This window comes from Phycisphaerales bacterium, assembly GCA_016716475.1.
GTDB lineage: Bacteria > Planctomycetota > Phycisphaerae > UBA1845 > Fen-1342 > JADJWG01.
The window spans coordinates 634,386-692,056 of record JADJWG010000004.1 but is presented as its reverse complement, the minus strand read 5'-3'; the positions used below and the strand labels follow the sequence as shown (position 1 = coordinate 692,056).

The 57,671-nt window shown below is 65.6% G+C and carries 38 protein-coding genes (2 of these 38 cut by a window edge); 26 read left to right on the top strand and 12 right to left on the bottom strand.

The window, feature by feature from the left end; translation table 11 throughout:
• Together IPM18_16835 and IPM18_16830 are read left to right on the top strand one after the other, a co-directional pair.
• Positions 1 to 2,379, top strand: partial view of an SMP-30/gluconolactonase/LRE family protein gene (locus IPM18_16835; protein ID MBK9121250.1) — the 3' portion only. 873 nt of this gene lie to the left of the window's left edge; 2,379 of the gene's 3,252 nt are visible here — the last part of the coding sequence; its start codon lies off the left edge, out of view; its stop codon occupies positions 2,377 to 2,379.
• A 109-nt stretch (positions 2,380 to 2,488) separates the two neighbouring features.
• Entirely contained in the window at positions 2,489 to 3,217 is a 729-nt protein-coding gene (locus tag IPM18_16830; protein ID MBK9121249.1) for a hypothetical protein, read from the top strand.
• A gap of 33 nt (positions 3,218 to 3,250) precedes the next feature.
• On the opposite strand, the gene IPM18_16825 is transcribed toward IPM18_16830, so the two are convergent.
• Positions 3,251 to 5,245: a hypothetical protein gene (locus IPM18_16825; GenBank protein ID MBK9121248.1), complete on the bottom strand. Its 1,995-nt coding sequence runs from the start codon at positions 5,243 to 5,245 to the stop codon at positions 3,251 to 3,253.
• Position 5,246: 1 nt separating this feature from the next.
• A complete protein-coding gene (locus tag IPM18_16820) occupies positions 5,247 to 6,839 on the bottom strand; it encodes a hypothetical protein (GenBank protein MBK9121247.1) in 1,593 nt (530 codons plus the stop codon).
• Between the two features lie 233 nt (positions 6,840 to 7,072).
• On the opposite strand from IPM18_16820, the gene IPM18_16815 reads away from it, so the two are divergent.
• The gene (locus tag IPM18_16815) at positions 7,073 to 7,588 is read left to right on the top strand and encodes a hypothetical protein (protein ID MBK9121246.1); all 516 of its coding nucleotides are present in this window, start codon (positions 7,073 to 7,075) and stop codon (positions 7,586 to 7,588) included.
• Positions 7,589 to 7,610: 22 nt separating this feature from the next.
• Positions 7,611 to 8,687, top strand: coding sequence for a tetratricopeptide repeat protein (locus tag IPM18_16810; protein MBK9121245.1), 1,077 nt, complete (start codon positions 7,611 to 7,613; stop codon positions 8,685 to 8,687).
• Between the two features lie 87 nt (positions 8,688 to 8,774).
• Here the strand turns inward: IPM18_16810 and IPM18_16805 are convergent, their stop codons facing one another.
• Positions 8,775 to 9,857: a hypothetical protein gene (locus IPM18_16805; protein MBK9121244.1), complete on the bottom strand. Its 1,083-nt coding sequence runs from the start codon at positions 9,855 to 9,857 to the stop codon at positions 8,775 to 8,777.
• 203 nt (positions 9,858 to 10,060) lie between these two features.
• Here IPM18_16805 and IPM18_16800 point away from each other — a divergent pair, with 203 nt between their 5' ends.
• On the top strand, positions 10,061 to 11,341 hold the full coding sequence (locus IPM18_16800; protein ID MBK9121243.1) for an efflux RND transporter periplasmic adaptor subunit: 1,281 nt from the start codon (positions 10,061 to 10,063) through the stop codon (positions 11,339 to 11,341).
• Positions 11,342 to 14,665: an efflux RND transporter permease subunit gene (locus tag IPM18_16795; protein MBK9121242.1), complete on the top strand. Its 3,324-nt coding sequence runs from the start codon at positions 11,342 to 11,344 to the stop codon at positions 14,663 to 14,665. It abuts the gene before it with no gap.
• Between the two features lie 85 nt (positions 14,666 to 14,750).
• Here the strand turns inward: IPM18_16795 and IPM18_16790 are convergent, their stop codons facing one another.
• The 3 genes from IPM18_16790 to IPM18_16780 form a co-directional block, all read right to left on the bottom strand.
• Positions 14,751 to 15,053: a hypothetical protein gene (locus tag IPM18_16790; protein ID MBK9121241.1), complete on the bottom strand. Its 303-nt coding sequence runs from the start codon at positions 15,051 to 15,053 to the stop codon at positions 14,751 to 14,753.
• A gap of 246 nt (positions 15,054 to 15,299) precedes the next feature.
• On the bottom strand, positions 15,300 to 16,943 hold the full coding sequence (locus IPM18_16785; protein MBK9121240.1) for an SPASM domain-containing protein: 1,644 nt from the start codon (positions 16,941 to 16,943) through the stop codon (positions 15,300 to 15,302).
• Positions 16,940 to 18,958 (bottom strand): motility associated factor glycosyltransferase family protein, encoded by a 2,019-nt coding sequence (locus IPM18_16780; protein MBK9121239.1) that lies wholly within the window; start codon positions 18,956 to 18,958, stop codon positions 16,940 to 16,942. The genes IPM18_16785 and IPM18_16780 overlap by 4 nt, the downstream gene beginning before the upstream one ends.
• Before the next feature lie 119 nt (positions 18,959 to 19,077).
• Between IPM18_16780 and IPM18_16775 the strand changes: the two genes are divergently transcribed.
• On the top strand, positions 19,078 to 21,030 hold the full coding sequence (locus IPM18_16775; protein ID MBK9121238.1) for an acetoacetate--CoA ligase: 1,953 nt from the start codon (positions 19,078 to 19,080) through the stop codon (positions 21,028 to 21,030).
• An 86-nt stretch (positions 21,031 to 21,116) separates the two neighbouring features.
• Here IPM18_16775 and IPM18_16770 read toward each other — a convergent pair whose 3' ends face one another.
• Entirely contained in the window at positions 21,117 to 23,069 is a 1,953-nt protein-coding gene (locus tag IPM18_16770) for a chemotaxis protein (GenBank protein ID MBK9121237.1), read from the bottom strand.
• Positions 23,070 to 23,448: 379 nt separating this feature from the next.
• Between IPM18_16770 and hppD the strand changes: the two genes are divergently transcribed.
• Positions 23,449 to 24,540: a 4-hydroxyphenylpyruvate dioxygenase gene (hppD, locus tag IPM18_16765; protein ID MBK9121236.1), complete on the top strand. Its 1,092-nt coding sequence runs from the start codon at positions 23,449 to 23,451 to the stop codon at positions 24,538 to 24,540.
• Positions 24,541 to 24,573: 33 nt separating this feature from the next.
• Positions 24,574 to 25,938 carry a hypothetical protein gene (locus tag IPM18_16760; protein ID MBK9121235.1) on the top strand — a complete coding sequence of 455 codons (1,365 nt, stop codon included), beginning with the start codon at positions 24,574 to 24,576 and terminating at the stop codon, positions 25,936 to 25,938.
• A 39-nt stretch (positions 25,939 to 25,977) separates the two neighbouring features.
• On the opposite strand, the gene IPM18_16755 is transcribed toward IPM18_16760, so the two are convergent.
• Positions 25,978 to 27,363: an FAD-dependent oxidoreductase gene (locus tag IPM18_16755; protein ID MBK9121234.1), complete on the bottom strand. Its 1,386-nt coding sequence runs from the start codon at positions 27,361 to 27,363 to the stop codon at positions 25,978 to 25,980.
• Between the two features lie 196 nt (positions 27,364 to 27,559).
• Between IPM18_16755 and IPM18_16750 the strand changes: the two genes are divergently transcribed.
• The 10 genes from IPM18_16750 (at position 27,560) to IPM18_16705 (ending at position 43,697) form a co-directional block, all read left to right on the top strand.
• The gene (locus IPM18_16750) at positions 27,560 to 30,178 is read left to right on the top strand and encodes a thioredoxin family protein (GenBank protein MBK9121233.1); all 2,619 of its coding nucleotides are present in this window, start codon (positions 27,560 to 27,562) and stop codon (positions 30,176 to 30,178) included.
• 218 nt (positions 30,179 to 30,396) lie between these two features.
• Positions 30,397 to 31,527, top strand: a complete 1,131-nt coding sequence (locus IPM18_16745) for a PD40 domain-containing protein (protein MBK9121232.1) — start codon at positions 30,397 to 30,399, stop codon at positions 31,525 to 31,527.
• A 150-nt stretch (positions 31,528 to 31,677) separates the two neighbouring features.
• Complete coding sequence (locus IPM18_16740; protein ID MBK9121231.1) at positions 31,678 to 32,430, top strand: hypothetical protein; 753 nt, start codon at positions 31,678 to 31,680, stop codon at positions 32,428 to 32,430.
• Between the two features lie 23 nt (positions 32,431 to 32,453).
• Positions 32,454 to 32,642 (top strand): hypothetical protein, encoded by a 189-nt coding sequence (locus IPM18_16735; GenBank protein MBK9121230.1) that lies wholly within the window; start codon positions 32,454 to 32,456, stop codon positions 32,640 to 32,642.
• A 103-nt stretch (positions 32,643 to 32,745) separates the two neighbouring features.
• The gene (gene xerC, locus IPM18_16730; protein ID MBK9121229.1) at positions 32,746 to 33,750 is read left to right on the top strand and encodes a tyrosine recombinase XerC; all 1,005 of its coding nucleotides are present in this window, start codon (positions 32,746 to 32,748) and stop codon (positions 33,748 to 33,750) included.
• A 246-nt stretch (positions 33,751 to 33,996) separates the two neighbouring features.
• The gene (locus tag IPM18_16725) at positions 33,997 to 35,946 is read left to right on the top strand and encodes a hypothetical protein (protein MBK9121228.1); all 1,950 of its coding nucleotides are present in this window, start codon (positions 33,997 to 33,999) and stop codon (positions 35,944 to 35,946) included.
• A gap of 130 nt (positions 35,947 to 36,076) precedes the next feature.
• A complete protein-coding gene (locus tag IPM18_16720; GenBank protein MBK9121227.1) occupies positions 36,077 to 38,878 on the top strand; it encodes a leucine--tRNA ligase in 2,802 nt (933 codons plus the stop codon).
• Between the two features lie 172 nt (positions 38,879 to 39,050).
• Positions 39,051 to 40,112, top strand: coding sequence for a type II secretion system protein (locus IPM18_16715; protein ID MBK9121226.1), 1,062 nt, complete (start codon positions 39,051 to 39,053; stop codon positions 40,110 to 40,112).
• A complete protein-coding gene (locus tag IPM18_16710; protein MBK9121225.1) occupies positions 40,109 to 40,879 on the top strand; it encodes an HAD family hydrolase in 771 nt (256 codons plus the stop codon). Before IPM18_16715 ends, IPM18_16710 begins: the two co-directional genes overlap by 4 nt.
• 220 nt (positions 40,880 to 41,099) lie before the next feature.
• Positions 41,100 to 43,697, top strand: coding sequence for an ankyrin repeat domain-containing protein (locus tag IPM18_16705; GenBank protein MBK9121224.1), 2,598 nt, complete (start codon positions 41,100 to 41,102; stop codon positions 43,695 to 43,697).
• A 281-nt stretch (positions 43,698 to 43,978) separates the two neighbouring features.
• Here the strand turns inward: IPM18_16705 and IPM18_16700 are convergent, their stop codons facing one another.
• The gene (locus IPM18_16700; protein MBK9121223.1) at positions 43,979 to 46,171 is read right to left on the bottom strand and encodes a S41 family peptidase; all 2,193 of its coding nucleotides are present in this window, start codon (positions 46,169 to 46,171) and stop codon (positions 43,979 to 43,981) included.
• A gap of 252 nt (positions 46,172 to 46,423) precedes the next feature.
• On the opposite strand from IPM18_16700, the gene IPM18_16695 reads away from it, so the two are divergent.
• Positions 46,424 to 46,990, top strand: coding sequence for a crossover junction endodeoxyribonuclease RuvC (locus IPM18_16695; protein MBK9121222.1), 567 nt, complete (start codon positions 46,424 to 46,426; stop codon positions 46,988 to 46,990).
• Complete coding sequence (locus IPM18_16690) at positions 46,987 to 47,613, top strand: hypothetical protein (GenBank protein ID MBK9121221.1); 627 nt, start codon at positions 46,987 to 46,989, stop codon at positions 47,611 to 47,613. Before IPM18_16695 ends, IPM18_16690 begins: the two co-directional genes overlap by 4 nt.
• Positions 47,614 to 47,748: 135 nt before the next feature.
• On the opposite strand, the gene IPM18_16685 is transcribed toward IPM18_16690, so the two are convergent.
• The gene (locus IPM18_16685; GenBank protein ID MBK9121220.1) at positions 47,749 to 48,813 is read right to left on the bottom strand and encodes a DUF1573 domain-containing protein; all 1,065 of its coding nucleotides are present in this window, start codon (positions 48,811 to 48,813) and stop codon (positions 47,749 to 47,751) included.
• A gap of 152 nt (positions 48,814 to 48,965) precedes the next feature.
• Positions 48,966 to 50,057, bottom strand: coding sequence for a DUF1573 domain-containing protein (locus tag IPM18_16680; GenBank protein MBK9121219.1), 1,092 nt, complete (start codon positions 50,055 to 50,057; stop codon positions 48,966 to 48,968).
• A gap of 344 nt (positions 50,058 to 50,401) precedes the next feature.
• On the opposite strand from IPM18_16680, the gene IPM18_16675 reads away from it, so the two are divergent.
• On the top strand, positions 50,402 to 52,000 hold the full coding sequence (locus tag IPM18_16675; GenBank protein MBK9121218.1) for a hypothetical protein: 1,599 nt from the start codon (positions 50,402 to 50,404) through the stop codon (positions 51,998 to 52,000).
• Between the two features lie 7 nt (positions 52,001 to 52,007).
• Here IPM18_16675 and IPM18_16670 read toward each other — a convergent pair whose 3' ends face one another.
• Positions 52,008 to 53,120 (bottom strand): DNA topoisomerase IV subunit A, encoded by a 1,113-nt coding sequence (locus IPM18_16670; GenBank protein ID MBK9121217.1) that lies wholly within the window; start codon positions 53,118 to 53,120, stop codon positions 52,008 to 52,010.
• A gap of 376 nt (positions 53,121 to 53,496) precedes the next feature.
• Between IPM18_16670 and IPM18_16665 the strand changes: the two genes are divergently transcribed.
• From IPM18_16665 to IPM18_16650, 4 genes are all read left to right on the top strand, one after another.
• The gene (locus IPM18_16665) at positions 53,497 to 54,507 is read left to right on the top strand and encodes a dihydroorotate dehydrogenase (GenBank protein ID MBK9121216.1); all 1,011 of its coding nucleotides are present in this window, start codon (positions 53,497 to 53,499) and stop codon (positions 54,505 to 54,507) included.
• 54 nt (positions 54,508 to 54,561) lie between these two features.
• Positions 54,562 to 55,956 (top strand): aminopeptidase P N-terminal domain-containing protein, encoded by a 1,395-nt coding sequence (locus IPM18_16660; GenBank protein MBK9121215.1) that lies wholly within the window; start codon positions 54,562 to 54,564, stop codon positions 55,954 to 55,956.
• A 20-nt stretch (positions 55,957 to 55,976) separates the two neighbouring features.
• The gene (locus IPM18_16655) at positions 55,977 to 57,026 is read left to right on the top strand and encodes a DHH family phosphoesterase (protein MBK9121214.1); all 1,050 of its coding nucleotides are present in this window, start codon (positions 55,977 to 55,979) and stop codon (positions 57,024 to 57,026) included.
• A gap of 104 nt (positions 57,027 to 57,130) precedes the next feature.
• On the top strand, positions 57,131 to 57,671 hold the beginning of the coding sequence (locus IPM18_16650) for a DUF2029 domain-containing protein (protein ID MBK9121213.1). It continues 800 nt past the right edge of the window; only the first 541 of its 1,341 coding nucleotides appear in the window; the start codon lies at positions 57,131 to 57,133; the stop codon falls past the right edge of the window.

The window sequence follows — 57,671 nt, the reverse complement described above, 5'->3', positions numbered from 1 at the left end:
GGAGGGCTGCTCGGTGCGCTGGCCGACGAGACCGGCACCGTCCTGCAACTCGACCACCCGCTGGGTATTGCGTTCGGCGCCGACGACGAGGTCTACGTAGTCGAACTCGGCGCCCATCGCGTGAGACAGTTCCTATTGACCGAGGATCCGCGCGCCTTTCCGCCCCGCATGACGGCGGGCGCGCGCGGTCCGACCGCGGGACAACAGGCACGGGCCTGTACCGTGTGCCACATGGAGTGGATGGCACCGCTGGTCGACGGTACCCGTACTTTGCTGGCAGCCGTACCCGATAACCCGCCGGACCATCCGGCCGTCAGCCGTGCGGAGATGTGCCTCGGCTGTCACGACGGCGGTGTGGGCGACTCCCGCCGGCGCGTGTGGATGGAACATGGCCACCGGATCGGCCAACCGGTGCCTGCGGACGTGCGGGTGCCGCCCGACCTGCCCCTGACGGGCGGACAGATGGCGTGCCGCACGTGTCATTCGGCCCATACTCAACCCGACACGCGCAACACGCTGGAAACCATTGTCTTCCTGCGGGGTGACGGGGTAGCGAGTGATCTGTGCCTGAAGTGCCATGGGGACCTGGCCGGTGGCGCTCACGCCGGCATGCACCCCCTGGGTCCAATGAAGATCGCAGTGCCGGAGCAGTTGCACGCCCCGGAGACCCGGAAGCTGCTCCACACCTCCGGCGTGACCTGCTTGACGTGCCACACGGGACATGGCGCGCAGTACGAACAACTGATGGTCGTCGATCCGAACACCAACGACATGTGCCTGTCCTGCCACGAGCAGTTGTCGCCCGTGTTGTTCGAGGCGGATCACCGCAGTCGCCACGGCCACCTGCCGATGTTGTCTGCTGAGCAGCGCGACGTGGCAACCAGTCTGGGAACACGCACGGCCGAGAGTGGCGCATTGCTTTGCACAACGTGCCACCAGGCGCACCACGCTACGGTTCCGCAGAATCTCCTCGCCTTCAACCTGGCGGAGCGGGATGTGTGCAGCGCGTGCCACACAGTCCAGGCCACCGTCGTGGCCACACCGCACGACCTCCGCCAGACAGCCCCCGACGCCACAAACATCCATGGTGTGACGGTAACGCAGGGTGGCGTCTGCAGCGCGTGCCATACCGCTCATCAGCCCGGGCTGCCGGCCCAGCCCACGGCGCTCAATCCGGCTGGTCAATGCCTGAATTGTCACCAGACCGGGCAACTGGCCGCAAAACGCGTCCTGCCGGCCCACAACCACCCCGGGGCCGATTGCACGGGTTGCCACAACCCGCACGAGCCGCGCTTTGGACATTTCCTCAGCGCGCCGGCCGAGGACAACTGCCGACGCTGCCATGCGAACCAGTCCCACTTCGCGGGCGGCGGGCACGATCTCCGGAAGAACCCCGAAGTCTGGCCGGAGGTGTCGCGCGACACGGGGGATGCCTGCCTTGCCTGCCACCGCGCGCACGGTTCCGACGAGACCCGGCTGTTCCGGGCGGGGCTCGCAGCGGACCAGACCGGGCGCGATGCGGCCTGCGTCGCCTGTCACGCGGAATCGGCTCCAGGAGCACGCACCGCTTCCGCACTCATTCACCCGCAAGCACCACACAGCGCACTCGTGCTGAACCCCACCACCCGGCCAGTGCACCTTCCGCTGACCACGGGCCCGCACGGGGAGCAACAGCTCGGTTGCAGCACGTGTCACGATCCGCACCAGTCTCCGGACATCCACCGGCACCTGCTGCGGGCGGAGCGGGGCGCACCACCGGAGACACTCTGCCTCTCGTGCCATACCGAACGCACCAACATTCACATGATCGGACACGCGATCCCCTTCATCCGCGCAGCGGGCTTCGAGGCCGACCACTGCCTGCCGTGTCATACGACCCATGGCGACCCGGGCAAGGTGGTGTCGCAGAAGCTCTGGCCGCGCGCGTTGTGGGAATTCGAGGGGTCCGCAGAGATCCCGGTAGCCGATCGTTTCTGCATCGCCTGCCACCGCACCGCCGGCGCGGCCCCGGTGCCTGCCGTCGCATCGCACCCGGATGTGGTGATTTTCAATCCCTATAGCCCCACTGCGGCCAACTACCTGCCGCTGTTCGATGACACGGGTGAGGTGGCATCCAGCGGCCACATCGCATGCCGCACGTGCCACCTCACGCACGGTCGTTCCGAGCAGGCCCCGCTCCCGGAAGACGCCACCGCACTGGGTGCACGTGAATTGCGGGCGCGGGCCTGGCATTTGCGCTCCTTCGGCCAGGAGAACGTCTGCACCACCTGCCACGGTTTTGACGGGTTGCGCCGGTTCATGTACTTCCACCAGGTGGAACGCCGCAGCGGACCGGTGCAGATTTCACGCGGCTTGGCAGAGCCCACCCTGACACAGTAACATACCGGCTCGTATCCACTGGTTGCACCAACGGGCTGAACATCATGCCTCCGTCTCCCGGAAGCGCCGCTGCGGTGCTTGCGGTTGGCGGTATCGGAGGTCCTGGAACATGCGCGGTTTGCTGCAGACGATCGCGGGGGTCCTGTGCTGTGTCGGGTTATTGACGGGGTGCGAGCGCAGCACGCCCGAATCCCCCGCACCGCCGGCACAGTCCACGACTCCGACCGACGAGGAGCGGGCCAGCGTACGCGACCTGGTATCAGGGCGCTCCCAGCCGGCCGCGAGCGAAATGACCGGCCTGCCACCGGGTCACCCACCGATCGACAACATCGACCTGACTGCGCAGGCCCCGCCGTCAACAGCCGGTCGGCTCACGTACACGATTCCCGAGAGTTGGACAGAGACGCCGGTGTCGTCTTCCGTGCGCGAGGCCCAGTACGCACTGCCGAAGTCGGAAGGCGACGCGGTGGATGGCGAGTTGATCGTCTTTTACTTCGGCACGGGCGGCGCCGGCGGGGTCGATGCGAACATCGAACGCTGGGTCGGCCAGTTCCGTACGGCGGAGGGCGGGCCGATTCCGGAGGGCGGCTACAGTCGACGCGCATTCGAAGTGAACGAGCTGACGGTCGCGTTTGTCGAAGTGGAGGGCACCTACAACGACGGCATGGCCGTCGGTCGCGATTCCGCCGATCAGGAGAACTTCCGACTGCTCGGCGCCATCGTCGCCACACCGGTCGGGCCGTGGTACTTCAAGGGCGTCGGACCGAGCCGCACCATGCAGGAACAACGAGAGAATTTCCTCGCCTTCGTGCAGACCATGAAGTTCGAAACGCCGTAGTGTGGGCGGTACGTGGGGCGTGGGCCGACCGGTTCACGCCCCCGCGCCGGTCCTGGCAGGGGGCCGGAGCGGCGCCGGACGGTCGGGGTCGAAGGGAATCCAGACGGTGAAGGTGCTGCCTGCCCCCGGGCGCGACTGAACGTCGATCTTGCCGTGGTGGGCGGTCACGATGTGGTTCACGATGGCGAGCCCCAGGCCCGCCCCGCGCGTTTGCACGGTGCGGGCGTCCTCAGCGCGGAAGAAGCTCTCTCCCAGGCGCTTCAGCTCGTTGCGCCCCATGCCGATGCCGTGGTCTTCGACACTGAAGATCACGATGAAGCCCTCGCGCCAGACGCGCAGCCGTACGAACTTGTTTTCCCGCGAGTAGCGATAGGCATTCTGGAGCAGGTTGACCAGTACCTGCTGCAACGCCTGCGCATCGGCCCGGATGGCTGGCAACTGCGGGGCCAGGTCGAGTTCGGTCTGAAAACCCGCTTCGGCAAACTGCGGCTCGAACAACGTCCAGGCCTGCCGCGCAATCACTGCCGGTTCGCACTCACCGAAGGAGTATGTTTTCCGACCGGATTCGATGCGCCCGAGATCGAGGATGTTGTCCACCAGCACACTGAGTCGCTCGGCCTCGCGGATAATCGTCTCGTGGTAAGATTGCACCCGGTCAGGATTCCGCACGCGCTGCTCGGCGAGCGTTTCGGCCAGCAGTCGAATCAGGGCGAGCGGCGTCTTCAACTCATGACTGACATCCGCCACGAAACGACCCTGCACACGCGCCAGCTCGCGCTGGCGGGTAACCACCCGCATCAGCATGACGATCACCAATGCCCACGCTCCGGTCGTGCCGATCGCAGTCGCCGCGACGATCGCAATCTGGCGGTGGGCGTGGGCGCGCAACCCCGCGGCAGCGGTCAAACTGGGCTCGAGCACGGCCCCCCCGAATTCCGGACCGAGCTGCGCGAGGACCAGTCCGGCGGCGGCGCTCGGCATGAGCCGCCATGCGTAGGCGTCCGCCGTGGGTGCGGGCCAATAGCGCTCCAACAAGGACTGCTGGGGAGCAAGCAACTGGAGCACCACGCCTGGGGCGATTTCGCGCGTGGCTACCACGACACGTTCATCCGCAGCAGTCACGGCCGTAGAAAAACGCACCCCGGCCCCCTCCCGCAGGTCGATACGCTCCAGCACAGCGGCCCGTTGTGACCGCCGCTCAGCGCGCTGGCGCAGCTCGTCGCGCAAGGCGGCCAGGGGATCTTCGGGTTCGATGCCGAGCTGCCGCCACTGCTCCGCAAGACGCGCGGTTTCCGCCGGGCTGAGCCGCCCGGGATGGTCGTTCCGCAAGCCACGCAGCAGGCCGGCGTAGACTTCGCGCGCCCGGTCATAGTCGGCTGCCGCAAGCAAGGTGTCCACACGGGCCAGCTCCGCGCGAAAGGCATAGCGCGCCAGCCGCGGAGTGGAGCGCAGCAGGTGCGCCGCGTCGCCGAACAGTCGCGCGGCCGCCAGCGGTTGCCCAAGCTGCTGCTCGACGGTCGCCATCGCCAGCAGCGCCCCCGCGCGCGTCAGCGGATCGGGATTGGTCGCCAGCGTCTGAAAATCGCGCAGCAGTGCCAGCAGGTCACGGCCGCTCAGACTCTCCGCGGCGGCCATCGTGGTTGGTGTTGCGCCCGGGGGCAGCGGGTTCGGGGCCTGGGGGAAGGGCTCCGAAAGCGGCGGGCGCGGAAACACGACGACCATCCCCGTAGCGCCTACGGTTGCTGCGAGCGGCCACTCGTGCCGGCTCGCGATCCAGGCGTCCAATTCATCCGCACCGCCGAACTCCCATGCCCGTGCGGCGGCGTCGCAGGCACGCTCGACGTCCGCACGGAGCGCTGCGCTGCGCTCCGTGGCGACTGTGAAGGCCGCCGCCTCGAGATCGGAGCGTTCACGCGCCTGCAGGGCCCGCGCCTGGCCGGCCACTGACCAAACGGTCAAACCACTCAGCGCGAGACTGAACAGAATCATCAGCACGACGAGCCAGCGTTCGGCGGCCTGCCGGATCACTTCAATCCTCCGTCACGCTCTGATCAGACTGCCCAGGCACCAGCCACGCCGGCCACGCTTGGCCGGTCCACAGCTCCCACACTTCCTCGGGCTGTACCTGCCGCAGTTGCTGGGCCAGCCGGCGGCGGGCCTCCTTCCGCATTTCATCGAGCAGCGGCCGCAGATCGATCGGTGTACCCGGCTCCTGGATGACGGGTACCCACCGACCGGCCAGCTCCACTGTCAGCAGCGTGGTTTGACCGGGACCATGGGTGCCAAAGATGTGCAGTAGCTCGTCGCGCACATCCAGCCGTACGCCCAACTCATGGTAGGCGAAACGCTGTGGCAGAAAGGTCGGCAGCGCCAGTCCGAACACGGCCCGCAAGGCCTCAGAGACAAAGCTGCGATCAACGTAATTGCCACCATCTTCCGCCGGCAGCACGCGAACCTCGGCTTCAAGGGCTGCGAGCGAGTTGTTGTGGATCGTCAAATCCGTCAACACCACGCGGGCCGTCCCTGCCAGCGCCCCCCAACCCAGCGGCGCCGACAACTCCTCGAGTGCGACCCGCTCGCAGCGTCCGGACGCGGTCAGCCGTACCAGGCCTTCCGGCGTCAACTCGACATCATCCAGTCGCAGCACCATCTCGCCGCCCGCGCCGCCGAATCCCCACGGCGCGAGCACATCGCCCAGCAGCACACCTTGCAATGCACCGTGGAAACGCAACCGCTGCGGCCAGCCGTCCACCACCAGCAGTTCGTCCAGGAACAACTCGGGCACTGTGCCGCGCCACGGCGTCGCCAGGAACGGCGCCGTGACTTCGGCCAGCGACACGTCGCGTACGACGCCGCTGGCGACGAGCGTGCTGCCCTGCGGTCCTTCGCGATACACCACGCGCCCCTCGAATGTACCACTCTGCAGTCCCAGCCGCGCCAGTTCTTCCAGGCCCAGAATGGTGAGCGGCAGGTTGGGCACCGTCAGCTCAAACTCGTCAAGCTGCACGCGGCCATCGGCTCCGGGTGAGAACTCGCCGCGCAGAACCACGGGTTGTCCGGATGGGTAACCGTTCAGATCGTGACACGTCACCATTGCACGGCCGCGCTGCACCTCGTCAAACGTAACGACACCGAAGGCGTCGTTGAACGTGAACCGGAACTGGTCCCGCACAAGCACCAGGTCCATCTCGCGGAACGCGACGCGCTGCGGTCCTGCGGGGTCAAAGCCGGGTTTCAGCCCGGACTCGAGTACCGTGCGGTAGTCCTGCTGCAACCAGGTGCGCGTCGAGACTTCGCAATGCCCGCCGACCAGGTCGAGGATATAAAGTCCGGGATTCGCAGCCGAAGGTGTCCGCCGCAGGATCGCACGCCGACAGTAAGCGGCCTCGCCGCGCCGCTCCGGCAACGACACACGGACATCGCGGAATTCCTGCGAGCGGCGGGTGCGCGGCAGCACCCGACCGATACTGGCCGGCAATCCGAGACTGGCGCTCAGCACTTCCGCGCAATAGTTGCGGTAGGCCGCACTGCGGATGTACCACCCCCACCCGCCGGCCAGCGCCAGCGAGCCGAGCGTCACCAGCACCAATCCCCCTGCTGCAACGGTCCTCTGGATTCGCATCCCGCGGATTCTAACGCTACCGGGTCGTGCTCGGCCTTTCCGCCGACAGCTTCTTGCAGAGTCAGGAAGCCGCGCGGGGGATCCGGCCACCGGTCTCCCGGGACAGCCCGGTTTCTGCGCGTCCTCGTACTTCAGGCGCTGCGCGCCCGCAACCGATGGAAACCGCGGACCTTGGACCGTGTCCGCTCCGGTCTGTACGACCGGATGGCCCACGCTCCTGCAGGAGTCTCCTTATGCCGCGCATGATCGCTGGGACCTTGCTCCTGGGCCTTCTGGCGGGGTGCCAACAGCCGATGTCACGCCTGAATGCACCGCCACACGGCACGACCGAGCACCCGAGCCGGCTCCAGGACAATTACGCTCACATGGTCGACAACGCGATCCTGCAGGACATGTCGGTCTCCGACCTGCACTTTGTCCCACACCGCGCACAGCTCAACGCGCTGGGCGAGGATCGCCTCTGGCGACTCGCAACCCTGCTTGAGCAGTATGGCGGCGCCATCCGCTTCAGCACGGACGAATCCGACGAGGACCTCGTTGACGCCCGCACGGAGGTCATCATGACCTTCCTGGCCGACCTGGGCATCGACACCTCGGCCGAGCTCGTACGTCCCGACCTGCCCGGTGGGCGCGGTATGCACGCGAACGAAGCCATCCTCATCAAGTACCACGAGGCGATGTACCAGCCCGGCGCCAGTGGCGGCCGCAGCAGTGGCGGCGAAGGCACCCCAGGTGGGGTCGGCGGCTGAACACCATTTCGGGAGTCCGACGGTGCGCAAGATGCTTTCGCGAACCGCGACGTTGCTTGTCACGCTCGCCGTGGTCGGTTTAACGGCCTGTGAAACCAAGGAGCCGCAGGGCAACAACCCCGGCGCCTTGCCCCGTTCTCAGGGCGGCAGCCAGGACGTTGAGCCGCGCCTGAGCGCCTCGACCTACGTAGCCCATGGCCACCTGCTTGAACGGCAGGGGAACCTCGAACAGGCGGCCGCTCAGTATCGCCGCGCACTCGAGCTTACCCCGTTGGCCGACCAGGCCCGCACACGTCTCGGCATCGTGCTGAACCGCCTTGGCCGGCACTCCGAGGCCACCGTGACTTTCCGCGAGCTCGTCGCCCGACAGCCCGCGTCAGCGCAGGCGCACAACAACCTGGGCTTCAGTCTGTTCCTGGAAGGGCGCACCGCCGAGGCCGAACAGATGCTCGCCCGCGCAACCGAACTCGATCCTGGCTTCAGACGCGCCCACATGAACCGGGGGCTCGCACTGGCAAAGCTCAAGCGTTACGACGACGCGCTGGCCGCTTTCCGGCTTTCCGGGCACGAAGCCGACGCCTACTACAACCTCGCAGTCGTACAGGCCGAAGCCGGCTTGTACGCCGATGCCGCGCGCGCGCTTGAACAGGCCCTCATCATCAACCCGGATTTCACCGCGGCACGCCAGGATCTGCGCACCGTCGCGCGGATGGCTGCCACCCAGGAAGCAGCCCCTGCTCCTGCACTAGCCACTCCGCCGCCCACGCTGATCACTCGGTCAGCACTTCCTTCCGAGGCCCTCCCTACGGATGATCTGACCACCGCCGGCGCGGTCGAAGCGATCGCGATTCCCATCCCGCCGACGCCCCAGCCGGCCTCGACACCCACAGCCGCGATTGTGGATGAGACCACCCAGATTCGGGCCTTCCTCGGCCTGCCTGATGGTGAACCCGTTTCCACTGAATTGGTGACCCACGAGGGGCTGCGTACCCTGATCGAGATTCTCTCGACCGAGTGCCGCCGTACGTTTCTGAACATCTGCGACCGTGGCGACGCCTGGGTTCGGGTGCATGTGCTGCTGAACGACCGCCGCCCCTGACCCAGCTCACAGCGCTGCGTGCGAACGTTCTCCAGTCTCCCATTTGCCCACTCAGCGGCCGTCGATGGCTCGGCGGCCGTTGAGCTTTCAGTCGAGCCCCACCAGCGAGCGTCGTTCCAAGAGCCGCTGGTAAGCCCCCTGGTACCGCGCCAGCACCACCTCCGGCGCCTGCCCCAGCGCTCGCGCCGCGGGCACTCTTGCGGGTCCTTCCAGTGTGTTCAACAAGGCTTGCGCCGCCGAGCGCGGCACACCCCCGGTGCACCATGATGCCGCACGCCCCCCCAGGGCCTCCCTAACATGCGGATCGCGGCTGACCACCAGGGGCAACTGCGTCGCCGCCGCCACCACGAGCGCATCTACTGCAACAGGTCCCAGCGGCAGATGCAGAGCCACATCGGCCGTCGCCACGAGGTCGGCCGGCCGCCAATGTGCAGGAGCTGTCCGCAGCATAAAGTTATGCCGGCACGCCTGATATAAACGCCGTACACGCTCGAAGCCCGGCCCAATCCCCGGGACGAGGACACGCAGGTGGGGGCACGTCTTTTGTACCAGCAACCCCGCCCAGCCCGCGTAGAGCGCTCCACTGTTCGTGCCGAGGGGTGGCAGTATCACGGCCAGGCGCGCTTCTGGCGGCAACTCAAGCGCGGCGCGCAACGCACCCCTTCTTTGCTCCGCCTCAGTCCATACCTCCGCATCCACAATCGGCGGCACGAACAGCAGCCGTGCCGTCGGCAGGCCCCCTGCCAGAAGCGCAGCCCGCGTGGTCCGGGCCGAGCACACCAGTGCAAACACACCCTCCCGCAGCCAGCGCTGCAACCGCCGGCCCGGACTCCCCGGAGGCCAATCTACCAGCAAAGGCCGATGCGTCGTGACCAATGGCAGGGCTGCCACAACGGCCTCCGGGGTCCACGCATGCAGTACGACCGGGCCTGGTCCCGTCTGCATGAGCCAGTGCGCCAGCCGCAAGGTCGCGAGACGTGACCATCCCCCTGGGACCGCCAACCGCTGCCACGGACGACCCAGGTTTGGCGCTTCACCCGCACCCAGAAACACGAACGCGTGACGTGCGTTCGCTGCGCGCGTGACAGCCAACCGCCGGGCGATGTCCAGGCGGATCGGATCGACCCCGGCCGAAGCGAGATGGCAGATTATCAATCTCGGACTGCCCATGCTCCAGTTCCTGTGACACCGCGCCACCGGGCGAATCCTGCCGACCGGGCGGACCCGCATTGTAGACCCACCTTCCCCGACGGGAAGCCACGGTGTCAAACCCGACGAATGCGTGGGTCCGGTGTATAATCTCACTCGCAGCGGTCGGCCGGCGTGGCTTCGCCCCGCGCGAAAGTGCCGCTCCACCGCACGGGCGAGGCATCATGCTTCGGAAGCTCATCCTGTCCTGCATCCTCATCCCCACGGTGCTCGCGCTTGCGCTGGCCATTTTTTCATTTTTGCGTGCCACGCGTCCGATCGCGGAGACCTTGGATCCGACGCGTCCGCCCCTGCTGGTGAATGCGCTCCAGGTCTGGCCCACCACGGTGGTACCCCAGATCGAGGGCTTCGGCACGGCCCGGGCGGAACGGATGGCAGTGCTCAGTGCGCAGGTCACGGGGATCGTCATCGCGCGGCCGGCACAGGTGCAGCCCGGCGCCGCAGTCGTCGCGGGGGACCTGCTCCTGCGGATCGATGCCCGCGACTACGAGGCCCAGGTCGCGCGCGCGCAGAGTCTCGTGCAGCTCTCCGAGGCAAGTCTGCGGCAGCTTGAGGTGGAAGACCTCAATCTGCAGCGATTGATCCGGACTGCGAAGGAAGAGCTCGCGCTTACCGAGCGCGAGTACGAGCGCATGGTCGATCTGTTCGAGCGCGGAAACGCAAACCCGCGCGAGGTGGACAACGCCCGCCTCGCGTTTCAGCGGGCCCGCCGTGCGCTGGATACCCTCGAAGGGGAGCGCGACCTGCTCGCGCCACGCCGGGCACAGGAAGAAGCCAGTCGCGCGCAGCGCCTTGCCGACCTGACGCTGGCCACCCTGAATCTCGCCCGCTGCGAAGTGCATGCCCCGTTCTCGGGGCAGATTGCCAGCGTGTCGGTGGAGGTCGGCGAGGGGGTCGGACCGGGCCAACCGCTGCTGACGCTGATCGATCTCACGCTGATCGAAGTGCCGATCGAGCTGCCCGTTACGCTGCGTGGCCGCGTTACGGTGGGGGCCCGTGCCACATTGCAGCTCGAACGTCGCAGCGGAGCCCGCTGGGACGGGATCGTTGCGCGGATCTCGCCGGAAGCCAGCAGCGCCAGCCGGACTTTTCAGCTTTTTGTCGAGGTGCAGAATCGAGCCGACAGCGCGCCGCAGGAATCGCTCGCACCCGGCATGTTTGTGCGGGCCGAACTGGAAGGTCCGCGTCTCGCGGATGTCCTGCTGGTGCCGCGCAATGCCGTGCGCCAGGGGCGCGTATTTTTGGCCGCAGACGGGCGGGCCCGGGGTTACACGGTCGAAGTCGTCGAAACGTTGCGCGACCAGGCCATCGTGTCCGGCCTGACACCTGGGGATATCGTGCTGACCAGCAATCTCGACGCGCTGTACGACGGCATGACGGTCACACCGGTGCTGCCCACGGCCAGCGCCCCCGCCCCTCTGTCCCGGGCCGCGAGGACACCCTGAATGTCCCTGCCGCGCTTCAGCGTCGAAAATCCGGTCCTGGTGAATATGCTGATGGTCGCGCTGCTGGTGGCCGGCGGCTACGCAGCACTGACACTGACACGCGAAATGTTCCCCGAATCGCGCCCGAACCAGATTCTGATCGCGACGCTATATCCCGGCGCGACGCCCGAGGAGGTCGAAAAAGGGATTGCGATCCGGCTCGAAGAGGCGATCAAAGACATCGAGTTCATCGACAAGGTCGAAACGCGAATCAACGAGGGCAGTTGCTCGATTCTGGTCTCCCTGACGAGCGATGTGCTGGACCTCGATGCGAAAGTCAACGAATTCAAGTCCGCGATCGACGCCATTCCGCGCGATGAGTTTCCGACCGAGGCGGAAGAGACCCGGGTCGTCAAGTTCGAGCCCAAGCTGCCCGTCATCTCCGTCGCCATCTACGGCGATGTCGACGAAGCCGCCCTGAAAGCCGCCGGACGCCGCCTGCGCGACGAGCTGCTGCTGCTGCCGGAAATCACGGATGTCATTCTCACCGGCACGCGCAAGGACGAACTGGCCGTTGAGGTCGACCCCGAGCAACTGGTCGCCTACCGCCTTTCGCTGGCCGAAGTCGCCGCCGCCATACGCCGCGCCAACCTCGATCTCCCGGGCGGCCAGGTGAAGACGCCGGAAGCCAATGTCGCGCTCCGCACCCTCGGCGAAACGGATGATGCCGCCCGCATCGCCGAGACCATCCTTCCGCGGCGCGCCCCCCTCCCCGATGCCATGCGGGGCATGGGAGCCGCGGAGGCCGGTACCGCCGCATTCGTGCGCGTCCGCGATATCGGACGTGTCATCGACGGCTTCGAGGACCGGGACACCCGCGGGCGTTTCAACGGACGCCCGGCCGTCGATCTGATCGTTTACAAGCGCGGCGATCAGGATGCCGTCCGGATCGCGGGCTATGTGAAGGCCTATGTCGCCGGCAAGCTGAACACGCCCCCCCCGTCGACGTTCGCCACGCAGCTGGGATTCGACCGCACCCTGCCGCAGATCTACGAGCGTTCCCGGCAGGAACCGCTGCCGGCCGGACTGACACTGGAACTCCATAGCGACCTTTCCCGTTACATCACGGATCGGCTCGATCTGCTTACGCGGAACGGCCTGTGGGGCCTGCTGTTCGTTTTCCTGACGCTGCTGCTGACGCTGAACTGGCGCGTCGCGTTTTGGGTGATGATGGGGCTGCTGCTTTCGGTTTTTGGCGGCATCCTCGTGATGAGTGCGCTCGGCGCCACCCTCAACCTCATCAGCATGTTCGGCCTCATCGTGGTCCTCGGCCTGATCGTGGACGATGCGATCGTCGTCGGGGAGAACGTGTACGCGCGCGTGGAGCGCGGGGAGGATCCTCGTACCGCCGCCATCCGCGGGACCGAAGAAGTCACCTGGCCGGTGATTGTCGCCGTGGCGACGACCATCGGGGCCTTTCTCCCGCTCATGTTCATCGAGGGTCGCATCGGTGACTTCATGGGTGTTCTGCCGATCGTCGTGATGTCCGCCCTGTTCGTCTCGCTCATCGAGTCCCTCATTATTCTGCCAACCCACCTGGCGGATACGCTGCGGCCGCACACCGCACTTTCGGCACGGCCCGCGCGCACCACGCTCGGGCGGGTGGGGGCCGCGTTTGCGCACGTGCAGCAGGAGTGGCTCGGACGACGACTCACCAACCTGTATGAAGCCGGCCTGCGCATCTGCACGGAGTATCGCTACGTCACGATCGCCGCGGCGGTGGCGGGCTTGATTCTCTCACTGGGGCTGGTGGCCGGCGGACGAACACAATTTGTTTTCTTCGAATCGACGGATTCGGAGACGATCCTGGTGAACCTGGAGTTACCGGTCGGCACACCCGCCGAGCAGACCGAGATCCAGATGCGCGCGATCGAACAGGTGGTCCTCGACCGCAGCCAATTCCCCGAAGTGAAGAACAGCTACCTGCTGGTCGGAGCTCAGCTCCAGGCCGACGAGGGCGGCGCAACCGCTTCGACGCGATCGCACATCGCCCAGCTCATTCTCGAGCTGACCACCGTCGAGCAGCGCGAGCGCCGCAGCGAAGAAGTCGTGAATGCGATGCGTACGGCCGTCGGCCCGGTCCCCGGCGCCCGCGCGCTCCGCTTCCAGCCGATGCAGGGTGGGCCAGCCGGTGCCGCCATCGAAATCGAAGTCACCGGCGAGCGCATCGAGAGCCTCCTGACCGTCGTGGCGCAGCTCAAGGAGGAACTCAACCGGCAGGTCGGAGTGTTTGATATCGTGGATGACTATGAGCGGGGCCGCCGCGAACTGCAACTGACGCTGTACGACTCCGCCCGGGCACTCGGGTTGACGACCGAAGCCCTCGCCACCGAGGTCCGCGGGGCCTTCTACGGCCTCGAGGCTCGCACGCTGCAGCGCAACCGCGAGGACGTTGATATTCGCGTCCGGTTTCCGGAGGAGCGTCGCCGCGAGCTGCACGCCCTCGAGGGGATGCGCATTGCCACACCCGCCGGCGCAATGGTTCCGCTGTCGGAAGTCGCCGACGTCACCGAGGCCGAGGGGACGGCCGCCATTCGCCGGATCGATCAGCGGCGTGCGGTGGTCATTACCGCCGACATAGATACCGCCGTCGCCAATGCCGAACGTACCATTGCGAGTCTCACCCCGTTCATCGCCCGGCTCGAGCAGGAGCAGCCCGGTACGCGCGTTGAATTCGCCGGCAACAAGCGCGAAACCGCCAAATCACTCGGCTCCCTCCGCCGCGACTTCCTGATCGCCCTGCTCCTTATCTTCGTCATGCTGGCCGGACTCTTCCGCAGCTATGTCGATCCGCTCGTCGTCCTCGCCGCGGTGCCGTTCGGACTCAGTGGTGCGCTCGTCGGCCATTACGTGATGGGCTTCAACCTCACCATCCTGTCGATGATCGGACTCGTCGCACTCACCGGCATCGTGGTCAACGACGCACTCATCCTGGTGGACTTCATCAAGAAGGAAATCGCGGCCGGACAGCCCCTCCGCGAAGCCGTCCTCATGGCCGGACGGCGCCGGCTGCGCCCGATTCTCCTGACCTCGGTGACAACCATCCTGGGACTGGCCCCGCTGCTCGCAGAACAGTCGTTCCAGGCGCGTTTTCTCATTCCCATGGCCATCTCGATCAGCTTTGGGCTGGCGTTCGCCACGGTGTTAACCCTGGTCGTGGTTCCCGCCCTCTACCTCATCGTGAACGATCTGCGCATCGCCGTGGTCTGGCTGGCAACGGGACGGAAACCACGCCCGGCGCACGTGGCGGGCATCGATCCGACCCTCTCCAACGCAGGTGAGTAGCACCGGCCAGATCCGGCCGATACCCCTCCCGGACACTCATTCAAACCCTCACCGGAGACGTATGCGTAATCGCTCCGGGGAGACCTTATGCCCCTTCGGTGCTCCCACCCTTCATCCGGATTAGCCCGCGTTGCTTGCGCTCGGCTTCCGTCTCATCGTTTGCACTGGCCGGCGGGATGCTGATCACCTTGGGCTGGGCGGGGGCCTCGTCCTCTTCCTCGGCAGGTGCCGTGAGCCAGCTCAGGATGCTGTCTTCGAGGGATTGCTCACGCGGCACCTCGAACCGCTCGCCGCACCGCTTGCACCGCGCCGTTCGGCCCTGTGCCTCGACCGGCAGCCGATACTTCGCGCCACAGTGCGAGCAACTGCACTTGATCGTGTCGGACATGCGTCTCACCTCGCTGCGCGTACGTTCTACCGTACGGCTCAATTCCGGGTTTATGCACCGGAATCGCCTTCCTACGAGCGTTTTTTTGTCGGCTGATGAATGACGCTGTATGAGCGAGATGAGAATTAGAGATTGCATACCGGAGCGCGCTCAGCCCGCACGCTCCACTACAGATGCTATCGGGTGAACCACCCCGATGCAACATCTTTCTGGTTTCGTGCCCCCGACGTCCCCGCCCTCCCGGGCTCAGGGGCGATTCCATTCCTGGCACCGTTGACACATCGGGAGCGATTCCAGTACTCCGCCCCGATGGGCCCCCCTGAGCTGCTCCAACCGCTCTCCCGACCAGATCTTGGCGAGACTTTCCGTCCGCCAAGCTCCAAGCGAATATTCACCATCCACGTCCTGCCCACACCGCGCCACCCGCCCGTCGGCCAGCAGGAGCAGCCGGCGGTCGAGCCGGCGGCACGGTCCGCGAACCAGGGGGGTAGTTGGCAGCAGGGTGTCGGCCGGCAGTCGTCCACAATAGTCGTTGTATCCCTGCAACACGGCACCACCCAGCTCGTGTACCCAGGTATCGTAGAATGCCTCAAGCTCGCCCAGCGTACCGGCACAACGTGTCAAACTGCACAGCACGATGGGCCTTGGCCGTAGTTCCCGGCGCCTGCGCTGTTCCAACCGGTCCACATTCCCAATGACCTGCGCGAACGCGTCGCGACCATGCATGCGCCGGTACGTCGCCGCGCTGTGCGCGTCGATCTGCACCTCTACGACATCGACCTCGTGTTCAAACAGCGCCTCGCAGGTGGCGTCGGACAGGTCGACGAGGGGCGTCGTCACCGCAAGCCCCCAGATGCCGGCGGCGCGCGTCAGGCCGCACACGGCGGCGAACTCCTGGTGCTGCAACGGATCGCCATGGCCGCCGAACACGACGATCCGGTCATCGTAGGCCCCCAGTTCCCGCGCGATCCGCTCCCACGCCGACAGGTCATCCAGGTGCCGCGTGGGCACGCGTTCACCGCGGATTCGCAGCGTGGTCTCGGGCAGTGGGTCCGCCGTCGTCAATTCGAGTTCGATTTCGACCGGCAGTACGCTGCCCCGGCTGCGCCCCGGCTCGGCCAGCCAACGGCAGATTTCCTCCGCCGCGGGTTCTTCACCGAGATCCGCAAGCAAGCCCGTGAGCAGTTCACGTGAGTGGCGCGTATCCGCCGTGAGGCGTGCGGCGGTCTGCGCGATGACCGGATCCAGTTGATAGCAGGAAGTATGAATGATCGGATCGAGCGTCGGCATCTCCGGGCGATAGGCGAGCAGGAGTCCGACCGGCAGATCGTTCTCAAGCAGTTCCTGGAGCAGGTCCACGCGCAGCAGCAGCCCCGCGAGCCCCGGCGGCGCCTGGGTAAAGATGACCTTGCCCTGATCAGGATTCCGCAGGGCGTGCCGGATCATGCCCGTGGCGACGGCCGGGTCACAGAACGGCATATGGCCGTCCAGGCAGAGCGCGGCGGTCGCCTGAGTTTTGTGAAGAACCTGGGCAACCGCCTGTGCATCCACAAATTCATCGAACCACGAGGTGCCGAGCACCCCCCCGCGCCACGCCTCCAGCCCCCACTTGCGCGCCGCCGTGAGCAATTTCCTACGGGGACGCGGCGCGGTGTCCTCCGGGAACAGCTCCACACGATCGGCCACGCCACTGGCGGCCAACACTGCGGCAGCGCGCTCCGCATCGCGCGGACGAACGCACAACAGCCGCGCCGCAACTTCCTGCACCTGTGCCACGCGCCGCAGTGTACGAGTGAGAGTGTCCACACCGCCAAGAGTTGTCGCGAGTTGGGACGGTCCGCCGGCCGGCGCCGTTTCAAAATCTGCAAACACCGCGGCGATGACTTTCATCCGCGCCGCTCCTGCAAACGGGCGAGCGCCTTCGGCAACAGCTCGAGCAGGTACGCACAGCCCTCCTGCACCGCAGCGACATGCTCGCGGTCGCGCCGCAGGCGCCGCCGTGCGGTTTGAGATGTTTCGGCCAGCTCGTCGCGAATCGCGCGATCGGCCTGGATGCGACGCAACTCCGCCAGTTGAGCCGCCCGCCCCACGAGACTATAGGTCCGATCGTAACGCTGCATGCGCGCCCGCCGTCGCTCCACCTCCACGACCAGACGGTTGAACTCCGCCGGACGGTCCACGAGGTCCACCAGCCGTGCTAGCAGCCCCTGTGTTTCCACCGCTACCTGGTGCATTTCACGCAGCTCTGCGATGCGCTGCTCGAGCGCGGCCACCGCCCCCCGCCCATCGTACTCCTGCTGTGGGGTCACGCTTGGCAGCCACTCCGCCGGCAACGGCCGCTCACAGAACTGCTCCACAGCGTCCCGCAGCGACATGACCTCCGTATGTTGCAGGCGCATCCCCCCTTCACACGCATGGATGACACGCGCCCGGGTCACGGCGAAGTCCGACTGAAACTGTTCGGCGTAAGTGAAGAGCTGGTCGTCGGTGTAGACCTGCCGCCCGTGGATGTCTTCGACCGTATGCAGGCCGCCACGGAAGCGCACAATGCGCTCCCATTGCTTCATCTCCACCGTGGTGAAGCGGCCCAGTTCGGGTTGCCAGATGCGCTCGATCTGCATGCCCGGCGGATAGTAGAGCCCGTCGCTGAAAGACAGGTCCTGTCCAACAAGGATGATCGGATCACAACCGAGATGTTCGGCCAGATAGAACGAGAGGTGTGCTACTGTGCTGCCGGCCTTCAGCGCTGCACGCGGTGGCGCGGCCTCGCGCAGCACGTCCGCAAGGAAGTCCGAATAGAGCATGTGCACGCGCCCCGGCCAGGCATCCGGTACGCGCCACGTCACTTTCGATTCGGCCACCAGGGCCGTGTCGCCGGTGGAACCGAGGTCGCGGAAGAACTGCGCCGAAATTTCGTGGTAGTCGAGACTCGTGACGAAGTGCGGCTGCACCCCGCGCTCCAGCAGTGTGCGCAGCACCGTCTGCGCGGCGATGATGACGGCCCGTTCACGCAGGGCAGGCAACTGGTCGAGAACCCGGGCTAACGACGGCCCGGCGGCTACGAGAATCGCGGGATAGCCCTGCGCCCGCCCGGCAAGGACCTCCACACCGGGATGACGCAGATAAGTCGGCAGGTTCAGCGCCGCATTCTCACACGAGGCCCGGGCGTTGCGCACGGCCGACACGAGCTGCAGCCGCGCATACGACACGAAATCACGCAGCAGTCCGGACATCTTCGTCTGAAAGGCCACCCCGCAGCGCCGCGCATAGGGCGGTGTGACAAAACACGTCCCCAGCAGCAGCAAGGTCACCAGCGGCCCCAGTCGTTCATGCACCAGGCCCTTATCGGCGCGCGTCAGAAATGTCAGCCGGCCGTCCTCCAGCGCCGGCGAGACATCCGTCACGAACAGCGCCGCCTTGAGTAGCGCAAGATTGTCCTCGATGACGATCGCATACGGCCGATGGAAGCGTGCTTCGATCTCTGCCAGGGCGTAGCCCAGACCCACCCCGGCGAAAACGAAGCACTGTCCCTCCAGCTCATCGGGATCGACGGCGTGTGCCGGGCTTACGTTCCTTGTGGCTTCGGGGGGGACCTCGGGAGTACGGCCGCGCGCCAGTCGGGCCTCGATCAGGGCCCGCGCCTCGGCCTGCGGCTGGTAGCGGCTGTGCGCATAGACCGGCCGGCCGTCGTCCGCTGTTAACAACGTCGTCCAGCTCCCCTCGCGCGTCAGCTCCAACGGGGGCAAGGCGCCGCCGGGGAGCTCCTCAAGCGCACCCGCCAGCTCGGCGTCGCGCGCGTACAGGGCCCGCAGGTTCCGCAGATAGCAGCGCAGAAACTGCGCCGCGGCAGCGCCCGGGGGCGCAGCCGCATCGGCAGGCGGCGGTGTGACTCGCGTTCCGGCCATGTTACCACATGTTCTATCGGCACATTGACCACTCAGACGGAACCCGCCACCTCGTTGACCCGTGACCGAGCCGCATCCAGAATGCGCGCAGCCGAACCCCTCTTCTCAGGAGGCGACGCATGTCCGTCACCCCGCTGTGGACCCCCGCACCCGAGCGCGCCCGCGCCAGCCAGATGCATGCCTTCCTGCAGGCCATGGCTGGGCGGCACGCGCTCGAGCCCACCTGGGAAGCGCTGCGCACGTGGGCGCTCGAGAAGTACCCCACCTTCTGGGCGGAATGGCTTGCCTGGGCCGGAGTTACCCCCAGTACACCCGCCGCTGCGCCCTGCGAAGGGGCGGGCCTGCTCGACACACGCTGGTTTCCCGGTCTGACCCTCAATTACGCGCGGTACATGCTCCGCACGGACAACGACGACCTTGCCATCATCAGCGAGACCGAGGACGGCCGCACCACGACCTGGACCCACCGTGAACTGCGGCAGGCCGTGGCACGCTGTACGGCCGCGTTGCAGGCAGCGGGCGTGCGGCGCGGGGACCGCATCGCCGGCTACCTGCCGAACGTCGGTGAAACCGTGATCGCGATGCTCGCAACCGCAAGCTGTGGCGCCATCTGGTCGAGTTGTTCCCCCGACTTCGGCGTCCAGGGGGTGCTCGATCGCTTCGGGCAGATCGCGCCGAAGTTACTCTTCGCGACCGACTCCTATTCGTACGGGGGCCGGATCTTTGACGTCTGGGAGCGCGTGGTTGAAATCCTTCCCCGCCTGCGGGAAGCGCCGCAGGTCGTTGTCATCCCGCGTCAAGGTGATGGCGGCCCGCCGAACCTCGGCAAGCTGAACGCGCGGACCTGGAGGAACTTCCTCGATACAGCCGATGCCGACACTCCGCTGCACTTTGAAGAAGTGCCGTTCGACCATCCGCTCTTCATCATGTACTCATCGGGTACGACCGGCATACCGAAGTGCATCGTCCACGGCCACGGCGGCACGCTGCTCCAGCACCTCAAGGAGCTCATGCTGCATTGTGACCTGCGCGCCGGCGAGCGCATTTTCTACTTCACCACCTGCGGTTGGATGATGTGGAACTGGCTCGTCAGCAGTCTGGGGGTCGGGGCCGCGGTCGTGCTCTACGACGGCAACCCCGCCTTCCCGGATGTGCAGCGCCTCTGGCGCCTCGCCGCACGCGAACACGTCACCGTCTTCGGCACCAGCCCCAAGTTCCTCGCTGCCTGCGAGCAGGCCGGTGCCGCGCCCGGACGCGAACATGACCTGACCGCCCTGCGGTGCCTCTGCTCGACCGGATCGCCGCTGAGCCCGGACCAGTTTCGCTGGGTTTACGATCACGTGAAGCGCGACCTGCAGCTCGCGTCGATTTCCGGAGGTACGGACATCATCTCCTGCTTCATGCTCGGCAATCCGCTGCTGCCGGTGTACGCCGGTGAGATCCAATGCCGCGGGCTCGGCATGGACGTACAGGCCTGGGACGAAAACGGCGCGCCGGTTGTCGGCCAGAAGGGCGAGCTGGTTTGCTGCACACCGTTCCCGTCGCAGCCGGTCGGGTTCTGGAACGACCCCGGTGGGGCGCGCTACCGGGACGCGTACTTCGAGCACTATCCGGAGCGCTGCGTCTGGCACCACGGCGACTTCATCGAAATTACCTCGCGCGGCGGTGTGATCGTGTACGGCCGCTCCGATGCCACCCTCAACCCCGGCGGCGTGCGGATCGGTACGGCCGAGATCTATCGCGTCGTGGAGAACATCCCCGAGGTGACGGACAGTCTCGTGGTCGGGCGCGATACACCCGATGGCGACGTGGAGATCTGCCTGTTCGTTGTGCTGCGCGCCGCAATCACACTCGACAAAGAACTGACGGACCGCATCCGCACAGCCATCGCCCACGGCGCGACTAAGAGGCACGTCCCACGGCACATTCGGCAGGTCACAGCCATCCCCTACACGATCAGTGGCAAGAAGGTGGAGCTGGCCGTCCGTCAAATCCTGCACGGTCAGTCTGTGCCGAACCGCGACGCACTCGCGAATCCGCAGGTGCTGGACGAGTACCGCGACGTGTTGTAGGGCGTAGCCCCCAGCGCGGTGTGCAATCAAAAGCGAGGCCGGCGCACCAACGGCACACCGGCCCCGCACGGAACGGTTGGTTCAAACTAGAACTGCGCGAGGTCTCCGCCGGCCGGGGAGTTTTGCGCCACCGCCTTCGAGCTCTGGGCTCTCCCTTGCGGCTTCGTGCCGTAGTTCCGCGGTGCCGCGTGCGCCGCCGGACGCGGTGTGAACGCCGCGCGATCCTGACTCCGCTGGCCATGCACGAGCGCGGCCAACTCCTCGACCACCGTGTTCACCGCAATGGCCTGGGCTGACAGCTCCTCGGCGGCCGAGGCGGATTCTTCGGCGCCGGCCGCATTGGATTGCGTCACCTGGTCCATCTGGCCCACGGCCGTATTGACCTGCTCGACGCCCTGGGCCTGCTCCTGGCTGGCGCGGGCAATGCCACCGATCAGGTCCGTAACCCGCGCGACGTCATTGACGATCTGGCTCAGAACGTGGCCGACCTCGCCGGCGACCGTCGTGCCCTCCCGGGCTCGTTCCACCGACGACTCGATCTGGGCGGTCGTTTCCTTCGCAGCTTCGCCGGCTCGTTGTGCAAGGTTGCGGACTTCCTCGGCCACGACCGCGAAGCCCTTGCCATGTTCGCCGGCCCGGGCGGCTTCAACCGCCGCGTTCAGCGCCAGCAGGTTGGTCTGAAACGCGATTTCCTGGATCACCTTGATGATCCGACTGATCTGGTTCGACGACTCGTTGATGGCCCCCATCGCGTCGTTGAGCTTCGACATGGTGCGGTCGCCGTTCTGGGCGGCCGTCCGGGCCTGGTCGCTCAACTCGCTGGCCTGGCGCGCATTCTCCGCGTTGGTGCGGGTCATGGCGGCCATTTCCTCGAGTGCGCTGGAGGTCTCCTCCAGCGAGGACGCCTGCTGGCTCGCGCCGGAGGCCAGTTGCTGCGACGTGGACGAGACCTGCCCAGAGGCCTCGGTGACCTGGCGGGCGCCCTCGGTCAGCCGCGAGATGATCTGGTTCACGGGCTTGGTGATGCCGCGCGTAATGACCAGGGCCAGCACCACACCTACCATGGTCGCGGCAGTCAGCCCGATGATGAGGGTCCACACGGAGCGGCCCAGCACCGCCGTAGTTCCATCCGCGGAAACCGTAGTGGCCGCGATACAGGCACCTGCCACTTCCTCGGCCGCCGCCGTAACCTGCAACCCGAGGGTGCCACGCTCGGCGGCAAGCTCTTCCAGCGCGACGAAGTTGCTGGTCAGCTCTGCCAGGGCCTGGCGGTAGGCATTGGCCGCGGTGCGCACGGCCTCAATCGCCCGTAAATCGGCGTCCTGTCGGGTGATCGCCGTGAGGTCCTTGAGCTTCTGCTCAATATTGGGGAAGTTCTGATCTGCAGCCCGCGCAATCGCCGGATCGCGCAACGCCTGGGACTGGTAGTTCGCGATGCGCGTGGCATTGCCAAGGTCAATGACATCATTGGCCCAGGTGATCTTGTTCAGGCGCTCCTGCAACTGCTCAGGCGTCGCATTGTTCTTCAAGTCCTGCCCGAAGGCCTCCGTCTGACTGTGCAGGAATGCTTCTGATTCCTTCATGTAGCGTGCAGCCGCTTCTCCGAGCACCTTGCGGCTTGCCTCGATCCCCGCCTGGGCCTGCACCGTACGGTCCACCAGCGCCGCATAGCGCTTCACGGCCGCCGCCGCCTGCGGCGTGGCCGTGCGCAGGTCATCCAGGTGTGCCGAGCGCCCCGCCAGCTCTGCCGCTGCCGCCAGGTACTCCTCAACGAGTTGCAGTTCCTTCCGCCCGGTTTCGAGGTGCTGCTGCTCACCTGTGTAGCCGTAGCCACGGATCGCATACATGGTCAACAGCGCGTGGCGCTCGACGTCGTTCGCCACGGCCACCGCCGGGACGAACTCCACCGCCAGCGTATGCGCCTCACTCTGCACGCCGCGCATGCTCACGACAGCCAGCCCTCCCAGCCCAATCGCGATCACCACGAGGGCCCCGAAGCCGGCACCAATCCGCGTCCCGAGTTTCATGTGTTTGAACATGCCGAGCGGTCTCCCGTGGCCGCGGAGGCACGGCCAGTGGTTCGTATAGCGCTCATACCACGCTTCAGGGACCCGCCCGCAGGTCGCTGTGGGAGACGGTGCCATCGCGTGGTCCGCGCTCCTCCGATACCTTAGGGCTTCGACTGCCTCTTCCACAGACTTGAACAAATAGGGGGTATTCCCCTCGATTTGTGGTCTGCCCTCCCGACCTGTTGTCGGAAAGCCGCCATTGCGCTCATCCTGTCGCGGTATAATCCGCGGGTGGCGGCACGCTTCCTCCGTGTCGCCGCGTGTCGGGCCGTCGCATCGTTGCAACCCATCTCCGTCGTGGTGGCGGATGGCCCAGCGCTCCACGGTTCGAGGAAGACCGGGCTGAGACATGGCTACTCCCGACTTTCTGGCATTGCGCGGGTTCGATCACATCGAGTTGTACGTCGGCAATGCCCGCCAGGCGGCGCACTTCTACGACAAGACCTTCGGCTTCAAACCGGTCGCCAAGCAGGGCCTCGAGACCGGGTGCCGCGATCGTGCGAGCTACGTCATGCAGCAGGGCCAAGTGCGGCTCGTACTCACCTGCGCGCTGGGACCGGATCACGAAATTGCCCGCCATGCGGCCCTGCACGGCGACGGTGTCAAAGTGGTCGCCCTGGAGACCATGGATTGCGAAGCGGCCATGCGGGAAATGCGCGCCCGCGGCGCGACGGTCGTTCAGCCGTGTGAAACCTGTGAAGATGAGCACGGTACCGCCAAGACCGGAGTGGTGCGCTACGCCGGTGACACACTCATCAAGATGGTGGAGCGGCGCCACTACCGCGGCATTTTCCTGCCCGGCTACCACCGGCTCGAGGCGCATGGGTCGCCGGCCGCTGGGCTCGTGGCGATCGATCACATTGTCACCAACGTACACCTGGGTGAAATGAACTACTGGGTGCGCTGGTTCGAGCAGGTGCTGGGCTTTTCTCAGCTCGCCGAGTTCACCGACCGCGACATCAGCACCGAGTACAGCGCGCTGATGAGCAAGGTCATGGAGGATGGCCGCAAGATCAAGCTGCCCATCAACGAGCCGGCGGAAGGCCGCCGCAAGTCACAGATCGACGAGTACCTGGAGTGGTATCGCGGCCCCGGTGTACAGCACATTGCCATGGCGACCGGGGACATCTGCGCCACCGTGCGCGAGCTGCGGCGCCGCGAGATCGACTTCCTGCGCGTACCCGACACCTACTATGAGGATCTCGCCGCGCGCGTCGGTCCCATCGCCGAGGACTTCGATGAGTTGCGTGAACTCGGCATTCTGGTCGACCGCGATGATGACGGTTACCTGCTCCAGATCTTCACGCAACCGGTCCAGGACCGCCCGACGCTCTTCTTCGAAGTCATCGAACGACACGGCAGCCGCGGCTTCGGCGTCGGCAACTTCAAGGCACTGTTCATCTCGCTTGAACGCGAACAGGCCCGCCGCGGGAACCTCTAGCCCGACAGCGGTGCAACCGCACCCGGAAGCCCCATGCGACCCACAGTTCACCACACCTGCCGCCGGCCCGTCGTTCATCCGGGCCCCCTTGTCGGCTGGGCTCTGCTGCTCGGTCTGGGTACTGCGGTCGCCGGCGCCCACCCCGGGCAGACACTCGACCTGCGCGTGACTGTGGACGATGAGGCCGTGCGGTACAACCTGATCATTTCTGCGGATCTGCTGGCGCGGCTCCTGGGGGACCACGGGGCAGCCCCACCGCCGATCGACCTGCGCGGGGACGGCAGCGCCGCGCCTGAAGTTACCGCTGCAATCCAGGCCGCCCTGCTGCGGATTCTGGCCGACCAATGTCCGGTACGCATCGAGGAGGAAATTGTCCCACCGGTCCTCAAGCACTTCGAGTTCCTTGAACCCACGCCCCTGCCGTTCGCCCGGGATCAGGTCTTGCCGGCCGATCTCCGCCTGGACGTGCATTATCCAACGGGCCGTAAACCCCAGCGCATCAGCATGGTCTGGCGGCTCTATGCCGATGCCGCGGCGGCCGCGCGGCTGGGCACACGGCCGGGTGTGGTGGCTAGACTGCTGGCGTACCGCGAGGACAAGGTCCACATCTTCACACCGGATGAACCCGAACTCATCTGGCATTTCCTTGAAGGCGGCCCGGCTCTGACAGATGCCGCCGTAATCGCAGAACTGCCACCGGCGCCTGCGGTCGGGGTACCACTGCTGTCGGTGGCACTGCTGGCGGGGTGGGTGGGGCTCCTGGGATACCTCGGCCTGCGGCCGGCGCGGCGGCGGTGGTTCGGACCGGCGGTGCTGCTGACCATTGTGCCGCTGTTCGTGGCTGTGGCCGGTCGGAACACGCTGGTCGCGCAGGTGCCGGCCCCGTGGCTTGAAAGCTCGGCGCTGCCCGACGAAAGCGCTGCTCGCGCGATTTTTCAGGCACTGCAGGAGAACGTGTACCGTGCGTTCGAGTACCGCGATGAAAGCGACGTCTACGACGTGCTGGCACAGAGCGTCGACGGGGGCCTGCTCGAGGCCGTTTTCAACGAGATTTACCAGAGTTTGATCCTGCGTGAGCACGGTGGCGCCGTCGCACGCGTCGAGTCGATTGACTTGCTCGAGACGGCCTTCGAAGGTGGCGGACTGCTGCCGAATGAGCGCATCCCGGCATTTCGCGTCCGCTGCCGGTGGCAGGTACACGGCGCCGTCTACCACTGGGGGCACGTCCACCTGCGCACCAACGAGTACGAAGCGCGCTATACCGTGGCGCTGCGCGGGCGGCAGTGGAAGATCGTCGGCGCGGAGTATCTTGCGCAGCGCCGGGTCGCCGAACAAGACGACATCCCCGCGGAACTCCGCACAACACGCTCAAGCCGGATCGACGCAGCTTTGCCCTGAGCACACGCGTCCAAGCTGCCCCACGGGGACCAACCGCCGCTACTCCACCTCGGGGAGATAAGCCCCGTGCGTGCGCAGCCGTACACGCAACGCGGCCACATCCACGGCACGCACCTCCCCGGCGTGCCGGTGCACGGCCACAGCGGCCGCGCAACCCGCGGCCTCCCCCATGGCGAGGCAGTTCGGCATCACCCGGGTGGAGCCCTGGACCGGGCGATCCGTGCTGATGCAGCGGCCGGCAACCAGCACATTGCGGAGCGTCTGTGGGATCAGGCAGCGAAAGGGAATCCCATGCGATTCACCCGGGGCGTACTGGTGAATCTTCTCGCCCCAGTCAACTTCCTGACCGAGCGTGCGCTCCCATTCGCGCTTCGACAGGTGAATGTCGATGTAGTAGGCATTGCGGGCAATCTCGTCGGCGAACGAGCGCCGCGCCAGGTAATCGTCCAATGTCAGCACGTAATCCCCCACGATGCGGCGCGTCTCACGGACACCGATCTGCACCCCGCTGGTTACGAGGTAGGCCCCTTCACAACCCGGCAGGTATTTGCGAACGAACGCGGTCAGGTGCCGTATCAGTTTGCGCCCCTCGACGTGGGCCCGCGTGAGCTGCACCGGGTCGGTGGCATCCACATCAAACACATGGCTGAAATTCAGCCCGATGGTGGACGGTGACTGGAACGCGACATTGGCCGCATCTTCCAGGATGTCGAGGTCGCCGGCGGCCTTCGCCGCAGCGATCGCCGGTTTCAGCAGCAGGTTCTTCGCGTTGTCGGCCCACAGCCAGGGCTGCAAGCGCGCCTGGTCAACCCCTGCAAGCACGAAGCACATCGTGCAGGGCTGCAACTCCCCCGTCACTGGGTCGCCCTTCTGAAAAGGCGCACCGGAAGCGACCGCGACGTCCGCGTCGCCCGTGCAGTCCACCACAACCTGCGCCGCCAACCGCCGCAGGCCCCCCTTGTTATGCACCACCGCGCCCGGCACGAATCCGCCCACCGTTGGCAGTGTATCCACAAAATGCGTTAGGTAGAGCAGCTCCACTCCGGCCGCAAGCACGCGCTGCTCGTAGATGTACTTCAGACCCTCCGCATCGATCGGTACCCAGTCGTAGTTATCAGGCGCCAGGTGCGGCATCCCCGCCTTCATCTCTTCGAGCACGGCGAAGCCGATCCCGCCAATGATCGGTCGGCAGCGGTCCGTGAAAGGACAGAACGCTGGTACAAGACCCACCGTACCCATGCCGCCCAGGCAGCCGTGCTGCTCAACCAGCAGCGTGCGAGCCCCCTCGCGCGCCGCGGCGCACGCCGCCGCCACCCCGGCCGGCCCGCCACCCACCACGAGAACCTCGCACGTGGCCACAACCGGCAGATCCGCCCAGAGCTTGCGTAACGTATGCGGGAGGCGGCGATCGTGCTGGGCAGGCATGGGCGCGCGATTCCTCTGACAACTCTGGACAAACGATCCGTCATTATATGGCTGCGACCAGCACCCCGGGGAACTGCCTGGAAGTCGCCTGGAATAGACACGGCGCGTCGCGGTTATAATCCGATACGCATGGTCCAAGCCAAGGACCACAGACGCTCCACGGACCCAGCACAGACCCCAGGCAGGGAACCACCGGATGCGAAAACTCGCCCTGTTGCCGTTCGTACTACTTCTCTCTGCGATCGCAACCGCCCAGGCCCCACCTCCACCCAAGTTCACCGCAACACTGCACGCCGCGGCCGAAAGCGTGGCCCCCGGGGGCACGGTCCCGCTCGCCCTCCAATTCGACATCGAAAAGGGGTGGCACGCATACCACCCGATCCTGCTGTCGGCCGGAGGTCCCCTTAGCATACGCTTCGAGGTGCCCGCAGGCGTAACCTTCGGTCCGTTGCAGTACCCGGCGCCCTACTACGGCGAGATGGGGGGGTTCGGCTACCTCGGTTTCGAAGGCCAACCGGTTGTTCTCACCACGCTGCGCGTCGCAGACCATGTCCCGGCCGGTCCACTGACCATCCGCGCGATCATCGACGCGCAGATCTGTAAGGAGCTCTGCGTTCCCGTTCAAGCGATGGCTTCGCTGACGATCCCCGTCGCACCCGGTCCGAATCCGCCCGCGAACCAGAAGCTTTTTGAAGCAGCCCACGAAAATCTGCCCAAGCCACTGGCCGAAGCTCCGTATCTCCGCGGCAGCCAGGTCGAGGTTACACCCGCCCAGATCACCCCCAGCGACGAGGGCGAGATCGTCGTCACGATCCAGGTGCAGCGCGGCCATTACATTCAGGACCGCGATCCCGGAAATGATGTGCTTATCGCCTCACGCGTCTATGTGGAGGAGCCGGAAGGGCTCAAGCTGGGTGATCAGCAGTGGCCGGATCCGAAGGTTAAGGAGAACGAGTTTTTCGGCCGAGTGCGGACTCAGAGTGGGACAGTCCGTGTGCGCGTCCCGGTGCGGATCATCGACCGCGCGCATCCTTCGGGCGAAGTGCCGTTGCGCGTCCTTGTGACGTACCAGGCGTGCTCGGAAGCAGGGATGTGTTTTCCACCCGAGACGGCCGAGGGCCTCGTCACGCTGACGGTTGAAACCTCGAACCCGACCGCCACGCGCCCACTCGGTTCGCTGTATCCGCGCATCACGACAAGCGCGGATGCCGGCGCACCCGTGGCGCCCCCGGCCGATGGGGCCGGTTCCTTCATTATTGTCGACGATCAGCCCGAGCGCGGGTTGTGGTGGTACGTCATCGCGGCGTTTGTCGGCGGGTTCATCCTGAACGTCATGCCGTGCGTTTTCCCGGTGATCTCTCTGAAGATTCTGAGTTTCGTCAAGCAGGCGGGCGATGACCGCCTCCGAATCTTGCTGCTCGGACTGGCGTTCTGCGCCGGCATCATGGTGTGGTTCTGGATTTTCGCGTGGGTCACGTCGCTCGGGCAGATCCCGTTGCAGAGTCCACTCGTAGTGCTCAGTCTCATTGCAATCCTGACGCTCTTCGGGCTGAACCTGTTCGGGGTATACGAGATCATGCTGCCGGGCAGCACGGCCGGAAAACTGGACGAGGTTTCGGGGCGCGAGGGCTACACCGGCGCGTTTTTGAAGGGCCTGCTTGCCACGCTCCTCGGCACTGCCTGTACCGCCCCGTTTTTCGCACCCGCGGCGGCCTGGGCTTCGACTCAACCCCTGCAAATATCATTTACGGTCTTCAGCGCGGCCGGCGCAGGCATGGCCTTCCCCTACCTTGTTCTGTCGGCGTTTCCCCAGTGGCTCAAGCTCTTGCCGAAGCCGGGATTGTGGATGGTTCGGTTCAAGCAGGCGATGGGTTTCATCCTGCTGGGGACAGCAATCTGGCTGCTGAAGGTGTTGGGGGATCAACTCGGCACGGATGCCGTCGTGTGGACACTCGCATTCCTGACCACCCTGGGGTTCTCCGCATGGCTTGTCGGGCAGATCGGGCTGAGTTGGTCTCCCCGGGCCAAGCTGAACATGTGGTGTGGCGCCATCGCGGTATTCCTCGGCGGCACTTGGGTCAGTTATGTGCACTTCTTTGATTTGCGCGGTGCGTTGTGGCCGCCCGCAAGTGCTTCCGTACGGTCCGTCTCGGCACCTGCCAGCGCAGCGGAACTGCGCGACCTCGTGGAAGTCATTCACAACGCCATGCTCGCCGCACTCACCGCCACGGATGCTTCCGTCCAGCCCGTTACACCGCTGGACGACGCCGCTCTAAGCGCCATTGTTGAATCCTTGCGCAGCGCACCGACCGGAGACCGCGCCGCGGGGGCCAACGGCACCAGCCCTGCGCGAACGTTTACTCCTGGCGAACTGCGCACCCTCGCACGGACCGTCGCTGAGGCCAACTGGGATGAGGGCATTCCCTGGCAACCGTTCCAGGTCGGGCTACCCGAGGCCCTCGCCGCAGCCGGCTATAGCGTCTATGTGGATTTCACTGCGACCTGGTGCGTGACTTGTCACGCCAACAAGGCGAGTTCACTCGAGATCGCATCGACCAAGCGTATGCTGCGGGAGCTGCGCATGATCCCCTTGAAGGCGGACTTCACCCGCCCGGATCCCGCCCTGCGAGAAATCCTGTTGCGCCACGGCCGCAATAGTGTCCCCCTCAATCTCGTTTTCGCCGCGGGGCAGCCGGACCGCCCGTTGGTCCTGCCCGCACTCCTCACACCGGGCGTGGTGCAGCAGGCCCTCTCCCGTGCCGGTGGCACGACCGCAGCGCCGGCCGGTTCCGAGCCGCTGACGCAGCGCCCGTAGAGCGTAACGTCGCGGCCCGCGCATGGCCCGCCCTCCAGTTTCCAACCCACGGTCATTCCCGCGCAGCACCGCGCCCGCAATCAACCCGCCCCGCGTATCAGCCGATAACCAAAATGTCGCCAGGACGGCCACCCAAGCCATCACCTGGCGTATGGCAAGGTTTGGCGGCTCCGTGGGAGCACGCTCCCACAAGCACCCGCTGCGTACGGATTCAAGGCATGCGCGCACGCCTCACTAGCAGCATCCGGCACATCCCAGCCCTGGGCGCTCCGCTGCTCCTGGTGCTGAACGGGTGTTGCCTGATTCCCAAAAACTCGCCGTGTGAGCCACACACTAGCGTACCGCCATCGCTCTACGGCGATTGGCCCGCAGACGAGGCCGTCCCGTCTGACGGCCCCCTCCTCCCCAACCTCGTGCGCCACAGCTTCACGACCGAGGGCGTCGATTTCGACCCGGATGTCAGCGCCACAGATGGCTGGATCGTCTTTGCTTCGACCCGGCAGTCGGAGTTGCCGAACCTGTTCCTGAAACGCTATGCCGGTACTACTCTGACCCAGCTCACCGATGCCGGCGCAGCCGACATTCAGCCACGCTTCAGCCCAGACGGACGCCGCATCGCCTTTGCCTCGAGCCGTGCCGGTTCCTGGGACTTGTGGTTGCTCGACCGCGAAACACTTGCACTCACACAGCTTACTGACGACCCGGCCGATGAGCTGGCCCCCGCGTGGTCCCCTGACGGCCGACAGATCGCATACACCCTCTGGAGCCAAACCGGTCAGCATTGGGAGATTTGGGTCCTGGAGGTTGAGGAAGCCGGCGTGCGGCATTACCTCGGGCCCGGGATGTTCCCCGCCTGGTCACCCGATGGCCGACACCTGGCCGTGCAGCGCTCCCGCCAGCGCGGCAGCCGTCTGTTCGGGATCTGGACCTTTGAACTGCGCAATGGGGAGGCGATTCTGCCAACCGAAGTGGCAGCGAGCGATGGTGCGGCATGCATCAGCCCAAGCTGGTCCCCCGATGCTCGACGCCTGGTGTACTGCCTGGTTCCCGAGAACCACGCTTCCAACTCGCAACGCAGCTTCCCCCATGGAGGAGCGGCTGAGCTATGGGTGGTCGATGTACCGACCGGGCTGCGGACACGGCTGACCGGCACCGGATTGACGGCGTTTAACCCGGTGTGGTCGCGTGATGACCGGGTGTTCTTCGTTTCTCCCCGGGCGGGGTCAGAGAACATCTGGAGCATCAGTGCCCCAGTTCCGCTGCCGACGGACGAGGCGACCTTCGTGCCGCAACACGAGCGGTCGGATTCGGGCGAAGAAAGCGCAACCAGCACAATGGCAGGATCTTAGGACATGATCCAGGATACAACCCGCCACCCTGCCACACCGCGCCGCCCGGCCGATTCCAGCCCGGGAGAATCGTCGCAGCGCAGAAACCTGCTGCATTATGGGCCTATAATTTGCCAGCGTGCCGAGAGCATATTGAGTAGTCGTGCTGGGATGAACAAGGTGGGTTGTGGCCGAAACGCGTGGCGGGGGCGCGTCGGGCTTTGGATAGTGCTGGCTAGCAGTCTGGGCGCAACCGGTTGCGCCCAATCCAAGCGCGCCCCCGCGTCACTGCCCCAGCCGCTTGTGGTTGCCGTCGCTCCCGTCCTGAATCTCAGCGGCAGTGAGGATTTCGACCCGCTGCGCTTCACTGACCTGATTGCATCCGAACTCCAGACTTTTGACGGAATTGCCGTCGTTCCTGTGAACCTGGCGTTGGCCGAACTGCAACACCGCGGCCTCCACGGCATCGAAACGCCCGCAGATGCGCGCGCCCTCGGCGCAGCGCTGGGCGCCGACGCCACGCTCGTCACGGCGGTCACAGAGTATGACCCGTATGCCCCGCCCGTGCTCGGTCTGGTGATGCAGTGGTACGTCGTTCGGCCGCACGCCGCGGTTTCGCCGCTTGATCCGACCGCTGCCTCGCGCGCGGCCCGGGCCCCGGCCGGCAGCTTATCGGAGCGACCCGGGGACGCCCCGCAATGGCAGGTACAGCGAGTTTATAACGCCGCGGAGCAGCGGATTCAGGCCGATGTCCGGAAGTATGCGGAACGGCGCGGCGGGACCCGCAGTCCGTACGGATGGAGAAAGTTTCTGCAGTCGCAAGAACTATACGTCCGTTATTGCGGTTGGACCACGATCCAGACGATGTTACTGCTGGAAGGAAATGGTCGCGAAACGCGGGAGCCAGTTGAGGCGCAGTCATGAGCCCGGCCCAGAGATGCCTGAGCATGGTTAAGGGCGCACACCGCTACGTCTTCAGCTACTACGAAGGCGGCGAGGCGGAACTGCTCAGCAGCTTCGTGGCTTTGGCGAGCGACCCGCAGAGTGAGTTCGACTGGTTCGATGCCGCCGTCCTGAGTTACCAGATGGGACAGCAGCTTGCCCGCGAACTGGATACGGTTGCCCGAGTGGAATAAGGGCAGTTTCCAGGTCGCCCAGTTGGAGCAGGGCAACACGATGTGGAATTCGCAAGTGGGCAGCGCCGTTCAAGGCCCGAGTGCCGTCGAAAGTGACAGACGTATGAGCGATCAAGCCAGTCTCGTACAACAGTTCATCAACTACCTACGGGCGGAGCGGCACTTCTCGCCCCACACGGCCAAGTGCTACGCCGCCGACCTCCAGCAGTTCTGCGGGTACCTGTGCCTGCCTGCCAAGGCAGCCGTCGCCGAACCCGGCAACGGCAATGGCAACGGGAACCAGCGCGAGCTCGACATGTCGAAGCTGGCGCCGCCGGCGGAGGCGCTGGGCGAGGATCTGAACCGCAAGCTGCTCGAAGTCCAAACCGACGACGTGCGGGCGTTCATGTCCGAACTGCGCGAACACAATTACTGTCGTAGCACCGTGGCCCGCAAGCTCGCCACGCTGCGCAGCTTCTACAAGTTCCTGGTGCGGCGCGGCTATCTTCAGGCCAACCCGGTCGCCCCCATCCGCACACCCAAGCAGGACAAGCGGCTGCCGAAGTGCCTCGAGATCGACCAGATCGAGAAGCTGCTCGCCAACCCTGACACCACCACGTTGCTCGGGGCCCGCGACCGCGCCATGCTCGAGGTGCTCTACTCCACCGGAATGCGCGTCAGTGAACTGATCGCACTCGACGTCGGTGACGTGGACCTCACCACCAATGTGGTGCGCGTGGCCGGCAAGGGCAAGAAACGCCGCGTCATTCCGCTCGGCCCCGGGGCGGTGCAAACCATCCTGCACTTCCTCGATCTGCGCCGGAACGACGCCCGCAGCGGCGCCTTCGATCAGGACGCGCTGTTCATAAACAAGCACGGCCAGCGCCTCAGTACCCGAAGTGTCCGCCGCAAGCTGGACAAGTACCTGCTCGACGCTGGCCTCGATCTTACCGTCAGTCCTCATACCCTCCGGCACAGCTTCGCCACGCACATGCTGCGGCGCGGAGCCGACCTGCGGAGCGTACAGGAAATGCTCGGCCACCAGAGTCTGAGTACGACCCAGATCTACACGCACCTGAGCGGCCAGACCGTCAAAGAGAACTACGACAAGTCGCACCCGCGCGCCTGAGCCCTGGCGGACGCTGCGGCTCCTCTGACCACACGTCCTCCTCCTGGACCCACCGCCTGCGTCACCTGACGCAGGCGGCCTTGTTTTCGGCCGACCCCGGCCCATGTGCCCCCACGGCCAGGCACTTCGTGCGGACCACGCGCAGCCCGCCTTGTCTTAGGCCCCCTGCGCAGTATGATGGTTGGTTCGCTGGTCAGACGTACCCCCAGGCACGCGGGTGTCTGCAGCCCCCGGGAACCAACCGCGATGAACCTGATCAAAATCCTGCGTAAGAATTCCAAGACGCTGATCCTCGTCTTCATGTCGCTGCTGCTGGTGGCCTTCCTGGTCCCCGAGGCCATTCAATCCGGCTTCGGCGGCGGTCGCGGGCCCAACCCGCTGGTCGGCCGGGTGGGATCGTTCAACACCCGCATCCGTCTCGCGGACCTGCAGGCGGCCAAGTCCGAGGTTGAACTTGCACTACGGATCATGGGCCAACCCGTCCAACTGACCATCGAGATGACCGAGTCGTTCTATCTGCTGCGGGAGGAGGCGCGCCGCGCCGGCATCCGCGTCGGCAAGAACGAAGTCCGCGAAATGCTGGCGGCGATGAACGTGCAGGACGAGGATCTCATGCGGATCCAGGACAGCACGCGGATGCCCTATGACCGTATTTATGAGATTGTCGGCGACTGGCTCGGCGTCGTTCGGTACCAGCAATGGCAGTCGGCGGGCATTCTGACCTCGCTGCCGCGGGAGAAATTTGCCTTCATCCAGCAGCGGCAACAGGCCCGTGCCCGCGTGGCACTGCTCGAGGCCCGTGCTTTCCTCGATGCGGTCCCCGAACCCACCGCGGAGGAACTCACGGCTTTCTTCGAAACGGCCCGTGACCGAGCTACTGCGCACACCAACGACGAACTGGTCTTTGGCTACCGCCTCCCGGATCGCGTGCGCGTCGAAATCGTCACCATCGACCCGGTCGCCATGGAACAGGTCGTGGAGATCCGCGCCGCGCAGGTCCGCGAATTCTTCAACCTCAACCGCCACCGCTACACCAAGCCCGACCCGAATGCCGTCGACGGCGCCCCCACGGCGCGAATCCCGATGGAGCTGGACGAAGCGCGCGAACTGGTTCGCGTGGACTTCCGCCGACAGCGCGCCATCGAGGAATCCCAGCGTGCTATCAACCGCCTGTTTGACGAGGCCTACCGGCCGTGGATCACCACGGAAGTCGGCGACGACGGTTTTCGCAAGGTGCCCGGTGACGTGATCGGCCTACGCGAGCTTGTGGAGAAATACCGGGGAGAACTGCCCCTCACATACCAATTGACCGACCTGCTCGACCGCTCGAAGTTGACCGTCGGTCCCGACCAGATTGGCCTCGCCCGTTATTCCGTCGGCCAGCAGACCGTCGGTTTTGCCGAACTGGCCCTGCGGGTCGCCGGCATCCTTTCCCGCAACCCCGATGACGGCTTACCCGTCTTCGCCGTGCAGGAGCCCGGCCGGGTCGTACGTCTTGCCGCTGGCGATCCTTCGACACCGGGTCAACCGCAACGGCCTTACCAGGCCTACCTCTTCCGTATCGTCGAGGTGGCCCCCAGCGGACCGGCCACCGATTTCGAAGCCATTCGCGCCCAGGTGGCTGAAGACTGGCGCATGCTGCGAGCGTTTGAGCTCGCCAGGGCTCAGGCGGAAGCGCTGGCCGAGCAGGCCGCCGCCATCGGCCTGACCGCCGCCATCGAGGCCGCTGCCGACCTCAAAGCCCAACTCACCTCCGCGGAACAGGTCGCGGCGACCCAGCCGCTTGAGCGGCCGGACGGCACACTGCGCCCACCGGCTCGCTTTGTGGAGGCCTTGGGGCCACATAGCCCGGCCCCCTTCGGCCGACAGGGCTTCCCATTCGTCGCCGGAATCGGAGCCGTGCAGGGGATTGTCACACCCGCCTTTGAATTGGGAACGGCAGCGGCGCCGGATACCGGCCACCGTGTGCGGGCCGTGCCGCTGGCCGTGCAGCAGCGCTGGGCGGTGCTCGAAGTCGAGGAAATCCTGCCGTTGTACACGGGCGAATTCAACCAGTACCTCGCGTCGGGCTTCATTGGCAGTGAATGGGAGCGGATGCAGTTCACGCAGGTGATCGGTAGCCCGCAGTACACCTTCGAGCGGCTCGGATATGTCCGCGTCCAGCCGAACGGCGGCGCGGAAGACGACGCGCGCTGACGCCGCGTCCACCGCACCCGCGAAGGCCGGAATTGTGCTGCCGCGCTGCGCGGGCCGAGGTGCCCGCCCGGCGCGGCGGTTGTGCGCCGGGGCCCCCGGCGTCCTTGGGTCTGCACAGGATGCGCAGCGTATGAGCACGCACCATTACGCCTTTCAAGAAATCGAACCCCGGTGGCAGGCGACCTGGGAAGCCAGGCAGACCTTTCGCGCCGCCAACCCGGGCGAGCCCGGCAGCGAACGGCCGAAGTTCTACGTGCTGGACTTCTTCCCATACCCCTCCGGCGCCGGGCTGCATGTCGGGCACCCGCTCGGCTACATCGCCTCGGACATCATGGCCCGCTTTCTGCGCATGCGCGGCTACAACGTGCTGCACCCGATGGGGTGGGACGCTTTCGGCCTGCCGGCGGAGCAGTACGCGGTCGAAACCGGCGTCCACCCGCGCATCACCACCCGCAAGAACATCGAGACCTACACGCGACAGCTCCGCATGATCGGGCTGGCCTACGACTGGAGCCGGGAGATCGCGACCTGCGACCCGGATTACTACCGCTGGACACAGTGGATTTTCCTTAAGATCTACAACTCCTGGTACGACCCCGAGTGGCGCTGGACCGACCCACACGGCCGCACCGTCTGCGGGGCCGCCCGGCCGATCGATAAACTGCCGATTCCCCCGGACGTCAAGGCACAGGGCGAGGCCGCGATCGCAACCTTCCGCAACGAGCACCGCCTCGCGTTCCTCGCCGAAGTGCCGGTCAACTGGTGCCCGGCCCTCGGTACCGTTCTTGCCAATGAGGAGGTCACGAACGAAGGACGCAGCGAGCGCGGCAATCATCCGGTCTACCGCCGACCGATGAAGCAATGGATGCTGCGTATCACCGAGTACGCGGACCGGCTGCTGACCGACCTGGATCCACTCGACTGGCCCGAGCCCATCAAGCTCATGCAGCGCAATTGGATCGGTCGCAGCCAGGGCGCCTACGTGGACTTCGCGATCGACGGCGCCGGACCGGCCGGCGGCGAGAACATCCGCGTCTTCACGACGCGTCCGGACACGCTCTTCGGCGCCACGTACATGGTGCTGGCACCCGAGCACCGCCTCGTCCCGATCATCACCACGCCGGAACAGCGCGAAGAGGTCAAGACCTACTGTCGCGCTGCCCAGCAGAAATCCGAGCTGGACCGCACGGCTGACAATCGCAAGAAAACCGGCGTGTTCACCGGGGCCTATGCGCTCAACCCGGTGAATCGAGCCCGGCTGCCGATCTGGGTGGCCGACTACGTACTGATCAGCTACGGCACCGGCTCGATCATGGCTGTCCCGGGGCACGACACGCGCGATCTGGAGTTTGCGGAAACCTTTCACCTGCCCGTTGTGCAAGTGGTCCAGCCACTGGGCGCCGAGGACTGGCGCGGCTTCGTCGGGGACGGCACGAACATTAACTCTCCGCCGCAGGATGCAGAAAGCTTCACCGGCCAGTGCACCCTCAACGGCCTGCCGACTCCGGAGGCCAAGGAGCGGATCATTGCCTGGCTCGAGGAACGCGACCTCGGCGAAGGCACAATCCAGTACAAACTGCGCGACTGGCTCTTCTCGCGGCAGCGCTACTGGGGCGAACCCTTTCCGATTCTTTACCGCGACGACGGCCAGCCGTTCGCGGTGCGCGCGGCAGAACTGCCTGTCACGCTCCCCGAGATCGATGATTTCAAGCCCGAGGCGAGTGACGATCCGAATGCCGACCCGCGCACCCCGCTCAGCAAGGCGGAGGACTGGGTACAGGTGCAATACGATGGGGAGACCTGCCGCCGCGAAGTGAATACGATGCCACAGTGGGCTGGTTCCTGCTGGTACTACCTGCGGTTCTGTGACCCGCAGAACGACCAGGCCCTGATTGATCCGCACGTCGAACGCTACTGGCTCGGCAACCGCGGTCCGGATGGTGCGCCACAGTTTGGGGGCGTCGACCTGTACATGGGCGGAGCCGAGCATGCCGTCCTGCACCTGTTGTACGCGCGCTTCTGGCACAAGGTGCTGTACGACCTCGGCATCGTGTCCACCCCCGAACCGTTCCACAAGCTCTTCAACCAGGGCATGATCCAGTCGTACACCTTCCGGGATGCGCGCGGCGTCTGCATTCCGCACGAAGACGTTGAGCACCGCGGAGAGCAGGCCATCCACCGCCAGACGGGCGAGGCGCTCACCGTCACGGTCGAGAAGATGTCGAAGTCGCTGCGGAACGTCGTCAATCCCGACGCGATTATCCGCGAGTACGGCGCCGATACACTGCGGCTCTACGAGATGTACATGGGCCCGCTCGAGAAGGGCAAGCCCTGGAACACCAACGACATCCTGGGAGCGCATCGCTTCCTGCAACGCGTCTGGCGACTGATCGTCCCACAGCCGCCCGACGGTCAGACGCCGACCACGTCACTACCACCGATCCATCCTCACATTACCGCCGAGCGCAATCCCGTGATCGAGCGGCTGCTCCACAAGACGATCCGCAAAGTCACCGACGACATTCCGCGCTTCGCCTACAACACGGCCATTGCGCAGATGATGGTCTTCGTCAACGAGGCGTCGAAGGCGACACAACTCGGGCGCGACCAGGTGGAGCGCTTCCTCCTCCTGCTCGCCCCGTTCGCGCCGCACATCACCGAGGAGTTGTGGGAGCGGCTTGGCCATACTGCGTCCCTCGCGCTGGCGGATTGGCCGAGCTACGACGTCGCACTTACCCGCGACGCCACCGTCGAAATCGCGGTACAGGTACTCGGCAAGGTCCGGGCCCGGATCGAAGTGCCGTCCGAAGCGACCGAAGAGCAATACATCGAGCTGGCGCGGCAGGCACCGCCGGTGGTGCGGGAAATCGGCACGCGGGAGGTACGGCGGGCGATCGTGGTGCCCGGTCGCCTGGTGAACTTTATCGTATAAGACAGCAGGAGTCCGCCCACCTGGAACCGATCCCGATCGATTAGGTGCCCAATAAGGCCCCTTCGAAGCTGAATCGGTTCAGGCCGGGAAACGCATGGTTTCGGTTCGCGCTTGCATCCTGCCCCCCCGCGAGCTATCCTTTGTATGAGGGCGGCTCGTCGCACAGACGCCCATGGCAGGGAATGGTAGCTGCCCTCAAGTTCGGATCGCGTGCGCGTCGATCCATTTCTTGTGTAACCCTCGGGTATCGCGAAACTTGCGTCTGGAGCGCAATCGCGGTGTCCGGTGCAGAACTGCGATCATGAAGATCCGGCGGTCCTGCTTACGGCATTCCTCGTTGCGCGTGTTGACGGCACGTGGGTTCTCCCTGCCGGAACTGCTCGTCACGCTCGGCATCATCGCTCTGCTCATCGCGATCATGCTCCCCCCGTTGCAACTCGCTCACCGCCAGGCCCGCGCCACCCAGTGCGCTGCCCAGTTGCAGCAGCTCGGCCTCGCTCTCGAGGCCTGCCGCATGGAGTACAAGTATTACCCCATCTGGGATGACGGTGCCCAACCCATCCGCTTCACCTGGATCGACGTCCTCGTGCAGCGGAATCTGATCCCCGACAAGCGTCTTGGCTATTGCCCTGACGACCCCGGCCCCAGCCCGCTCAACGCCGCCCGGGGGCAGCACTTTCGCCTGATTTACCCTGGTCACAGCCGGGTTCCCGGAATCGACTACAGCTACGGCATCGCAGTACCACTGGCCAGCGGCGCATGGAACTGGTCACCGGGCGGGGATGTTGTGGCGACCGTGCCGCGGCGGCTCGAAAACCACGAGAAGTTGACCGCCAGCCGTGTGCTCGCCGGAGATGCCAACTGGAGTGCGATCTACAACCTCAGTGGCTCCAGCCCGCGCTCGACTGACTGGAGTTTTCCGACCCAGTACGACAACACCGTGGAGTGGCGCCATGCCGGGAACCGCGCGAATCTGCTGATGCAGGACGGACACGTCTCGCAGCTTGCCAACCGCAACGAATCCGGCCTGGAACTCAACACACAACAGCACTTTGTCTGGCATCAGGGCGAATCCCTCTACGTCGGCCCCTGGGATCGCTATGGTCGCAACTTCTACCCCAATGCCCCACCGGTCAATCTGGTGACGGGCGAAACGCGCGGCGCCTTTCCGGCCGAAGTCGTGCCGGGCTACTACACCTACAACCAACTCTGGACGCGGATCCACCACAAGTGAACCGCCCACTGCCCCCGACCGCACCGCTGCATGCGCTCGACGGCTTATTTGTGGATATGTATGGGACGCTGGCGGCCGGTGATCGCGCGGCCGTCGAGGCCGTTTGTGCGCGCGTCGTAGCTGACACCGACCTGCCGCTGACGCCGCAGGATCTCGCGATCCGCTGGGGAAACCGTTTCTTCGCCGCGATGGAGCGCGCTCAGGGACCGGAATTCTGCACGCTCTTCACACTGGAAGCACGGACGCTGTCCGAAACGCTCGCGGAACTGGGATGTTCACGCGCGCCGGAACCCTATGTGGATGCACTGCGCACGTATTGGCGCGCGCCACCCTTCCAGCCCGAGCTGGAGGCCTTCCTCGCTGATCTGCCGCTGCCGATCTGCATGGTTTCCAACGCCGACCATGACGACCTCCTCGCCGCCCTAGCAGCGGGTGGCATCCGTGCAGTCGGAGTCGTGACCTCCGAATCTGCACGGACCTACAAACCTGACCCGGCCATCTTTGAAGCGGCGCTCGCCGAGACCGGCTGGCGCCGCGAGCGCGTCCTGCATGTCGGTGATTCCCTCCACAGCGACATTGCCGGTGCGCGGCGCGCGGGTCTGCGCAGTGTCTGGATTCACCGCACTGGCCGCATCCACGATATCGGCACCGCGGAACCCGATTGGACGTTTTCCGATTTGCTGGCCCTGCGGCACTGGCTCATCACACCCGAATCTACGGACCGCGATGAAGACCGTGGCGAACGGGCGTGCGCGGCCGCGGAGTGACAGTGGACTTCACCACGATTCAGGCACAAGAATCAACAGACGCGCCGCACTGGCCCCTTTGCTACATACGTTCGGAAACACCGTGATTCTCGGACTTTGCGGACTGGGATTGTAGCAGTGCGGAAAGAACGTTACCGTGCAGATTGCAGCGTATCCCATGGCCGCGCGTGCCCATTACGAGGTACGACGACGGCCGCCGACATACCCAACGAGGAACCACATGCGCACGCTCTGGTGTGCCGCCGCCGCGCTGATGCTGGGGGGGAACACTCTGTTGTGGGCCCAGGTCCCGCTGCCCCCGATTCACCAGGCCGCCCGTGACCGCGATGGCGAGCGCGTCGCCACACTGCTCGCCGACCATCCGGAATGGCTTGAGCTGCGTACCGCTGACGGGGAAACACCGCTGCATTTTGCCGCGGCCGGGCACGATGCCGGCACCCTGCGAGTACTGCTCGAGCACGGGGCCGACAGCAGGGCGCGCGATGCGCTGGGTCGCACCGCTTTGCACTACGCCGCCACCGCCTGGGACCCGGAAGTGCTTCAGCTTCTACTCGCGGCCGGCGCGGAGGTGAACGCCGCCGACGACACCGGTGAGACGCCACTCCACTTCGCCGCCCGGCGCCTCAACGATGCCAGCATGCAGCTCCTGTTGGCGGCCGGCGCCGCCGTGAACACCCGCGCCGCGGGTGGCCGGACTCCCTTGCATGTGCTGGGTCTGTCGGATCGCTGCCATGACCGGGTGGATGCGCTGTACCTGCCGTTGGCACACATGCTCATTCGGGCCGGCGCCGACCCGAACCTGGTAGACGACGACGGACAGCGCGCGCTCACACCTCCGTGGGAGGTCGAAGGCGATCGCAGTTCATACCGCACCTACCCCCAGATCACGCAACTGATGCAACAGTGGGCGACCACCTACCCGGCCATCGCGCGTGTCGTGAACCTCGGCAACAGCGTGCAGGGCCGCGCAATCTGGGCCCTGAATATCAGCGACAACGTCGGCGTGGCAGAGGACGAGCCCCGCTTCAAGTACGTCTCGACGATGCATGGCGACGAGTGGACCGGCAACGAGATGTGCCTGTACCTCATCGAGCACCTCCTTTCCAACTACGGCGCCGATCCGCGGATCACGAACCTGATCAACGAGATCGACATCTGGATCGTGCCGGTCATGAATCCTGACGGCTACGTCAACACCACGCGTACCAACTCCCAGGGCATCGACCTCAACCGCAATTTCCCCGAGGGCTTCAACGGTGAGCCCAACACCACCGCCGGCCGAGCCGTCGAGACCGGGGTGATCATGAACTGGACCATGGCCTACCCCACCACGCTTTCCGCCAACCTGCATACAGGCGCGCTGGTGGTCAATTATCCCTACGACAATGACGGAAAGGGCTCGGTTTACTCTGCCAGTCCCGACGATGACGTATTCATCTACCTGTCTGAGGAGTACGCCCGGAACAATCCGCCGATGTGGGCGAGCTCCTCCTTCTTCCACGGCATCACCAACGGTGCCGCGTGGTACTCCATCACCGGTGGTATGCAGGATTGGCACTACCGCTACCTGGGCGGCTTTGAAGTGACCATCGAACTCAGCAGCGTGAAGCGCCCCACGGCCTCTCTGCTGCCGCAGTACTGGCTTGAGAACCGCGAGTCAATGCTCCGCTACATGGAACTGTGTCTCATCGGAGTGCGCGGCATCGTGACCGCGGCGAACACGGGCGCACCGCTCGCAGCGACCATCGCGGTGGTCGGCCGCAACCGCCCGGTCTTCACGGATCCGGTGGTTGGTAACTACCACCGCCTGCTACTGCCCGGGCAGTACACCCTGCGCTTCAGTGCCCCGGGTTACGACACGCTGTTTCTGCCCGTGACCGTGGATGCCGGTCCGGCCAAACGCCTTGACGTAGCGCTGGCGCCCGAGCCGGCGTTCAGTGCGCCCTTGGCGGGCGACGAATTGCCCGTGGATCGTCCCACCCAGATTGCCTGGACTGGCAATTCGGCCGCCGCGTTCGAATTGCAGCATTCGACTAACTATGGCGACATGCAGGCCATGACGGACGGCTTCGAAGGAACCACGCTCGATCCGGCCTACACGACCGGCGGTAACCTGCCCTGGACAATCGTCACCGGCAACTATTACGCCGGTACCCAATCGGCGCGCGCCGGAGCAATCACGCATAACCAGGTCTCCTGGATGCAACGCACCGTCGGCGCCGGCGCGCTGAGCTTTCGCTACCGCGTCAGCTCCGAGTCGAACTACGACTACTTCAACTTCTACATCAACAGCCAGCGGTTGGTGCGTGTCTCGGGGAATGGCAGTTGGCAGCTTTTCCAGACGGTTCTACCGCCGGGTAACCACCTCTTGCGATGGGAGTACACCAAGGACGTCTCCGTCTCCTCTTACAGCGACACCGTCTTCATCGATGAGTTGTCCCTGATCAACGATTCAACGATCTGGAGCCCGCTGGCCGGCCCCACGGAGATCGGCGCGGACAACTGGACATGGACCCCGACAGAATTGAGCGATGCGAACCGCCTCCGTATCCGCTCCGTGACCCCCAGCGGCACCGGCGCCTGGGTGGAGAGCGGCACCTTCGCCGTCGTCGCAGCCCCGTATGCTGCCGGTGACATGAACTGCGATGGCGCGGTGAACTTCGGCGACATCAGTCTTTTCATCGCAGCCCTCAAGGCCGGTTCTCCGGATGGCTGGCCCCATGACTGCCCGTGGAGCCAGGCCGACTGCAACGGTGACGGGGCGGTGAATTTCGGCGACATCGGAGCGTTCATTGCTGCGGTGAAAGGAACACCGTAAGCGGTCAGAGTCACCTGCCCCGCAGTCAGCGCAGCACGGCCAGCCCGCTGCACAGAAAAAATCCCCGGCTTGAACCGGGGCGTAGCGAACCGCACCACGGGCTGCCCGGCGGATCCTGTTGCGATTCCATCGCGCGCGGTTTCACATCTCAGTCAAGACGCACTTGAAGCTATCCCAATACCCGTCTCGGCGAGAGCTTGAGAATCGAGAACGGCGTTCTTGCCGAGGACTCTGACCCTCCCCCAACCCCTCCCGGGAAGGGAGGGGAGCGTGGGGATACCCTACTTCTTCTCCTGGCGTGCCGACGCCAATTGCTGCGGCCACGGCAGGTCACCAGCAAGCTTAACGCGGATCAGCAGGAGGGCTTCTTCCAACTGCGGATCTACGTCCGGCGCCTCGAACGGATCGGCTTCCAGCAATTTGAGATCATCCTCGGTGAGGAAAGGACGGTCGGCGGCCTGCTCCTCGCTATCCTTTTCGCTTGTGAGCAGTGCGGCCCGCTCCTCGCTCGAAAGCCGTTCACCCTTCCCGAGATCCGCCTCGTTGTGGATAATGAACGCCAGCCGCTCACGCTCCAGCACGCGCCGTTGCTCTTTCGGAGTCAGCTTCCGCTCGTAGTCCGGCCGGACCCCCCACTCGGCCTCACCTTCCGCCTTGTGCGGCGTGCGGCCACTCGGCAGGTAATAAAGTGCTGTCGTCAGCTTCAGCCGTGCGTCCGTGAGAGACGGAGCGGCGCGGCTGGTCAGCGGTCGCAGGTGCTGTACGCTCCCCTTGCCGAACGTCCGATCCCCGAGCACCAGCGCCCGGTGATGGTCTTGCAGCGCACCCGCCAGAATCTCTGACGCACTGGCACTGTGTTCGTTCACGAGCACGACGATCGGCAGTTCACGATACGGAGCGCTGCCCGAGGCCCGCTTGCGGTCATCCGCACTAAGCCGGCCACGGGTTACGACGACGTCACCCTCCGCGAGGAAGTTGTCCACCACGTCGATGGCGACATCCAACAGCCCGCCCGGGTTGTACCGCAGGTCGAGGACCAGCCCGCGCATCCCCTGTTCTTGGGCCGCCCGCAGGGCCCGCGTCAACTCACCCGCCGACTCCTGGAGGAATTGTGTCAGCCGGATATACGCAATGCCCGAATCGGGATCGAGGATATAGTTCCAGGCGGTCGCATCGCCCGGGCTGCGCTCAATGCCGCGGACCGTCGTCAGCAGAATCCGTCGCCGCACGAGATTGAACCGCAGCACATCATCCGTACGCGGGCGATGCACCGTCAGCGCAACTTCCGTGCCGGCCGGACCCATGATGTTCTCGACCGCGTCATCCGTCGTCCAGTTGCGAGTATCCTTGCCGTCCACCGCGATGATCAGGTCGTCGGGCTGCAAGCCCGCTTCGAGCGCGGGCGACCCCTCGAGCGGCGTCACAACCTTCAACCGACCGGTGAGTTCCTCAATCCCGAGTTGGATTCCCACGCCCTGGAACTCGCCCATGTACTTGCCGAAATCCTCGGCGTCGGCAGGCCAGATCACACTCGTGTAGTCGTCCAGCGCGCCCACGACGCCGTTCAGGAACTCGACCACGACCAACTGGTCGGGGAGCTCGATCGTCCCGCGATTGAGCTTCTGCACATCGTTGTAAAGTGCCCAGAGATCCTGGTGCGTGAACTTGCTCGCCTCCTCGACCCGCGCCGCCAGCCGCGCCAGCTCACCCTGGAAGCTGTTGCGCAACTGCACATTGGCCAGTCCGTCGAGATACGTCGCCAGTTTGTCCACTTCGGAAACCGTCCGTAAATTCCGCAGTGCGCTGCGCGCCAGATCACGGAAGTCCGGCGTGCGGTAGTAAAGCCGATCGATCATTTCGATCGCCCGCCGCAACTGGTCGGCACGCACATCCTTCAGCCGCGCATCCAGCGCCTTGCGATCTTCGTAGACCGCCTCAATTCGCACGAAGCGCCCGATTTCGTCGCGTCGATCCTTGATCTCGGCGTCCTCTGGGTGCAGCCGCGAGAGCAGCATGTAGAAGCTCAGAGCCCGCGTGCGCTGCTGCTCGGCAAAGGCCTCCGCCGCGGCCGCCCGGGCTGCCTTGGTCAATTCCTGGATCGTGGGATGCGCGGCCATTGCGGCCATATCTTCCGCGTAGGGCACCGCCTGGGCCGCAAAGCTCAGCGCGAGCGTGACCCGGCCAGCGGCCAGGGCCTGCTGTGCCTGCTCGAGGTTCCACTGGTATGTAGCAGCTTTCAGCTCCGAGCGCTTGGAAGCGACGCGTTCGTACGCCGCAAGCCACCCCCGGATGCGCTGGGCTTCGGCCGGTGCCTCGGCCCCCAGGGCCTGCTCGACGATGTTCCGGCCGGCGGTGTAGTCCCCCTTCAGGATCGCCGCATAGGCCGTGGCGAGGTCGCTGCTGGTGGCCGCCCAGGTCACGGCGGGCAGCAGCACCAGCGCCACAAGGCCGGCACGCGCGTAACGTGCGAGCATAAAACCACTTCCTTTCATGGCAGTCGCCCGAACTCCGCCGCACCCAGGGCCGACCGCGTTAGCTCTCGCGAATTATATGACGGTGTTCAGAAACCGCCCATGCCATGATCCTACATCGGTCAAACAAGCCCCCGGCAGCCCTACGGACATTTTCCACGAGTTTCGACAGGTCCGAATTACGGGCGTGCGGAGCGTGAGGTCGCGCACCGTGGTGATCGCGGACAGTTTACCGGAGCCGCGCGCGCGGGCATGATGTACACACCTATGCCCAAAAGTTCGCGACCCCAACAACCTGTATTCTCCGCCGGGCCAGTCCTCGGTGTCGATCCGGGACTGCTGCGCACCGGTTATGCCGTCTTATCGGACGGCAGCAACCGTCGCGATGTGCATCTGTGTGAAGCCGGCGTAGTGCGTCTGCCACGGGGCGGAACGCTCGCGGAACGCCTCGTTGAGCTCGAAAACGGCCTCGCAACACTGATCGACACACACCGTCCGGTGCTGCTGGTCTGTGAGGAACTATACGCCCATTACCGGCACCCACGCACCGCAATCCTCATGGCACATGCCCGCGGAGTCATCCTGGCGCTCGCTGTGCGAAGGGGCATGACCGTTCTCTCGGTCGCCGCTACGCAGGTGAAGAAACTGCTGACGGGTAGCGGACGCGCCGACAAAGCCCAGATGCAGCGCGCCGTCGCCATGACACTCGGCCTGCCACACCTGCCTCAACCGCATGATGTCGCCGACGCTATCGCCATCGCCCTGTGTGGCCTGCGTGAACGAGCCACCGGCACCACGGCACCCCGGAGGGCCCAGGCGTGATCGCACGTCTACATGGCACCCTGCTCGCGGTGCATGAGGAGAGCGTCGAGCTGGATGTGCAGGGGGTCGTGTTCGAACTCATGGTGTCCTCCGGCACTGCCCGAACGCTCGAAGCCCGTTTGGGCGAGGAACTGTGGCTTTGCACCCAACAGTATTTCGAGGGGAATCCAGCCGGAGCCCACCTGATCCCACGGCTCATCGGTTTCCTCGATCCGCACGACCGCGCGTTCTTCCGGCTCTTCACCCGGGTCAAAGGCATCAGCTATCGCCGCGGCCTGCGGGCCATGACACTGCCGGTGGCGGAACTCGCAGCGGCGATTGAGAGCGGCAACGTCGCCCTCCTGATGAAGCTGCCGGAGATCGGCAAGAAGACGGCCACCCAGCTTGTGACCGAACTGCGCGGTCAATTGAACGAGTTTCTGAACGCCCCGATGACCACCCCGACTCCGCCGCGCGCCATGACGCGACCGGAGCAGGTCGCGGCCGACATTCTCGTTTCATGGGGGGATCGGCGCGCCGAGGCGGAGCACTGGGTCGCGGCCGCGGTCGAGGCGGATGCAAACCTCACGGAGCCGGATGCGATCGTGCGGGCGGCCTATCGCCTGCGCGCGGCACGGCGTTGAAGCGCGCCGACCGTGCTCTGTGGAATGGATAGCCACTGCGCGGTCGTACGTACCTGTGTCACTCCGGGAACAACACGGTCGCCCACGCCGCGACGTCCTTGTCCGGAATGCAACCTGTACGGTCACCCCGCGCCGTTAGCCGCCCGTCGCCGGCTGGGCCGCGGTTGGCGCCACCGTCGGGGGCTGTAAAAGCTCGATCGGCACACGAATCATGCGAAACTGCTCATCGCGCGCGGTGGTCTCGATCACGATCTCCACCGCACCTTCACGCGGCAACTGGTCCGCCGGTGGAATCGTCACCACGATTCGATGCTCGATGAACTTCTGCTGCGGCCGCCGCTCGCGCTCCGGCAACTGTTCCAACTCGAAGTTTGCCGCCGTGGCCGAAACCTTCGTAATCTCCAGCGGGTAGTCCTCGGAGTGCTGCACCGCGATCATGCGCTTTGTTTCACGCAGCATCGAACGCGGCACCAGAATCTTCTCCGGGATGAGGCGGACGGGCGGCCGAACAAAACCGAACACAGCGAACTGCAGCTCGGGCATCACGTCCAGCCCGGTACGCAACCGGACCCGGAGATCATGCGACCCGAGTGGTATCGGCGGACGCGTCCGCACGACCAGCCGAAACTTGCGGCCGGCCTCCAGCTCGTCAACCCGTACCTCGAAAGGACCGAAATCCTGGTTCGGGATGAGTTCCGGCCGCATCGGGCTGGTGTAGAAGTTCTCGAACTCGATGAAGTTCTCGCGCTGCTCGTCGGTGAGCAGCTCCCCATAGATCAAGTCGCGGGGCTGGGCGGCATAGACCTGCTGTACCTGGCCCCGGACCTGGATGCGCACCGCAGCGGCTGCCGGATCGTTCGACTTCAGCGTCACGATATGGTTGGCAGCCCCTGGCCGATTGTACGTCTGGTACTCGATCTCCATTTTGGTTTCGGCCCCCGGGGCGAGCGGGCTCTCGGGCTTGCTCGGTACAGTGCAGCCGCAGGAACTCTCCACATCCAGGGTTAGCGGGGCCGTGCCGACATTGCGAATGGTGAAGGCGCGCAGCACCTTCTCCCCCTGCCACACGGTCCCGAAATCGAACTCGCGGCTGTCAATCTCGAACCGCGGCGCCCCACCCGCGGGCTGCGCGAACGCGGGACCCACCCCGACCAGCACGCATGCGGCGACCAAGCTGCCGCGCCATCCTGTGAACTTCATGCTCAACCTTTCTCGGGGACGATTCCGCAGCCGGCCCCGCTCCACATGCCAACCCACACCAGCCGTCGATACGCATTCACACCGCCGCCGGAAGAATGGAACCCGGTGCGGCGCTGGATGGTCACCGCGCGGCTCGAACACACCATGTTGCATTACCGCGCCGGAACCATCGGCCCGGCTGGCTCACCGTAAACGATTTTCTCCCAAACCCCCCGCTCACGCGTCACAATGAAATCGACTCGCGGCATGGCCGGATCGTTGGTTTCAAACGTCAGCGTCACGCCCTCGGCGGGCAGGTCCGCGAACCCTGGCAGACTGAGCTGGGTCTGCACCATCCGCATGATCTTCGGCGTCAACTGCGCCATCCCACCGGTCGGCGGTTGCGTCGAAAGGACGCGCACCGTCACCAGCGGCGACGAAGACGTCGTCTTCGTAATCGCGAAGTCCTCGCGTGTTCCATAGTAATGCAAGCTGACCATCCGCGTCGTCGGCTGCGCCGAGATCCGCTCGTCCAGCATGATCGCTGGCGGGCTCGCGTACACCAGCGGCAGCGCCTCGACCCGCACCGGCAGATCGAAGCTGGGCTCCCGCGTCAAACCAGTGGAAAACCGCAGACTCCCGCGCCGCGACTCCCCCGGCCGCAACGGTTCGCGCGTCCGGCCCACCAGTTGCACCGAGACGCCCGGCACGACTGGCTGCACCTGCACATCCAGCCAAGGGGCGCTCGTGGCCGTCAATTGCATTTGCAGCGGTTGCTCCGTGAGGTTCTCCAGCAGCACGACCCCCATCTGCCCTGGTCGCCCATCCAGCGTCCGAATCACAAGCCCGCCGAGCGGCTCCCGGCGAATTGCCCGCTTCACGTTGCCGGCAATCGCCAGCGTCACACTCGGCCGCTGCGGATCGTCCGTCTCAAAGATCACGCTGGAGGTCACACGATCCTGCTTACCGGCCGTGTCGAAACGTACCGGCACTTCCATGTACTCGCCCGGCGCGAGGACCTTCTTCGCCGGTTGCACTACGGTGCAGCCACACGTCGATCGGACGTTCGCGATGTTCAGCGGCGCGTCCCCCGTGTTGCTGACCCGGAGCGCCAACGTGACGCTCTCCGGATGCCAGACGTCACCGAAGTCCCAGCGCTCCTGCGAGAGTGTGAGACGTGGCTGCGCGAAGCCGATTGCCACACCCCAACCCCCGAGGAGGACGAGCACCGCTGCAATGTTGCCGGCGCCGCGCGAAGTGATCACTGTATTCTCCCGCACCAGCCGCCCCTGCCACGCTCCAGTTCGGCCACTCCAAAATACGCTTTCCACTCGTTCCGGCCCTCCCACAATCTGTAATCCTAGCGCGCCGGACCGCCCCCGTGCAACCGCGGGGGATGGCAGCGTAACGCCGGACACAGCTCGAGTGCTTCACGACCGGGCACCGCGCGAAGCAAGTTACCGGTCCAAGTCACCCACCCGGCCGCCTTGGCCGAACACATCTGCCCGCGTTCGCACTTTCGCGGTGACTTCAGACCGCTGACTTGCTACACTCCCGAGAGCAGCAGCGGGGGCTCTTCACCTGCGCTCGGAGGTCGGTGAACACACGCATGACACCTGCCACACGCAAATCGCCCCCGCGCCGCGAACACCCTCTGCGACGTGGTTGCTTGCTGTTCGCCTTGCTGCTGATCTGCCCGGTGGCACTGGCGCAGCTCCGCATCGCGACATGGAACATCACCAACTACAACGGCGGCCGCATCGACGACATTCAGACCGCGGTTTACGGCTCGTTCGAGGGCCGGGTTTTCGCGCCGGATGTAATCATCGGTCAGGAGTTCATGAACGCGGTCGCGGTCGTGACATTCACGACCGCGCTCAATACCGCGCCCGGCAGCCCCGGCGACTGGGTCGGTGTGTATGCTGCCGGCGGCGACACCGGCCGCGCGCTGTTTTACCGGACCGGCCGCGTCACGTTGCTGAGCACCACGACCGTTTCGCAGCCGGGTTCTTCGCCCAACCCGCCCAGGAGCACGCCGCGGTTCGACCTGCGTCCGGTCGGCTATCTCACGCCCAGCGCCATCCTCGCGTGTTACGGCACACACATGAAGGCCGGCACTTCGAGCGATGATCAGCTCCGGCGCCTGACCGAGGCGGAGCGCATCCGGGCTGATGCGTTGGCCCTGCCCGCCGCCTGGCAGTTCCTGGTCGCGGGAGATTTCAACATGCGATCGTCGACCGAGGCCGCCTATGGCGCACTCGTCGGTGGCGCGCTGGATGGTCCCTTCTTCGATCCGATCAGCTCGCCCGGCACATGGTACCGGGCCGCCACCTATCGCTTCATCCATACGCAGGATCCGAGCGGCGCTGGCGGCATGGACGACCGCTTTGACCAGATCCTGCTCGGCGCCGGGCTGCTCGATGGGGTCGGCTTCGAGTACCTCGGTGATGCGTCGGTACCCTATAGCACCACAACGTGGCATGACCCGTACCACTCCTACCGCGCCTGGGGAAATGATGGCACCAGCTTCAACATGGCTCTGACGGTCACCGGCAACGCGATGGTCGGCAGTGCCATTGCCCAGGCCCTGCGCAATGTCGCCACGACGGCCGGCGGTCATTTGCCGGTGTATCTCGACCTCTGCCTGCCCGCCAAGGTGGGCTTCACCCCACTCGTTGACTTCGGCACCGTGGTCCAGGGCACGACGGCTACCGCGCTGTTCGAGGTTTGGAATGCCGGCCATGTCGCGCTTTGGACCGCAGCCGGCATCGCGCCGCTCGAGTATGTGCTCGTACCGCCCACCGGATTCGCGGTGGCAAGCGGGCCGTTTGTCGCGGCGCCCGGCGCACCCGCCAACAGCCATACGATTGTGCTCGACACGGGCACCCCGGGTGAGAAACTCGCCGTGCTCACCATTCTGGCAACCGGCGCGGATGAGCCGTCGCGGCTGGCCCTGCTGCGTGCCACGGTGGTGGCGGCCCCGCCGCTCTGCCGGGGTGACCTCAACTGTGACGGCGTGGTCGACTTCGGCGATATCGCGCTGTTCATTGCCGCCATCAAGACGTCGGCGGATGACTGGGTCACCGATCCGGCCGCAGGCGTGTGCCCCTACGAAGCCGGCGACTTCACCGGCGACGGTTCTGTGAACTTCGCGGATATCTCGGGCTTCATCGCGGCGCTCAAGGCCGGCACACCCTGTCCGAACTGACTACCCCTTAATCCAGCCACTTCTTCTCCCGCAGCTTCCTCGGCAGGTACTCCTCCGTGATGAAGCTGAAATTCTTGATCGACAGCGCCTCCAGCTCCAGCTTCACGCCCAGCGCCTCCATGTGCTTGATCTCGCGCTGCCACTCCTTCTTCTGGAACCACGGGTACTCGCGGATCTCCCGCGCCCGCCGCACGTCTTCATCCGTCAGCGGCATCGGTACGTGTGCCGGAATGTCGAAAGCGGCCGCATCGAAGCTGCTCATGCCGATGAACCGTGCGGCGGGCACGGCCATCCGCTGGCTCTCGAAGGCGAGGTTGATCGAGCCCTGCTTCAACACACTGTAGATATAGTACCCCCAGGGGTCGTTATCGACGAGCACATACACCGGCAGTTGCAGTTCGTTGTGCATCCGGTACACCAGCCGGCGGACGCCACGCGGCGGCTGACCACCGCCATGCAGAATCACGCACCGCTCCCGCTCCCAGAAGCGGTCCTTGTTGAACCGCTGCCAGACCGCACCTTTCTCGATCAGCAGCACAAACTCCGCCCTCGATCGCACGAACTGGATGACGTCCGCCTCCACGATGCTTGGCACCGCCCAGCCACCCGAGCCCATCGCCGTGAGGTCGATCGTGTCACCGTTGTCCACGATCGTCAGCGGGCCGACCATCGCCCCCTTCGTCTCCGCGTGCAATCCCAGTTCTTCGCGCAGGGCACTCACCGTAACCTCGAGATCCTCAATCACCGGGTCCGACTCAGATTGATCGTCGAAGATCAGCTCTTTGCCCGCCTTGCCGTCGGCCGTGCGGATCGGCACCTTCAGGTTGTAGAACAGGTCACGCAGACTGGTTGAGTCGTCCGCGTCGATCAACCGTTTGCAAACTTCCGCGACTCGCAGCGTCTGCATGAATTTCTTGGCTTGGCTGCCCTCGCCCTTCCGCCGGCCAAGCAGACTAAAGAAGAACCGCCGCTGCTTGCCATCGAGCAGCTCGATGATGCGCTTCTTCTCATTGAAGCGCACGTTGCTCAGTGTGCGCGAAGGGATATCAAGGAAGGGGTCTGTCCGCTTCCGTACCGTCTTCACGACCCCCTCCGCAAGCCCGATGATCCGCTTGCCCACGGCGGCGCGCTCGGCCGCCCGCGCCCCCCGGGCCGGCCGCGGAGTACTCACCGTCTGTGCCGCAGGGCGTGTTTTCTTCTTCGCCACCGGGAATCCTTTTCTGCGAACGGGCTGCCTCTAGGTCCACCGCCGTCCGGCGGCACCGTGTCATGGGTGCCAAGATACCCCGGTTCTCACGGGGCGTAAAAGGGACGCACCGCGCGTCGTCGGCGGTGACGGCCGTCGTGCCAGCGGTACACGAGTCCACCGATCGGTGCTGCTTGCACCGGCGCGAAGGCCCCCCTCAGAACGCTAGCCAATCTGCGGCAAGGACTCCTGCGCCCCCACCACCCGGACCGCTGTTGACACGCTCTGCCCCCCGCCCGATGCTGCGCGCATGGCAGGCGCAGTCGAAAAATCCACCGAATTCGTCGGAGCAAACTCCGCGAGGACCCCTTCTGTCGCCGGTGCGGCCGACGACCCGCGGCTCGCAACCGAGTTCGCCGGACTTGCGCTGCGCAATCCGGTGCTCACCGCCTCGGGCACCTGTGGCTACGGACCCGAGTATGCGCACCTGCTCGACTACCACCAGCTCGGCGGCTTCACCACCAAGAGCGTCACCCGGCACGAACGATCCGGGAACGAGCCACAGCGTATCGTCGAGGTACGGGCGGGCCTTCTGAACGCGATCGGGCTCGCCAACGTCGGCCTGGAGCGCTTCCTCGCCGAGAAGCTGCCCTTCATCGCGCAGATGCCGACGACCGTCCTGGTGAATGTTGCCGGGTATGCGATCGATGACTATGTCGCGGTGGCGGCGGCTCTCGATCCGCACCCGGCGATTGCCGGCATCGAATTGAATGTGTCCTGCCCGAACGTGGCGGCCGGGCTGATGTTCGGCACCGACCCGCGATTGCTGCGCGAGGTGACGGCCGCGACCCGCGCCGTGCTGAAACGCGCGAAATTGATAGTCAAGCTGTCTCCCAACGTGACGGACATCGTGCCATTGGCACGCGCCGCGATCGAGGGCGGTGCGGACGGGCTGAGTCTGATCAACACCTACGTGGGCCTGAGCATCGACGCGCAACAGTGGACACCGCGGCTGGCCAACGTCACGGGGGGGCTGAGCGGTCCGGCCATTAAGCCGTTGGCACTCTTCAACATTCACCGGGTGTACCGCGAGGTCGCCCGCAGCGCCGGGGTGCCGATCCTGGGCATGGGTGGCATCCAGACAGCCCTGGACGCAGTTGAGTTCCTCCTCGCCGGTGCTTCGGCCGTGGCGGTGGGCACGGCGCTGTTCGTCGATCCGGCGACGCCGCAAAAAATCGCCGCCGGGATCTCGACATACCTCGCCCAGCGCGACCTGCCCCATGTCACGGCACTGGTCGGGCAATTGCGCCTGCCCGCTTGAGACCGCGCACCGCGACCTCCGAGCGGTAGAATGTCGGTGTTCAGGAGATTCCGCATGTCCGCTGCACTCTGGATGGCCGCCCCCCCCGCTGTGTACCGCACCCGGCGCGCCGCGCTGGCTCGACAACTCACACGCCCGCTACTGGTCTGTGCCGGGCACGCACCCGCCCGCAACTACGCCGCCAACACGTACCCGTTCCGTCCGGGCAGCACCTACCGATACTTCGGCGGGCCAGCGCGCGAGCACGCCGCCCTGTTGATCGAGCCGGGCAGCGACGGGGATGCGGGCTGCACGCTCTTTCGCGCGCCCTCGACAGTGGCGGATGCCATCTGGGAAGGCCCCGGCCTGCCGGATGACGCGCTCGCAGCGGCGGCGGGCCTGTCGCTCAACCGGCTGTACAACCTGGAATCGCTCGCAGCGGCTGTCGCGGGGCGGTCCGTCGCGGCCATCCTCACACAGGGGCCGCGCACCATAGCCCAGGCCCAGGCCCTCGGGCTCGCGGCACCGAGCGCGGACGAATTCCGGGCGCTGGTCGAACTGCGCTTACACAAGGATGAGCACGAATTGGCGGCCATGCGGCGGGCTGCGACAGTCACTGCGGACGCGATCCGGGCTGCGCTGGCCGCGGCGCGACCCGGAGCTCGCGAAGCGGATGTCGCGGCGGTCTTCGCAAGTGCGCTCGTCGCCCGGAACTGTACCGAGTCGTTCACACCGATCATCACCATCCGGGGTGAGACCTTCCACGCCACGGGGGGCGACCATGAGCTCGTACCGGGGGCACTGCTGCTGATCGACGCGGGCGCCGAAGAACCGACCGGGTATGCATCGGATGCCACGCGCGTGGCGCCGGTGGGCGGTGGCTGGACGCCGATCCAGCGTGATCTGTACGAGGTGGTGCTGCGCGCCCATCAGTCCGCGCTCCACGCAGCGGTCGCGGGACGCCGTTACCGTGAGCTGCACGAGTTGGCGGCCTTGGAGATCTGCCGCGGCCTTGCGGACGTGGGCTTGCTCTGTGGTCGGGCGGAAGATCTGCACGCGCGGCGCGCACATACGCTATTCTTCCCGCACGGACTCGGACACCTGATCGGCCTTGAAGCGCACGATATGGAAGACTATGGCGACATCGCCGGGTATGCGCCGGGACGGACGCGGCCGACGGAGTTCGGCACGTGTTACCTGCGGATGGATCGCGACCTGGCGCCGGGGATGTGTGTGACCATCGAACCCGGCATCTACCTCAATCCCGCCCTCTGGCGGTCCGCCGAACTGGTCGAACCGCTGGCGGATGTCGTCCGGCGCGACCGCGTCGAGTCACTGCTGGCAGAGCAGTTCGGAGGCATCCGGATCGAGCACACGATCCATATCCGGGCAGAGGGCGGTCCGGAGGTGCTGACCGCCGCGCTGCCGACCGGAGCGGACGCGATCGCGGCCCTGGTGCCGCCGGTCTGAAGCAGGAGTCCACCGCGCTGATGTCCAGCCGCAACCACCGCTCTGACCGCCTGCTGCGGGTGCTCGCCGAGTACGAGCGCATCGTCGTGACGACGCACGATACCCCGGACCCGGACGCCATCGCCGCAGGTTGGGGGTTGTATACACTGTGCCGGGAGCGACTGAAGAAACCCGTACGACTGATCGGGGGTGGCGCGATCGTGCGGGCCGAGAACGTGCACATGGTGCGCCTGCTCAAGCCGCCCATCGAGCTCGTGGACGCCTTCACGCCGGATGCGGCGACCGCGACGGTCCTGGTGGACTGTGCTCCCAGCCAGGCCAATCACCTGCTGGGCAATGGGCACGCGCCACCGGTCGCGGTGATCGATCATCACGCGGTGACGGGCAAACCGGTGCGGGTGAAGTTCCGGGATGTGCGGCCGCGGATGGCTGCTTCGGCCACGATGGTGGCGGGGTACCTGAGAGCCCAAGTGCTGACACCCTCGCGGGAGCTGGCTACGGCCCTGATGTACGCGGTGCGGACGGAGGTGATCGGCACGTCGACACGCTTCACGCGCGCCGAGCGCGGCGTGCTGGGGTGGTTGACGGAATTTGTCGACCACCAATTGCTGCAGGAAATCGAGAATGCACCGCTGGCGCGCAGCTACTACGAGGATCTGATTCTCGCGATCGTGAACACGTTCCTGTACGAGGATGTGGCGGTGAGTTTTCTGCCGCGGTCGGCCAGCGCGGAGATTGTGGGTGAGGTGGCCGACCTGCTGGTGCGGTACGCCGAGGCCCAGCGGGTGTTCTGCGCGACGGTCATTGAAAACAACCTGCTGGTATCCGCCCGGACGACGGCGGACGGTGGGGATGCCGTGGCACTGCTCGGGCGCACCCTGAAAGGCGTGGGACACTGGGGCGGACACCGTAACCGCGCCGGGGGCAAGGTCATCGGTCGCGACCAGAGCGGTAAACTCACACAGGCGCTGCTCGATGATCTGAAACTGAAATGGCTCCGGGCCTGCGGCGTGGAAGATGTGCGCGGCACACGACTGGTCGCCCGAAAGGATATCCTTAGTTTGTTGTAGGCCCGAATCTCACCACGCATCGGCTATCATCCGACCCCATGAATGCCGCGCTCCCCACCCCAACCCCCCGTACCGCTCCGCGGCCCCTCCGTGGGTTGTGCCTGGTGGGACTCGTAGCGGCGGTGGTGTGGCTGGCGGTGCCGGGCTTCCGGCAGCTTTCGCGGCAGGAGCCGGATTTCGAGTACTTCTACAAGAGCAGTGCCTGGTTGTTGCAGCATGGCACGCTCGATCCCGGCTACGACCTGGTGGACGGGCGCCCGGTCTGGCGGGATTCACTCGGATGGTACTTGCCGGCCGTGGCGCGATTGCTCACGCTGCTGACGTGGCTGCCGCACGAGGCGGCCGGCGCGGTGTGGCTGACGCTCAATGCCGTAGCAATCCTGTCGGTACTTCGAATGCTGGGGCGGGAACTTACGGGACTCCCACCCACTGACTGGCCGGTGACGCAGTTCGCACCGTTCCTGCTGCTCGCGGCAGCGTGGGCATGGGAACTGCGGTTGAATCAGATCAACACGCTCACGCTGCTTTGCCTCGTCGGCAGCTTCGTGTGCTGGGCGCGCGGCAACGCGTTTGCAGCGGGTTTCTGGCTGGGATGGGCCATCCTCTTGAAGGTGACGCCGGGATTGGTCGCCGTCTGGTTCCTCC

Bases quoted from the DNA above. Each gene is read 5' to 3' on its own strand.
- IPM18_16725 (MBK9121228.1), top strand. From the start codon at position 33,997: ATGAACCTGATCAAAATCCTGCGTAAGAATTCCAAGACGCTGATCCTC.
- IPM18_16805 (MBK9121244.1), bottom strand. From the start codon at position 9,857: ATGGGCAGTCCGAGATTGATAATCTGCCATCTCGCTTCGGCCGGGGTC.
- IPM18_16665 (MBK9121216.1), top strand. From the start codon at position 53,497: ATGGCAGGCGCAGTCGAAAAATCCACCGAATTCGTCGGAGCAAACTCC.
- IPM18_16795 (MBK9121242.1), top strand. From the start codon at position 11,342: ATGTCCCTGCCGCGCTTCAGCGTCGAAAATCCGGTCCTGGTGAATATG.
- IPM18_16770 (MBK9121237.1), bottom strand. From the start codon at position 23,069: ATGTTCAAACACATGAAACTCGGGACGCGGATTGGTGCCGGCTTCGGG.
- IPM18_16785 (MBK9121240.1), bottom strand. From the start codon at position 16,943: ATGAAAGTCATCGCCGCGGTGTTTGCAGATTTTGAAACGGCGCCGGCC.
- IPM18_16720 (MBK9121227.1), top strand. From the start codon at position 36,077: ATGAGCACGCACCATTACGCCTTTCAAGAAATCGAACCCCGGTGGCAG.
- IPM18_16740 (MBK9121231.1), top strand. From the start codon at position 31,678: ATGAACAAGGTGGGTTGTGGCCGAAACGCGTGGCGGGGGCGCGTCGGG.
- IPM18_16800 (MBK9121243.1), top strand. From the start codon at position 10,061: ATGCTTCGGAAGCTCATCCTGTCCTGCATCCTCATCCCCACGGTGCTC.
- IPM18_16830 (MBK9121249.1), top strand. From the start codon at position 2,489: ATGCGCGGTTTGCTGCAGACGATCGCGGGGGTCCTGTGCTGTGTCGGG.
- hppD (MBK9121236.1), top strand. From the start codon at position 23,449: ATGGCTACTCCCGACTTTCTGGCATTGCGCGGGTTCGATCACATCGAG.
- IPM18_16760 (MBK9121235.1), top strand. From the start codon at position 24,574: ATGCGACCCACAGTTCACCACACCTGCCGCCGGCCCGTCGTTCATCCG.
- IPM18_16685 (MBK9121220.1), bottom strand. From the start codon at position 48,813: ATGAAGTTCACAGGATGGCGCGGCAGCTTGGTCGCCGCATGCGTGCTG.
- xerC (MBK9121229.1), top strand. From the start codon at position 32,746: ATGAGCGATCAAGCCAGTCTCGTACAACAGTTCATCAACTACCTACGG.
- IPM18_16750 (MBK9121233.1), top strand. From the start codon at position 27,560: ATGCGAAAACTCGCCCTGTTGCCGTTCGTACTACTTCTCTCTGCGATC.
- IPM18_16695 (MBK9121222.1), top strand. From the start codon at position 46,424: ATGTACACACCTATGCCCAAAAGTTCGCGACCCCAACAACCTGTATTC.
- IPM18_16820 (MBK9121247.1), bottom strand. From the start codon at position 6,839: ATGCGAATCCAGAGGACCGTTGCAGCAGGGGGATTGGTGCTGGTGACG.
- IPM18_16790 (MBK9121241.1), bottom strand. From the start codon at position 15,053: ATGTCCGACACGATCAAGTGCAGTTGCTCGCACTGTGGCGCGAAGTAT.
- IPM18_16715 (MBK9121226.1), top strand. From the start codon at position 39,051: ATGGCAGGGAATGGTAGCTGCCCTCAAGTTCGGATCGCGTGCGCGTCG.
- IPM18_16775 (MBK9121238.1), top strand. From the start codon at position 19,078: ATGTCCGTCACCCCGCTGTGGACCCCCGCACCCGAGCGCGCCCGCGCC.
- IPM18_16700 (MBK9121223.1), bottom strand. From the start codon at position 46,171: ATGCTCGCACGTTACGCGCGTGCCGGCCTTGTGGCGCTGGTGCTGCTG.
- IPM18_16660 (MBK9121215.1), top strand. From the start codon at position 54,562: ATGTCCGCTGCACTCTGGATGGCCGCCCCCCCCGCTGTGTACCGCACC.
- IPM18_16745 (MBK9121232.1), top strand. From the start codon at position 30,397: ATGCGCGCACGCCTCACTAGCAGCATCCGGCACATCCCAGCCCTGGGC.
- IPM18_16815 (MBK9121246.1), top strand. From the start codon at position 7,073: ATGCCGCGCATGATCGCTGGGACCTTGCTCCTGGGCCTTCTGGCGGGG.
- IPM18_16705 (MBK9121224.1), top strand. From the start codon at position 41,100: ATGCGCACGCTCTGGTGTGCCGCCGCCGCGCTGATGCTGGGGGGGAAC.
- IPM18_16755 (MBK9121234.1), bottom strand. From the start codon at position 27,363: ATGCCTGCCCAGCACGATCGCCGCCTCCCGCATACGTTACGCAAGCTC.
- IPM18_16780 (MBK9121239.1), bottom strand. From the start codon at position 18,958: ATGGCCGGAACGCGAGTCACACCGCCGCCTGCCGATGCGGCTGCGCCC.
- IPM18_16655 (MBK9121214.1), top strand. From the start codon at position 55,977: ATGTCCAGCCGCAACCACCGCTCTGACCGCCTGCTGCGGGTGCTCGCC.
- IPM18_16735 (MBK9121230.1), top strand. From the start codon at position 32,454: ATGGTTAAGGGCGCACACCGCTACGTCTTCAGCTACTACGAAGGCGGC.
- IPM18_16675 (MBK9121218.1), top strand. From the start codon at position 50,402: ATGACACCTGCCACACGCAAATCGCCCCCGCGCCGCGAACACCCTCTG.